Consider the following 55646-nt stretch of genomic DNA (forward strand, 5'->3'; position numbering starts at 1 on the left):
TATGGGAAAGAGTAAACACTCAACGCCTTTCGTGCACCGAGGAGGCGCTAATTAACTGCAAACCCACTTCTCTCGATGATCTACTTGTGGTTCTATTGCCCTCCGGACATATGCTTAACCAACGCTACCGTGTATTCCGCGAGAGGCTGTTTGCAGATTGGCGTCCTGTAGTACTACTGTTTGCCGTCGGAGTCATACCTGGCGCACATTCTAGCTTCCACGTTGTTGCCTTATTCCTACGAAGCAGGACAAGCGGGGAAGCAACCAAACTCTTCAAAATGCCCGAATCTTTCAATACTGGCGAAGTCGAAAAGGACTTCAGTCGCCTACTTAACAGAAAGAGTGGGCGAGGGAGCTATGGATACGTGCTGGCGGAAGAGCCGACAGTAGGAGAAAGCCTCTCGTTCGACCGCTACGATCCTGAATTACTTACCCAGAGAGACGGACTGAACGATTTCGGTGCGACTAGGCCGCTCAGCGAACTTTTTACTATCAATGTAGGACCATTTTTCCGCGCCAATTCTAAAGAGCTAGTAACCGATATCGACGACCCCTTGGCAGTCAGGGTCGTTCTTGGACGCGATGTGTCTCACGGCGGACTGATCACGCCTGCAGACGAGGACTCTGAATATGCCCATGTCCCACAGGATCAACAACTAGCAGCAGGAGATATCCTGCTTCGCGGCATTACACGCCTAACCGATTCTGGCGGTCTGGTGGTAGCAGAGGCGACCGAAGCGGATCTCCCTGCTGTGGCTAGCTCGAACGTCCTTGTCCTGCGACCCACAGCAGCGATGCCTAGTTCCCAGCTATCGATAGTTATTCAATTCCTACGCACACCACTAGCCAAGAAACTAGTTCTTGCCGGCACAGACGGACTCCGTATCTCGGTACGTGCGCTGGGTGAGCTACCCGTTCCACAACTTGATGATGATTTGCTCGCTGCCTGGGATAGCTTAGAGTCCGCCCGAACACGTTTCGAGACCTGGCGAGAGGAAGCAGATTCAGTGCTAAATAGCGTGTTTAGCAGCGATAGTGCTGAAGCCGCGCGAATTCGCCTCATTAAATCCGGCCGCAACCTACGACTGCGTAGTAACGCGGCAGCATCGCTAGACGATCCATCTTATATTTTTCGCACTAGATTCCCATATCCTATCGCTTATCGCTGGCGCCTAATGGAGGCCGCGTACAGTGCAGATGCATACAGGGATGCTTACGTCGCAGCACTAGACACTGCTGAGATCCTCGCCTGTTACACGGCTTTGCTGGGCCTCTCCCTTGCACGGGAAGCTGGCATAGAGATCGGCTATGTCCGCAACATACGAGAAAAGCTGAGGAAAGGAAAGAGCGGACCAAGTTTCGGTGACTGGGTCGCAATTCTCCGTGAAATATCTACCTCACGCCATATACAACCAGCATCGGATGCAAAAAAGCTTCAAGATCTTAGATATATGCTAGGAGACAAGGAAGCTGACGCTGCGCTAAGCATGCTGGCGAGCAAGCGCAATGACGAGTCACATCTGCGACGTGTCGACCCGGGAGACCTGCCTCGAGCCTGCAAAGAAGCTCTCGCCGAGCTGACCACGCTGATGAACTCGGCTTTGGTTCTCGCCGACCTTCCGCTTGTCCAACTTACATCCGTTCGATGGGACAGCTTCCGCCGGGTTTCGACGGTACAATTTCGGGAACTCATGGGAGATCATCCCGTAGTACCCAGTCAATATCTAGAGTATGCGTCTAGCGAATTAGAAGTAGACAGCCTCTACGTATTAGATGAACAACATCGACTGCATCTTCTTCGCCCATATTTGATAGGGTCCGATTGCCCTAAGTGTCACATGTGGTCCACTTTTCATATTGAAGGCGTCCATCAAGATCGGGTCAAATTGAAGAGCCTGGAGAATGGCCATACTCTTGACAGAGAAGGTGTGGCCCATGTATTCAGATCCGTGGATTTCATCTGAAATCGATACAGGCTTCACCTCTCGAGACGTCCGCTAAGCAACCTCTTTATCGACTTTCCAGCCCACAAGTCATCAGCCAATGTATGGCAGGCCGGTACCGCTGAGATAATGGTTTATCCTCAGGGCCATTGAGCGGTCCATCGGCAGGGCCTCGACCTGGTTGCGGGGCACCCATCGAACCTCGGTCGACTCGGTGCTCGGGGTCGGTTCGCCACTGACGACTCGGGCGGCGAGGACGATGGAGAACTCTTGGCGGACCTCGCCGTTCGACGTGTAGAGGATCACGTGGCGAGGGTCGGTGTAGGTGCCGACGAGGCCGATGATCTCGCAAGTGATGCCGGTCTCTTCGAGGGTCTCGCGTACGGCGGCCTGCGGGAGGGACTCGCCCAGGTCAAGGGCGCCGCCGGGAACGGCCCAGTTGCCGTTGTCGGAGCGCCGGATCATGAGGATGTCACCGGCGTCGTTGGTGACGACGACGTTGACCGATGGAACGAGACTGTTTGGCGCCGGGGCATGTGGGTCGTCGTAGAAGTCAATCCTGCCAACCACGGTCACGACCTTACCGGCGGGCGTGCTGCCACATCTTCCTGCTGGCAAGGGGAGGTGGTGGCCAACGTCGCCGCATCACACGCTCAGCTGTCGGGAAGTGCCCTACGTAGCACTATCGCGGGTCGGATGTGCTCACAGAGCAGCGCTTTTCGACGAGCATGAGGCATTAGAAAGGACCGAGCCATGACCTCCCCCTCGCCCAGCGCAAGCCCTAGTCCAACGCCTGTCGTCTTGCCGTCCCCACCCCAGATCGCTGAGACCAATCCCATCGTGGTCGTGGTCCCCAGCCCGACCGTGCTGCCCAACCAGGGCGATTCCGGATGGGCCATCGCAACGTCAATCGCAACGGTTGTCGCAGTCGTGGTCGCATTGGGCACGACCGTGGCCACCCTCCGCAGGGGAACAGCCGACCGCCAAGACGCGGAGAAGCGGCGGCGTAACGACTTCCTCATTCAGCAACTCCAGGGGGCAGCGGACCTGTACGCGGAGTACAAGGCCTCCGGGCGGGAGTTCCGGTTCACCGCGCAAGACCCTTCGAGCCGGCATGCCGAACGGATCGCAGCGCACAGGCTTCGGGCCTACATCGCGCCCATTCCGAGCCCGTACGCCTCGCTGCTCAAGACCGAGATGTTCGGGACCTCCATGACCAACAAGGCAACGCTCATCCTCGACGAGGCGACGCTGCAGGAGGCACGCCGACGTGCCCCCGACCCTGATGGTGACGGTGTCGGCCCAATCGATGACGAGCAGATTTACCGTGAGATCGCGGACAACATCGACGAGCTCCTCGGACGGGAGGGAACGCCTGATGGATGACCTGATCGCGTTCCTCAAGGAAAAGGATCTCGGCACGCCTCGCGATGGCGAAGGCCGCGTCCGGCGACGGCACCTGGTACGAGGTCGACGGCTGGCTCAACAACTGGGCGGGCTGCAACATGGGCCAGGCGGAGGAGGTGCACATCGTGGCCAACCCGCCCGCCCTCGTGATCGGCCAGTGCGAGGACCGCCGCCGATGACCCTAGCGGGTTGGTCAGCGTTCTGTCTCGTTCCCCCGCGCCATCGCGGCACAGGCGCTTATGGTGGCTGTGGCTGCCTCGTCGGGAGGTGGCGTCACAAAGGTCCTATTCGGAGGGACACCATGGCTCTCAGCCGTCTGGCGCGTGAGTTCGCCGCCGCCATCAAGTATCAGGACTGGTCAGACTCCCCCTGGCGCCTCGACCGCGCTGGACACCGCCGGGAGCTCGACTCCAAGGCCCGTCCTACTGACGACTTCCTCAAGCCCGAAGAAGCGCGCCGAGTGCGCGTCAATGTGATGTGGGTGACCGCCCAGGTGCTCGGCCACGCTGACCCGAACTTCGACGTCCACGAATACGCCAAGGCGTGCGGTGTTACTGGGCATTCGGTGGGCACCATCGAGGCCGGGATCATGCGGGATCACACGGGCGCATACCTCGCCGTAGGCGAGTAGCGGGAAGGCCGCGACGGGCATCAAGGCGGTGCCGACACCGGGCCGCCCTTCTCTCTTGCCCTTCGCCCGTCGTCGCTCCTCGTCGTCAGGCTCGAACTCGACTACGTGGCCGCGAATCTGACCGTGCCCGCCGGCCAGGTCTACGCGTTCCCAGAATCCGAGAAGTGGCGGCCGTGAAGCACGCCGTCACGGCGTACAGCTACAACCGGGCAGGTGCCTGGGCTGCGAGCATCGACACCGCAACCGGCCCCAGTTCCGGATCGGTCACGTCGCGCACCAGCCCCGCGACAGCTGCCGCCTGCACCGCCGGCGCCCACCGCGCGAACAGATACATCAACCCCGGCAGACTCTCCACCAGCATGAACGGCGAGCCTCCCGACAGATACCGCACTTCAGCAGATACTCCTCCCCGCCCGCGGCGGGCCGCCGCCACGACTGGAGGCACATGTCGCTGTCGGGGTCGCCGATGATGATGAAGGGCTCCCAGCCCTGGCTGATCAGGTAGCTGTCGTCGCCGTCGGGGTAGTCGGCGAGCACGTCCGTCGGCTGCCAGCCGTCAGGGGTGAGGCGCAGATCATGGCTGCTCTGGCTGCTCATGGCGTCATCCCGAGGGGAATCGTGCGTATCCGTCACCAGTGACCATAACCGCCGTGACCTCGGCGAGCGGCAAGATTCACAAGGAAGACGTGGCAAGAAAGCGGGAAGATCGAACCATGAGCACGTGGGAAGTGCACATGTCGACGCGGGCCAAAGCCCGTGCGCTAAGCGCCGAAGCCAAGCAGATCGCCGCTGACCGCAGCGCACGCGAGAGAAAGCGGTGACCATGGACATCCAAGGCCAGATGCTCAACGTCCGACGCGCCCTCGACGCCGCAGGCCACACCCGCAACGACGGCCAGGGCGGCTACGAGCTGAGCGTCTCAGACGGCAAGGTCATGATCCGCCACGTCCTCCGCCCTGGCGAACCCCGCCAACTCAGAAAGCAGTCGATCCGCCGGTACGCGTGGGCGCTCGATGACGCCGGATACGGGGTGGAACTCGTCGGTCTCGCGGACGGCGCATCCCGGGTCATCGTCCATCGCGGACCATCGGTCGCCTCAGGCGGCTGAACCCATAGCTCTGCCCCGCGCAAGCCCCAACCATCCTGGTTACGTCCACGGCGTAAAGCCCAACAAGAAGATCTCCTCCGCCGGAAGCTATGACCTAAAACGACCAGCGGAAATAGGCCATGCCCGAACTTGCCCACCTCGCCCATACCCTTACCGCAGCCACCACCGCGGAAGTGGATCCACTCCTCCTCGCTCTGCTCCCCGTCGGCGCGGGTGTCCTCGGCTCACTACTCACCATGGCTGGCCAAGCACTCAGCGACCGCCGGACACACAAACGCGAAACAAAGGCCCGCCACGACCAACTCTGGATCCAGCTCTACCAAGAGGACCGCGACAACCTCCACGCGCTCCAAAAGTCCCTTGTAGACATCGCTGAGCTCTATGCCATGGCCATGAGTGAGCACACGGTGCACCTCCGCGACAACGGCGACGCCAAGATCAAGCACCTGCTCAAGGGGGATCAGGTATTGAGGAGTAATAAACTCCTCGCCCAGCAGATGGCCTGGCACCAGCGGTGCCGCTCCGGTGCGGTTCGGGAGGCCGTGGAGGCACACATGACCGCCATCCACGATCTGCAGACATGCGAAACGCTGAAGGAACTCCACGACTGCTGGGAGAAGCACAACGAGGCATTTGGCGACGCTCAGAAGGCGATCGGCGAGGAACTGCGGCGTTCCCCGCTGGACGCTCTGTGACGTCAGATTTCAGCGCATGTTGGTCGCTGCTCGTCGCCGCCCTGACAGGCTGACGACGGTATCGGGGCGACAGGTTCCCACGTTCCGTGCAAGAGCCCAGACCAGGCTCGCGCCGCCTACATGCCGGACGCCATCTGGGCAGTCAGCAGGCTCCCCAAGACTCGTCCCGGAGCCCAGCTCATGCCCCGGTTTCGACGCCACTGAAGTTTCTTACGACACGTCATCAGCGGTTCGCTTCCGCTCGCCTTCCTGATCCACACCTGACGCGATCACGTCGCGCCTTTTCCCGCAGCGCTCACCACGAACGGCCGTTAACCGACGCAGCCTGCGGTGGTTTGGGACCTCCCCCTGCAGGGCGACCCCGGAGGACCTACCTCCATCTCCTGCACAGCACCGCTTCCAGAAGCTCCTACATCAACGCCTCCTTCAGCGTTCGTGGCACACGACCTGCGGAAACGCCATCAAGATCATTGCGCGTATATTGCGCGATCATCGACATACGGCCGATCAGAGCGGCACATGGCTGCATGATCCGGAAAAGCAAAAGAGCCCCCGGAGGGGCTCTGAGCTGCCGTTATGGCTGGTGGCAGGTCCAGGGTTCGAACCTGGGTAGGCTGAGCCGACGGTTTTACAGACCGCTCCCTTTGGCCGCTCGGGCAACCTGCCTTGTCTTCCGCTCTCGCGGCGACAGGTAGAAGAATAGCGGACTTCGGGCGTGGACGTGACACCGGTTTGTCCCGGCCCCAGACCGTACGGCCGGGGGCATCAGGCTCGCGAGATGATGGACAAATGATCAGATGGGCTGACAAGGAAGATCTCGCCGGGCTGGTCCAGGTTGAGCTCGCGGCCGACCGGACGTTCGTCCCCTTGGGCATCGTCTTCCCTCCCGGCACGACCATGATCGAGGAATGCGACGACCCGGGACGGGTGATCGTCGCGGACCGGCCGCCGGTGGGGTTCGCCCTCCTCGGCCAGGTGGACGGCCTGACGCATCTCGACCAGCTCGCCGTAGATCCGGATCATCAGGGCCAGGGCGTCGGGACGCGGCTGATCGAGGCCGTCTGTGACGCGGCCGCGGCCACGAGTGACGCGATCACTCTTACGACATTCCGTGATGTGCCGTGGAACGCCCCGTGGTACGCCCGGCGCGGCTTCGAGGTGCTGCCGCCGGAGAACTGGGGACCGGAGCTGCGGGCCCTGGTGGAGCATGAGCGGGCGCTCGGTTTGGAGATCGCCCCCCGTGTCGTCATGCGCAAGGTCCTCTGAATCTGTGGCCCGCCAGGGTACGAGCGAAGCCGGCAGCGGCCTGAGGATCGGCCCCTGACGCACCACACGTGATCGCTTGCCTCTCAGTGCTCCGAGCTTCCACGGCTCGGGGCACTACGTATTTCCGGGATCGGATCTCCGCGGCGTCGGCCGACGCAGGCCCAAGCGGCGCACCCGGCCTTCTCGGCCGCGCTCCGGCATCCCGAGCGCGACAGCGCCGCCTACCAGCAGGTGGGCTGGACCGACGAGGAGCCGTCCCTGCCCGCCAAGCGCGATTGACGGCGCAGGGGGCGAATAGTGCCTGCACCCCAGTACCGGATGATGCTCGATAGGCTGATCCATACGTGAAGCTGTCACGGGTCGGTCCCGTGGAAAGCCGCGCGCATCGTGGTGACACCTCTGTGGGCGCCTCCCGACGATGAGCCGGACCAACAGTGAGAGAGGTTTGTGCTTTGGCAGATTCGTCATTCGACGTGGTCAGCAAGATCGACCGCCAGGAGGTGGACAACGCGCTGAACCAGACGGTCAAGGAGATCGGGCACCGGTTCGACTTCAAGGGCACCGGGGCGAGCATCTCCTGGTCCGGCCAGGACAATATCGAGGTCAAGGCGAACAGCGAGGAGCGCGCGAACGCCGTTCTCGACGTGTTCAGGGACAAGATCGTCAAGCGCGGCCTTTCCCTCAAGGTCCTGGACGCGGGTGAGCCGAAGCTGTCCGGCAAGGAGTACCGCCTGATGATCGCCCTCAAGGAGGGCATCGACCAGGAGAACGCCAAGAAGATCTCCAAGCTCATCCGGGACGAGGGCCCGAAGGGCATCAAGGCGCAGATCCAGGGTGACGAGCTCCGGGTCACCTCGAAGAAGAAGGACGATCTCCAGGAGGTCATCTCCCTGCTCAAGGGCAAGGACCTCGACATCGCCCTGCAGTTCACGAACTACCGTTGACCGAGCGGTGATCCGGACGGGTCACCGCTCCCCTATCGCGGTGCTCCGTCCGGGTCGCCGGTCCGGCCCCGGCGTCCCCACGCTCCGGTTTCCGTTGCCTCTGCGGCTGTCGCTACCGCCAGGGCTCAATCGGCGTTGATTCGGGACCAAGCGCTCAACCCCGCCATGTCCCGCCAAATCACCAAGATTGGCATAATCTCGCTGGAGGACTCCACCGCAGGGCACATCGAGGGCACGTGAGACCACGAGAACGGCGAGAACCACGGCCACCGGCGACCGCGCTCACGGCTCGCCGCGCACGAATGGCGGCGGTGTGGCGATGACCGCCCTGTCGGAGCAGGTCCGGGCGGCGATCGCCGGAAACGTCCGGCACGCCCGCCGCACGCGAGGGCTCAGCATCCGCGATCTGGCCGACCGGTGCGGGTTCAGCAAGGCTCTGCTGTCGCAGATCGAACGCGGCGTGGCCAACCCCACGGTAGAGGTCCTCTCCGGCATCGCCGAGGCGCTGGATCTCTCGTTCGCCGACATCACCAGGACCCCGCTGTACGAGCCGCAGGTGATGCGACGGACGGCGGCCGACGCGGCGGCGCGCACGCTGCTGAGTTCGATGGATCGGCGCCGCTTCGAGATCTACGAGTCCCTGCTGCCGCCCGAGCACACCCATGAAAGCGCGCCGCACGGCCGGGGATCGGAGGAGTTCGTCTACGTGGTCTCCGGCGCGGTGACCCTGGAGATCGCGACCTGGACGGTCCGGCTGCGCGCCGGAGACGCGGTCCGGTTCTCGTCGGAGGCCGAGCACAGCTACCAGACCGGGGCGCGGGCCGCCCGCCTGCTGACCCTGGTCTCCATGCCCGCCGACTGATCCGCCGCCGAGCCTCGTCGAACCGCGCACAAGCGATCTCCCGCACCCTGTAAGTGACGCCGATTCAATGAGCCACGTCCGGCGCCGAAGCCCCGCCACCCGCCGGGCGCTCCAGCCTCCTCCTGACCTCCGTACGAAAGAGCCCAAGACCGGGCACCGGCCCGAGCCACCGACGGTCGGGTGAAACGCCGTGGGGTCGGGCCGTGGTCAATACGGCTAGCGGGCCCGGCCAGGCCGTGACAGCTGCTGGCCGGGCACGACCTCAGGCCGCGCGCAGCACAACCATGCTGCGATAGCTCGGCGTGCCGTACCAGGCCAGCCGGTCCAGCGTCGCGGAGGGCAGCGGCAGGTCCAGGGCGTCGAGGTAGGTCTCGCCCAGGTCCGCGTCCGTCCACGGGTCGTTGGCGTAGAAGATGTCGCCGTCCACGCTGTGCACGGTGATCCAGTGCGGCGAGGGCTCGGCGTGCATGCCGAGCTGCTCGATCAGCACCAGGGCGATGGCGCCGTCGGCCAGCACGGCGCGCAGCCGGTCGAGATCGAACGCCGTCGTCTCGACCGTGATCCCGCGCTCCGCCAGGTCCGCGCGGAAGCCCGACTGGATGAACCCCCGCAGGTCGCGCTCCTCGTCCGTGGTACACAGCTCCAGCAGGGTGGGCTGGTCGGTCGAGAGCAGCACCTCGGGCACCGCGCCCCGGTCCGCCGCCGCGAGGGCCAGCCCGAGCGGGTCGCAGCCGGCCACGGTCGTGGCCTGGCGCCACATGCGCATCTCCTCGCCCCGGTCCGGCTGATCCTGCAGCCCCAGCCCGCACAGCGCGAGCTGCAGCGCCACCGGCCCGCAGGTGAAGTCCGTGGTCTGCCGCATGTACGGCAAGGCCCGGTCGGGAGCCGCCCCCCGCCATCGCACCTGTCCGTACCCGGTGTCCGCGGGGTCGGTGGTGACCGGCGCCGCCCATGTCGGAACCGGTACCTCCCGATAGCCGCGTTCCAGGGATCGTCGCCACGCGGATTTCCCGGCGGCGGCGGATGTCCCGGCCGTGTTCGCAGCGGGGTCCTTCACAGCCGGGTCCGCGGGGCCTCCAGCTCGATGGCCGGCGGAGTCATCGTGGTCGTCGGCGGCGAACCACCGCTTGACGGCGACCGCGCCCTCGCGCCAGGCCCGCTCCTCGATCGTCTCGACCAGGAGGTCGGCGACGCGCTCGTCCGGGGCCCACACGTCGACGATCTTCCGATAGTCGGTCAACGGCCGGTGCACCTCGAAGGCCGCCCCGACCAGCACTCCGTTGGCGCGCGCCGTGACCAGGGTGCGTACCTGGATGCCTCCGGCGAGCCGCCAGCGGCGCAGCGTCTTCTCGGGCACGTGGTCGAGCAGGCCCTCCGCGACCTGCCCCACGTCCCCGTGCACGGGCAGAACGGCGATGTCGAGCCCGTCGACGGCCAACCCGGCGGCTCCGGTATCGCCCTGCCCGGGATCGCCCGAGTGAGTACCGGTAGGGGTTGGGTGGACAACACGTTCAGACATGTACGCGCAACCTCTTCAGTCCGCTTGGTCCGCCGCCGGGATCGAGGCCAGCAGCCGTTGGGTGTATTCGTGTGCCGGAGCGCCCAGCACGGAGTCGACGGGTCCGCTCTCCACCACGCGCCCGTGGTGCATCACGTAGACGCGATCGGCAATCTGCCGGGCCACCGCCAGGTCGTGGGTGATGAACAGCAGGGTCAGCCCGAGCCTGCGCCGCAGGTCGGCGAGCAGGTTCAGGACCTGCGCCTGGACCGACACGTCGAGCGCGGAGACCGACTCGTCGCAGACGAGCAGGTCGGCGCGGGGCGCGAGGGCGCGGGCGATGGCGACCCGCTGGCGTTCGCCGCCCGACAGTGCCCGCGGCCTGCGCCGGGCGTACGCCGCGGGAAGCCCTACGAGCTCCAGCAGCTCGCCCACCTCGGACTTCGGCCGGCCCGCGGCCCGCAGCGCCTCGGCCAGCGAGGTGCCGATGGTGAGCCCGGGGTTGAGCGCGGAGTACGGGTCCTGGAAGACGATCTGCACCCGCCTGGCGCCGGTGGCGCTGCCGTGGAAGGTGATGCGCCCGGCGTCCGCCTGCTCCAGGCCGACGACGCACCGGGCGAGGGTGGTCTTGCCCGACCCCGACTCCCCGACCACCGCGACCGCCTCTCCGGCGGCGATCTCCAGATCGACACCGTCCAGCGCCGGCACGGCGGAGCCGGGGAAGCGCTTGGCCGCCCCTTCCACGCTGAGCAGCAACGGCGACGCCGTCGCCGCGTCCCCATCCCGCGTCTCCCCGGGCGACGGCGTGGGAGAAACGGATGCCGTGGGCACCGGCGGGACGGCCGTTCCGGCGCGCAGGCAGGCGGCCCGGTGATCGTCGGCCACCTCGGCCAGCAACGGCTCGGCGGTACGGCAGGCGTCGGTCACGAACGCGCACCGCTCCGCGAAGGCGCACTCCGCGCCGACCGACCACGGCCGGGGGACCGAGCCCGGGATCGTCGGCAGCACCGCGAGCCGATGGGTGAGCGGCGGGTCGCAGGCCGCGAGCCGGGCGGTGTACGGGTGCGCGGGCGCGTCGAGCACACGCGCCGTCGGCCCTTCCTCGACCAGCCGCCCCGCGTACATCACCATGACGCGGTCGGCCCGGCTGCGGGCGAGGCGCAGGTCGTGGGTGATCAGGATCAGCCCCATGTCGCGTTCGCGCTGGAGGCGGGCGATCAGCTCCAGAACCTCGTGCTGCGTGGTGACGTCGAGTGCCGTGGTCGGCTCGTCGGCGATCAGCAGGTCCGGGTCGGCGGCCAGCCCGGCGGCGATCGCCACCCGCTGGCGCATCCCGCCGGAGAGCTGGAACGGGTACTTGCCGGCGACCTCGGCGGGCAGCCCGACCTCGGCCAGCAACCGCGCGACGCGCTCGCCCCGGCCCGCCCCGGAGATCGCCCAGCCGATCTGCTCGCCGCAGCGATGCACGGGGGACAGCGAGGTGAAGGGGTCCTGGAGCAGCAGCGCGATGCGCGACCCGCGCACCTCGCGCCACGCGCCCCCCGGAGCGGCCAAATCGATCTCCAGGCCGGCCGGCCCTCGCTCCGGATCGGCACGTCCGGGGTCGCGGGCGGGAAGGTTCATCCTCCCGGTGGCGCGTACCCCCTCGGGCAGCAGTCCGGTCAGCGCCTTGACCGTCATCGACTTGCCGGACCCGGACTCCCCCACGATCGCGACCGTCTCGCCCGGGGCCACGGTGAGATCGAGCCCGGCGACGACGGCGCCGGCGGCCGACGTCACGCGCAGATCGCGTACGGCAAGCAACGGAGCACGTCCCGTCGCCGTCGATGTCGTCATCGGGCCACCACCCGTCGGTCCAGCAGGTCGGAGAGCCAGTCGCCGAGCAGGTTGACCGCCGTGGCGGTCAGGATGATCAGCACGCCGGGGACGACGGCGGCGAGCGGGTTGTCCCCGAGGAGCTGCCTGCCGTCCGCGAGCTGCCGCCCCCAGTCGGGCGCTCCCGGCGGGACACCGAGGCCCAGGTACGACAGCGAGGACAGCGCGACCAGCGCGAACGCGACGTTCAGCAGCAGGTTCGCCACGACGATCGGCACGATGTTGGGCGCGATGTGCCGGAACATGATCCGCGACGGGCGGATGCCGAGCACCCGGGCCGACTCGATGTACGGCCGTGGGGCCTGCTCGATGACCGCGCCGCGTACCAGCCGCACGTCCGACGGCGAGAACAGCACGATCAGCACGGCGACGGTGACCCAGTAGCCCCGGCCGACCAGTCCAGCGACGACGATGGCCAGCAGCACCGCGGGCAGCGCGAGCAGCAGATCGGCGTAGCGACCGGCCAGCATGTCGACGACGCCGCCCCGATAGCCGGCGTACGTGCCGAGGAAGAACCCGATCAGCATCGACCCGGCCGCGACCACCAGCGGGCCGAGCAGGGCGGACCGCGCGCCGGCCAGCGAGAGCTGCAGGATGTCGCGCCCGAGCTGGTCGGTCCCGAACAGGTGACCCTCGACGCCGCCGCCGACCACGCCGAGATAGATGTCCTGTTCCAGCGCGTTCGGCGCGATGATCTCCTGCGCGATGGCGCAGATCGCGACGAAGGCCAGCAGCGCGGCGGACAGGATCGCGACGACCGGGATGCGCCTCCGTCCGGCGTTCGACGTCCGGCTCATCGTCCCACCGCCCCGGCCCGCACCGATGAATCCCGCGTCATCGCCGCACCGTCCGGGCCCGTACGCGCGGATCGATGATCAGGTACGACAGGTCCACCAGGAACGCGGCCACGGAGACCACGAGGGCGACGGCGAGCGTCAGCGCCTGCACCACGGGGATGTCCTTGAACAGCACCGACTCCTCCATGAGCGACCCGAGACCGGGCAGGGCGAAGGTGACTTCGATGAGCACGGTGCCGCCGAACAGGTAGGCGACCATCAGGCCCAGGCTGGTGACGATCGGGATCGCCGCGTTGCGCAGGACGATGCGCAGCGTGGCGGCCTCCGGCAGTCCGCGCCCCCGGGCGAAGGTCACGTAGTCCTGGTCGAGTTCGCGGATGACGGCGGCGCGGGTCAGCTTGACGACGAAGGCCCCGAGCCCCAGGGCCAGCGCCACTGCGGGCAGCGCGAGGTGCCAGAGGGCGTCGAAGAATCCCTCGCCGGTCCCGTAGATCGGGAACCAGCCCAGGCCGAGCGCGAAGACGTACAGCAGCAGGAGGCCGACCGCGAACCCGGGCGCGCTGACCCCGATGACGGAGGCGGTGACCAGGACGCGGTCGAGCCAGCGGCCGCGGCGGACGGCGGTGAGGACGCCCGCCGGGATGCCGGCGAGGACCGACAGCAGGAACGCCAGCCCGGCGGTGGCCGCGGTGATCCCGGTCTTCTCCAGCATCAGCGGTCCGATCGGCCGTCCGGTGCGGATGGAGGTGCCGAAGTCGCCGGTGACGGCGTGGGTGAGCCACCTCCAGTACTGCTGCAGGAACGGCTCGTCCAGGTGGTGCCGGGCGCGGATCTCGGCCAGGGCCTCCGGGGTGACGTTGCGGGTGCCGAGCAGGTTGCGGGCGACGTCCCCGGGGGCGAGGTACAGCAGCGCGAACACCAGCAGGGAGAGGGCGAGCAGCAGCAGCACCGTCGCCCCGGCCCTGCGCAGCACGAAGGCCGGCACCGGGCCGGTCACCAGCCGCTTCACGGTCTTCTCACCGGCCCGCCCATCCGCCCGCCCATCCGTTCGTACGCCGACCCGGAGTCATGCCGGTCACTTGGCCGCGTAGAGGTGGTCCGGCCAGTTGGCCAGCAGCGTGTAGGAGGTGTAGTCCCGCACGCCGACGGCGCTGCTCAGGGCGATCGCCGACTGCCCCCACCACAGCGGCAGGTACGCAAGGTCCGCCGCCTGGGCGCTCTGCGCCTCGACCAGCAGGGCGGCGCGCCGGGCCGGGTCCGACTCGGCGCCCGACTTGGCCATGGTGGCCGCGATGCCGTCGTTCGCGTACTTCGCCGGGTTGCCCTCGCCGAGGAACCAGCTCGCGAGCTCGGCCGGGTCGCCGGTCGTGTTGAAGTACCACATGAAGCTCAGCGGCGGGAAGGTGTTCAGCTCGGCGAGCCACTGCTCGATCGGCAGCTCCTTAACGTCGAGCGTGATGCCGATCTTCTTCAGGTCCGCGGCGAAGGCGAGCGCGGCGGTGCCGAGGTGCGGGCCGGTGTTGGGGTACGACAGCGACACGGTGAAGCCGTTCGGCACCGACGACTGGGCGAGTTCCTTCTTCGCCTGCTCCAGGTCGTAGGCGTACTGCGGGATCGCGGCCAGCTCCTTCGTCGCCTGCTCGGGCGTCCACAGGCCGCCGAACTGCTCCGGAGTGGACAGCGCGGTCGCGACCTGGCCGCGGCCGCGCAGGATCTTCTGCACGATCGCGTCGCGGTTGATCGCGTGGGCGACGGCCTTGCGCACGTGGACGTCGTCGAACGGCTTGGCCGTCACGTTGAAGGTGAGCCCCGCGTACGAGCGGTCGGCCGCGTACACGACGCGGGTGCCGGGGGCGGCCTCCCACTGCCGTGCCTGGGCGAGCGGCACGTTGAGCGACATGTCGGCCTTGTTCGCCTGCCACGCCAGCAGCCGGGTGTTGTCGTCGGCGATGAACTCGAAGCGGATCTTGGCGACCTTGGGCCGGGGACCGTGCCAGGTGTCCACGCGGGTGAGCTCGACGTGCGAGTCCGGGGCGAACTCCGTCACCTTGTACGGCCCGGAGCCGACCAGCGGGGACTGCGCGGTGCCGAGCTGGTTCTTCGCCTTCTCCCAGGCGGTCTTGGGCGCGACCCACAGCGCGTCGACGTTGGACGGGATCCAGCCGAACGCCTCGTCGGCGGTCTTGCTGGTCAGCGTGATCTCGTTCGCGCCCGACTTGGTGGCCTTGTCGAGGTTGGCCCAGTAGCTCGCCGTGCTCGGCGACGCCTTCGCGTCCCTGGCCATCTCGATCGAGTGAAGGATGTCGTCGGCGGTGACGGGGCTGCCGTCGTGGAACTTCGCGTCGTCGCGGATCGTGTAGACGTACGTCGTCGGCGACGTGCGCTCGACCTTGGAGGCGAGCGCGGGGACGATCGCGCCGGAGGTGTCGACGCCGACCAGACCCTCCATGCAGATCCCGGCGACGTAGTAGTTCAGGATGCCGGACTCCTGGCCGGGATAGAGGTTCGACAGCGACCCGGGCAGCGCGACCCGGAGCAGCTCGATCTCCTTGCCGGTGTCCGTGCCCGCGGCGGCGCTCCCGCCCGATCCGGACGTCCCGGACTCGCGCGCCGGCGCCGCTCCGCACGCCTCAAGCAGCGCGGCCGCGGACAGGATGGTCACACCGGTGACGGCCGCCTTGAGCAGCCCGCGGCGGCTGAACGCGCCGCGCTCGTCGATACCCGCCATGCCACACCTTTCCCGGCATCAGGTCGTGCCTGACAAATCAAGCCCTGCTGCGCGCGGCCCAGACGGCGCCTCGCTGCGTTGTCGTCGTCGGCCGTAGGCTCCGCTACGGCCTCCTCCTCCGCCTTGCGATGCATCCATCTGGATCCGCGCTCGCTACGGGCAGCATTTGTCAGACACTCTCTAATGATCTGTCTACTCAAACGCCCCAAATGGCTAGATGCAGTAAACACCATCCATATGCGAATCTTCCACCGCTTTTCCTACTTGAACAGTAGGAAAAGCGGTGACCTTCGACACATCGTGGCCGATTCGTAACGCAACCTTTCGCCCACCCTCCGCATCTATCAGGTGACGAAAGGAGCAAGCGATGACAAGGAAAACGGCAATCCTCGCCGCCGCGGTCGCCGCGACGATCTCCGCTCTGGCCGCCCCCACCGCCGCCCAGGCGCGTACGGGCACCGCCGCAGCCGTGGAGACGAGAACGGGAGCCTCGTCCGCCGCGAAGGGCGAGGTCCGCTACGCCTGGGCGAAGTTGTGCGCGAAGAAGGGCGAGGAATACAACATCCCCTGCGGGCCGTGGACGGCCGTCATGCGCGACGGCACGGCCCGTACGGTCACCGACGCCCGGGTCAACCCCGTCACCGCCGCCGGCAAGGTCGACAAGGAGATGATGTCCGAGTTCGCCCTCAGTGGCGACGGCCGATACGCGGCCTACTTCCGCAAGTCGGACAACAAGCTGGTGATCCGCGACTTCGCCGCGAACCGGGTTCGGGTACTGCCCGGCACGACGGGCCGCCTGCCCAAGGGCGTCGGCATGGACGACGTCAACGCCAAGCTGTCGTACGACGGCGAGCGCATCCTGCTCGACTACTCGTCCGGGGATGCCAAGCTCTCCACGCTGCTCGTCGACCTCACGACGGGCAAGGTCAGCACGATCTCGCCGAAGCTCTCCGTCCAGGACTTCAGCCCCGATGGCCGCCACCTCCTGGCGACCCGCTCCACCAGCGAGAACACCACCGAGCTCCTCGTCCTCGACGAGAACGGCGCCACGACCGCCCGCCGCATCGTGCCGCAGGTCATCGCCAACAACATGCCGCAGGCCGTGGCAGACGATGGCAACAGCGTCGCCGTCACGATCACCACGCCGTCGGGCAAGACGCGCCTGCGCGTCTACGACCTGGAGGCCGACAACGTCGGCGCGGCGGTGGACGTGAAGGTGCCGAAGAACGAGTCACCCTACCGACTCAGCTGGGACGCCTCCGGATCCCTGACGCTGTGGGATCTGCGCAGCAACAAGGACGGTGACACGACGGGCCTCGTGCGTCGCTCTCTCGACCCCGACTCGGGCGCCACGAGCACGATCGACACGATCAAGCTCGGCTCCAAGGTCTACATGTGGTGGCTGCCGGGCGAATGACCCCACGCCTCACGGACCCTCGTACGGACGGCAGACCGGTCACGCACCCTCGCCTCGACGTGACCGGTCTGGCTCACGCGCCCCTCCGAGGAGAAGGTCAGCGACGGTAGCCGGCCATCCGCTCCAGCCGGGCGACCCGCTCGGCGGTCGGCGGATGGGTCGAGAACAGCTTGCCGACGCCCGCGCCGCGGAACGGGTTCGCGATCATCATGTGGCTCGCGGAGGCCAGCCGGCCGTTCTCCGGCAGCGGCAGCCGCCGGGCGCCCATCTCGATCTTGCGGAGCGCCGAGGCCAGCGCCAGCGGGTCGCCGGTGATCCGGGCGCTCGACTCGTCGGCGGCGAACTCGCGCGAGCGGGAGATCGCCATCTGGATCATGGACGCGGCCACCGGGCCAAGGATCATCATGAGCAGCGCGCCGAGGAAGCCCGGGCCGTCGTCGTCGTCCGACCCGAAGAACATCCCGATGTATCCGAAGTACGTGATCATCGTGGCCAGCGCCCCGGCGACCGACGAGATCAGGATGTCCCGGTTGTAGACGTGGGACAGCTCGTGCCCGATCACTCCCCTGAGCTCCCGCGCATCCAGCACCGTGAGGAGGCCGTGGGTGACGCAGACGGCCGCGTTGCGCGGGTTCCGTCCCGTGGCGAACGCGTTCGGCTGCATGGTCGGGGAGACGTAGATCCGCGGCATCGGCTGGCGCGCGTCATAGGACAGGTCGCGGACGATGCGGTAGAGGACCGGCTGCTCCACCTCGCTGACGGGGCGCGCCCGCATCGCGGAGAGGGCGATCCGGTCGGAGAAGAAGTAGGCGATCCCGTTGGTCAGCAGCGCGATCACGAGGGCCAGCCGCACGCCGGAGCCGCCTCCGAGCCAGGCTCCCACAACCAGGATCAGCGCGGAGAGAGCCCCCAGAAGGATCGCGGTACGCAGGCCGTTGTGGTGCACGCCACCCTCCTCACGAGCTCACGATTTGGTGCGTTCACCGGTACCAACGTGCGTGGCCAGGCAGAACGTTCCCACCGGGAAACGATCAGCCGACGACGGCGAGCACCAGTTGCGGAGCGACCGAGAAGGCCAGAGTGACCAGGACCGCGATCCCCACGGCGAGCGCGGCCGGCACCGGCGCGGACACCCGCGCGGGCGGGGCCGGGGCGGGCGTGAACAGCCGGGCCGTCCAGGCGATGTAGTAGTAGAGCCCGATCACCGTGTTCACCGCCATGACGACGGCGAGCCACCCGAGCCCGCCCTCCACGATCTGGCGGAACACCACGACCTTGGCGAACAACCCGGCGAGCCCCGGCGGGAGGCCGGCCAGGCAGAGGAGGAAGAAGGCGAGCGCGACCGCCGCCCCGGGCCGCCCGAAGGCGAGCCCGCGGTAGTCGTCCAGCTCGCCCCGCGCCGCCGTACGGGAGACCGTCATGACCACCGCGAACGCTCCGAGGTTCATCACGGCGTAGATGACGAGGTACGCCACCGAGGCGTCGCGGGCGCTGCCGCCGATCACGGCGAGCGGGGCGAGGATGTAGCCGGACTGGGCGACCGACGACCAGGCGAGCAGCCGCAGCGCGGCGCGCTGGCGCAGGGCGAGGACGTTCCCGGCGGTCATGGTCAGCGCGGCCACGACCGCGACGACGGGCGCCCACAGCGCCGCCTGCCCGGGCAGGCCGACGGTCAGGATGAGGATCAGCCCGGCGAACCCGGCGGCCTTGGAGACGACCGAGAGCAGCGCCGCGACCGGGACGGGCGCGCCCTGGTAGACGTCACCCGCCCAGAAGTGGAACGGCACCGCCGCCACCTTGAACGCGAACCCGGCCAGGACCAGCACGACGGCCACGGACGCCGCGCCGGAAGCGGCAGCGCCGGAGAGGGCCGCCGAGAGCGGCTCCAGATAGAGCGTCCCGGTCAGCCCGTACAGCAGCGAGACGCCGAACAGCGTGACGGCGGTCGAGATCACCGACACGAGGAAGAGCTTGAGCGCCGCCTCGGAGGCCCGGCCGTCGTACCGCTTCAGCGCGGTCAGCGCGAACACGGGCAGGGAGACCAGTTCGAGCGCCACGACGAGCGTGGCCAGGTCGCGCGCGGCGGGCAGCAGGACCGCGCCGGTCAGGGCACACAGCAGCAGGAAGTACCACTCGCCCGGCGGGATGCGCCGCTCCGCCAGCTCGGTCATCGACAGCAGCACGACCACGACCCCGGCGCCGAGCACCAGCCCGGACAGCACGAGCGTGAACCCGTCCACGACGAAGGAGCACCCGGCGCCGCCGGTGCAGAACGTGCGCCGCTCCCCACCGCCGAGGGCCTGCGCCGCGACGAAGCCGCCCGCGACCACGACCCCGGCCAGCGTGACCAGCCCGAGCGGCCCCGGTGTACGGCGGGGCCGGAAGACGTCGAGCAGCAGCACCAGCCCGGCCGCCAGCGCGAGCGCCAGCGGCGCGCCGATCGCGACGTAGTCGATGGACTGGATCACGCGCCCACCCCCCGGAGGATGGCCTGCACGGCCGGCGTGGTGATGGCCAGCAGCGCCTTCGGCCAGAGGCCGAAGATCAGGATCAGCACGACCAGCGGCACCCAGGCGGCCAGCTCGTACGCGGTCACGTCACGCCGTTCAGGCGGCTCCCCGAGCCCGCCGAGACCCGGAACGCCCGGAGCTCCCGGAGCCGCGACGGCGGCGACGGCGGCGACGACCGTTCCCGTGGCGACCGGCTCCACCGGCCCCTCGCCGCCCAGGACCTCGCGCACCTCCTCCGCCGACGTGACCGGCGGCCCCTCCGGCACCACCGGGCTTCCGTGCGTCACCCGGGACAGCATCCGCAGGAAGTACGCGGCGGTCAGGACGGTGCCGACACCGCCGATCACCATGAAGACCAGGAACAGCGGCCGGGACAGCTCGGCGGCGGGCCGGAACGCCCCGAACAGCGCGAGCATCTCCCCCCAGAACCCGGCCAGGCCGGGCAGCCCCAGCGACGCGACGCAGGCGAAGGTCAGCAACGACCCGATGTACGGCAGGCGGCTCAGCATCCCGCCGCCCAGCCGTGTCATGTCGGCCGTGCCGTACCGGTCCTTGACCGCGCCGGCGATGAAGAAGAGCAGCCCGGTGATCAGGCCGTGCGCGACGTTGCCGAAGAGGGCGGCGTTGACGCCGACCGGGGTCAGCGTCGCGAAGCCGAGCAGCACGAACCCCATGTGCCCGACCGACGAGTACGCGATCATCCGCTTGAGGTCGCGCTGCGCGAGGCAGGCCAGGGAGCCGTAGACGATGCCGATCACCCCGAACGCGCCGAGCCAGGGGGCGAGCGCGGCGGCGCCCTCCGGCAGGATCGGGATCGCGATGCGGGCGAAGCCGTACGTGCCCATCTTGAGCAGCACTCCGGCGAGCAGCACCGAGCCCACGGTCGGCGCCTCGGTGTGCGCGTCGGGCAGCCAGGTGTGCAGCGGCCACATCGGCGCCTTGACCGCCAGGCCGAGGCCGATCGCCAGGAACGCCACGATCTGCGCCGAACGCGCGATGGTGTGGCCGTGGGCGAGCGCCACCATGTCCAGCGTCCCCGCCTGGGCCCAGACGACCAGCAGTCCCAGCAGCATGACGGCGGAGCCGAGCAGCGTGTACAGGATGAACTTGACCGCCGCCGCCCGCCGTCCCGGCCCGCCCCAGACGGCGATCACGAAGTACATCGGGACGAGGACGACCTCGAAGAACACGAAGAACAGCAGCAGATCGAGCGCGAGGAACGTGCCGATCATGCCCGTTTCGAGGACCAGCAGCGTGAACACGAGCGCCCGGGGCCGGCGCGGCGGTCGACCGGCCAGGAGGACGAAGCACAGGAACGTCAGCAGCGCGGTCAGCACGATCAGCGGCAGCGAGACGCCGTCCACGCCCAGATGGAACCGCAGGGCCAGCCCCGGGATCCAGGACAGGTCGGTCTCGAACTGGATCCGGGCCGCGTGGCCGTAGTCGAAGGTCGCCGCCAGCCCGACCGCGAGGACCAGCGTCACTCCGGAGACGGCCAGGCCGTACCGGCGGGGCGTCCGCCCGGCGAACCCGGGAAGGAGCAGCACGGCCGCGCCGACCAGGGGAACGGCGAGCATCGCGATCGGGAGCCAGCTCATACGCGGGGCACCTCCGTCATCCCAGCACCACCACCGCCACCGCGATCAGCAGCACCCCGGCGAGCACGCCGGTGACATAGAGCTGGGCGTTGCCGTTCTGCGCGCGGCGCAGCAGCCCGGACAGGCCGACCGCCGCCCGCCCCGACCCGCGTACGGCGCCGTCGACCACCCGGTCGTCGGCGCGCACCACGCCGCGCGCGAGCCGCAGGACCGGCCGGGCGACCAGCCGGTCGTAGACGGCGTCCAGGTAGAAGGCGCGCTCGCACGGCGTGCGGAAGGGGCCGAGCATCCGCGCCGGATCCAGCTCCGGAGCGCCGCGCCACAGCGCGTAGACGACGCCGGCGCCGAGCAGCGCGATCACCACGCTGGTCGCCGCCGACCCCGCGTCGAGGTCGCGGACCCCGGCGAAGCCGAGCCCCAGGGCGGGTACGGCGAGCAGCACGACCGGCCACAGCATGGAGCGGGGCACCCGGCGGTGCCCCCCACCGTGATCACCTGCGTGTGGCAGCACGACCGTCCGCGGCGAGCCGAAGAACGTGCGCAGCCAGGCGCGGGCCGCGTAGGCGCCGGTCACACCCACGGTGACGAGCGCGCAGCCGTACAGGAAGGGCTGCGCGGGGCCGTGGGCGCGCTCGATGGCCGCGATCACGGCGTCCTTGCTGAAGAAACCGCTGGCCGGCGGCAGCCCGGCGAGCGCGGCGAACCCGATCGTCATCGTCCAGAACGTCACCGGCAGGGTCGAGCGGAGCCCGCCCATGTGGCTCATCAGGTTCGACTCGACGTGGTGGATGACCACGCCCGCGCACAGGAACAGCAGCGCCTTGAACGCGCCGTGCGTCACCAGGTGGAAGATCGCCGCGTGCTCCGACCCGGCCGCCAGCGCCCCCGCCATGAGCGCGAGCTGGCTGATCGTCGAGTACGCCAGCACCCGCTTGAGGTCGTCCTGCGCCAGTGCGGCGAGCGCCGCGCCCAGCATCCCCACCGCGGCGATCACGCCGAGCACGTCCAGCGTCGGCTGGGCCGCCAGGAAGGCCGGATAGAGCCGGGCGACCACGAAGATGCCCGCGGCCACCATGGTGGCCGCGTGGATGAGCGCGCTGATCGGGGTCGGGCCGGCCATGGCGTCCGGCAGCCACGTGTGCAGCGGCACCTGGGCGCTCTTGCCCGCGACCCCGGCGAGGAGCAGCATCGTCGCGGCGACGAGCGTGCCCTTCGGCAGGTCGGCGGCGAGGATGTCGTCGATGCGGAAGCTGCCCGCCGACAGCCCGAGGGTGAATATCCCGAACAGGAATCCGACGTCACCGAGCCGGGTGACCAGGAACGCCTTGACCGCCGCCCGCGAGTTGGCCCGGTCCTCCCACCAGTGCCCGATCAGCAGGTAGGAGCACAGGCCCATGATCTCCCAGCCGACGTACAGGACGATCAGGTCGCCCGCGTAGACCACGAGCAGCATGGCGCTGGTGAACAGGCTGATGAACGAGCTGTACGACGGATAACGCGGGTCGTCCCGCATGTATCCGACGGAGTACACCTGGACCGCCAGCGCCACGACGGTGACGAGGACGCCGACGAGGGCGGCGAGCCCGCCCGCCTGGAGCCCCACGGAGATGGGCACGGAGCCGGTCTCGATGCGGACCGGCCACGCCGCCGCCTCGCCGCCGCCGGTCGCCTGCCACCCGGCCAGCCACGCCGCCGCCACCGCCGCGCCCGCGACGGGTACGACCGCGAACCACGCCGCCCGCCGCCGTGCCGTACGGGCGGGGGTGCGGCGGCGCGGGAACCGCGAGCCGAGCAGCCCGGCGGCGGCTCCCGTGAACGGCAGCAGGACGGCGAGAGCGGCCAGGACGATCATCCGGCCTCCGAGGGGTCGAGCGCTCCGGCGGAACCCGAGCCTGAGGGGGCCGGCCGCGGTCCCGGCGCGGCCGGTCCGGCGTCGGGTGGGGTGGGAGGGCCGGACGGGCCGGATCCGGGCGGCCCGGCGGTCGTGGGACTCATGAGGTCGCGCTCGCTCAGGTCCCGGAGCCGATCGACGTCGATGGTGCGGCGGTTCCTGAAGACCGAGAGCACGATCGCGAGGCCCAGCCCCACCTCGGCCGCCGCGATCACGATGACGAACAGCGTGAGCACCTGACCGCCGTGCAGCCGGTCGCGTAACCACACGTCGAATACGACGAGATTGAGGTTGACCGCGTTGAGCATCAACTCGACCGACATCAGCACGAGGATCGCGTTGCGCCGGGCGAGCACGCCGTAGACGCCGATGGAGAACAACAACGCGGAGACGACCAGGGGATAGACGACGTGCACGTCAACCGCCGTCCCGGGAGACCCGGCCGGAGCCGGTCTCACCCGCGGTCGCGCCGGAACCGTCCGCGGGGGGCGGGGCCGGATCCGGAGGGTGTGGCGGTGTCGTCGGGGCGGCCGGACCTCCGGCGTCGGCGGCGGGATTCGCCGGGCGGATGTCCGTGCGGGAGAGGACGATGGCGCCGATCAGGGCGGCCAGCAGGAGCACGGACAGCGCCTCGAAGGGAAGGACCCACGACCGGAAGATGCTCGCCCCCAGCGTGGCCGCCGCGCCGCCGCCGGGCTCCAGCGGCGTGTACGCGGTGGCGAACCCCTGGACGACCACGGTCACCAGGACGGCCGCCGTCCCCACCGCCACCGTGGCGGCCGTGACGCGGTTGCCCGAGTCGAGGCCGGCGCTGCGGCCGATGGGCGCGCGGGTCAGCATGATGCCGAACAGCAGCAGGACGACGATCGCGCCCACGTAGATGAGCACCTGGACCCACGCGACGAACTCGGCGGTCAGCACCAGGTAGCCGCCGGCGAGCGCGCCGAAGCAGACCACCAGCCAGAGCGCGGCATGGACGAGTTGTCTGGTCGTCACCACCAGCAGGGCGGACCCGAGAGCGACGACGCCGAGCAGCAGGAAGACGACTTCCTGCGCGCTCGGCGGCCATAGGTCCGGCACCTGCGATGTCACGCGTCGCCTCCCTGATCGGGTGGCGCGTCCTTCTTGGGCAGGGATCCGGGCGGCCGGATCGAGCGGACGTTCCGCAGGGCGCGCGGTGACTCGCGGCGAGCCGGAGCCTCCCGCCCGGCGGGGCCGCCCTCTGTGGAGTCGGCGGAGTCGGCGCCCGGAGATTCGGCCGGCTCTCTCTCCGCTTCGCCCGACGGCCCGGCGGTCCCGGAAGCCTCCGGTGGCCGGGAAGGTTCGGACGGCCGGGACGGCTCAGGCGGCCGGGGCGGCTCGGGAGCGCCCGGTGGGCCGGACGCCTCCGGAGACTCGGGTGTCTCGGAAGGGCCGGGTGGACGGGATGTCTCAGGTGTCTCGGAAGGGCCGGGGCCGCCGGGCGCGGACGGCCGCTGCGGCAGCGCTCCCGGCGGGCGGATCGCGCGGATCGCGGCCGGGCCGCGTGGCGCCTCGCGCCGTGCCCGCGTGCCCCTGTCGGCACCGGCCCTGCCCGCGGCTGCCCGCGTCCCTCCCTCGGCGCCGGGCTGATCCGTACCGGCCGCGGCCTCCGAGGTCTCCGTGGGGGCTCCTGCCTCGGCGGCTCCCGGGACGGCCGCGGCCTCGGCGGGACCGGAGCCGGCGGCGGCGCCCGGGCGGGCCGTCTCGCTCGAACGCCCGGCACCGCCCGCGCCCTCGGCGCGCGAACGCCCAGGTCCGGCGGGCTCCGCACCCGCGGGCTCCCCGCCGGTATGGCCGGCCGGCCCACGAGCCGGGCGGGACGCGGCGGCGGCCGCCTCCTTGGGCGGCTCCGCGCCGACCTCGTGCGGGGGCGGAGGCGGCACGCTCTCCACCCACTCGCCCAGCCGGTCCTTTTCATGAAGCAGATCGCGAATGTCGTATTCCGCGTACTCGAACTCCGGAGCCCAGAACAGGGCGTCGAAGGGGCACACCTCGACACAGATGCCGCAGTACATGCAGAGCGAGAAGTCGATCGCGAACCGGTCGAGCACGTTCCGCGCGCGGGGCCGCCCGCCCTCCGGGGCCGGCAGCGTCTCCTTGTGGGAATCGATATAGATGCACCAGTCGGGGCACTCACGGGCGCAGAGCATGCAGACCGTACAGTTCTCCTCGACCAGGGCGATGACGCCCCGGCTGCGCGGAGGCAGGTCAGGGTGCACCTCGGGGTACTGCTGGGTCACCGATTTGCGCACCATGTGCTTGAGCGTGACCGCCAGCCCCTTGGCCAGCCCTTCTCCTGGTATACGTGCCACAATTCCCCATCATCGCGCAGGATGGACGACACGTGAATGCGGCGACCCATCCCTCTGTGTTTTCCACAGTTTCCACAGGCTCCTCCACTGGTTGTCCACAAGTGGAGCGGTAAAAAAGGACTTATTCTGCCACTATGCGGCCCCCACATCCCGGTCCTCCGCCACAGCCGCCGTACGGGCAGGCGCCGTACGGACCCACACCGCACGGGCAGGCGCCCGGTTCTGCACAGCCGTCGCCCCACGGCGCGATGAGGCAGAAGCCGTACGCGCCCGGGCCCCAAGGCCAGGCCGCCCCGCACGGGCCGGCGCCGGACGCGCAACGGCCCGGTGGGGACGTGGATCAGGCGCCGACGGCCCCGGTCCGGCGGCCGGGAGTCCAGACGCCGCCGCAGGGGCACGCCCCCGTGACGCCCGCCGCGCCTCCCCGGCACCCCGCCTACAGCCGGGGACCGTACGGGCCGATGCCGTACCGCCCGGTGCCCGGCATGCCGCCCCCGATGCCGCGCCCGCCGAGCGGCGGCCGGACGTTCCTCAGCGTCCTGTGGTCGCTGGTCCCGCTGGGGACAATGGGGCTTCTCACCCCGGTCTCCTTCCTCTACGCCGCACTCAAGCTGCGCACGCAGACGGCGTGGGCCGCCCTGGCGCTCTATATGGTCGGCACGGTCACCATGGTCGCCAGCGGTCCCAGCGGCGCGCTGGGCGAAGCGCTGTTCGTCGCGAGCGTGCTGCTGAACACCCTCGGCGGCACCGCCCACTCCTTCGCCGTCCGCCGCCGCGTCTTCCCCCGCCCCGACCCGGTGGCGTACGGGAACGACCAGGCGATCCAGTTCGCGCAACACCGCCGCGAGCTGCGTCAGGAGGCGCGCGAGCGGGCCGAGCAGGACCCCGGGCTCGCCTTGGAGCTGCGCATCGGCCGTCCCGACCTTCCGCGACGATATGACGACGGCGGTCTGGTGGACATGAACCACGCACCGGCCGCGGTGATCGCCACGCTTCCCGGGATGACCCCGGAGCTGGTCGAGCAGATCCTCCAGGCCCGGCAGACGGTCGGCACCTTCAGCTCGGCCCTGGAGTTGTGCGTGACGGCGGACCTCCCGGCCGACCTGACCAGCACACTCACGGAGTACACCGTCTACCTGCCCTGAGGGAGCGTGGCCGCCCGAACGGGCTCTCGGCCACGCTCCTCAGATTCTGATCACCTCGAGGCCAGTCAGAGGGCCAGCTTGACGACGCCGGTCAGGGCGAGCTGGAGCAGGGCGAGCGGCACCAGGCCGACCCAGGCGAGCTTCTGGAGCTGGTCCTCACGCAGGCGCGGATAGCTCACCCGCACCCAGATCACCACGAACGCCAGCGCGAGCACCTTCAGGAGCGTCCACACCGGGCCGGGCAGCAGCGGCCCGTGCCAGCCGCCCAGGAACAGCACGGTGGTCAGCGCCGACAGCACCACGATGCCGGCGTACTCGGCGAGCATGAACAGGGCGAACCGGAGGCCGGTGTACTCCGTCATCGGTCCCATGATGATCTCGGACTCGGCGATCGGCATGTCGAACGGCGGACGGCGCAGCTCGGCCAGCCCGGCGACGAAGAACACCACGCCGCCGATCGCCTGCCAGGGCAGCCACCACCAGCGCCACTGCTCGACGATGCCGTTCAGCGACAGCGTGCCGGCCGCCATCGCCACGCTGGACGCCGCCAGCACCAGCGGCAGCTCGTACGACACGAGCTGGGCCGCCGCTCGCATGCCGCCCAGCATGCTGTACTTGTTGGCCGACGCCCACCCGGCCATGATCGCGCCGAGCACTCCGACGCCCATGACGGCGAGGACGAAGAACAGCCCGGCGTCGAGGTCCACCCCGAACAGCCCCGGCCCCACCGGGATCACGACCAGCACGACGAGGTACGGCACGAGCGCCACGGCCGGGGCGAGGGCGAAGACCCGCCGGTCGGCCGCCGCCGGGATGACGTCCTCCTTCTGGACGAACTTGACGCCGTCGGCGATGAGCTGGGCCCAGCCGTGGAACCGCCCGGCGTACATGGGGCCGAGGCGCGACTGCATGTGCGCCATCGCCTTGTGCTCCATCTGCCCGACGACCAGCGGCAACGCGAGGAACACGACCACGATCACGACCAGGCGGACCGCGATGTCGAGCACCTCACTCACCACGCCGTTCCTCCTGGTCGGGTGCGGCGCCCCAGCCGGACGGGACGCCCGGCGGGAGCATCTTGCGGCGGCTCGGCGACCCGTGACCGGACTCGCCGGGTTCCTTGGCCCCGGGCCACGCCTTGGCGACCCGGGCGGCCAGGACGAAGTCCTTGCGCAGCGGATGCCCCTCGAAGCCGTCCGGGAGCAGGAGCGGCCGCAGGTCGGGGTGCCCGTCGAAGACGACGCCGAACATCTCGAACGTCTCCCGCTCGTGCCAGTCGGCGCCGCGGAAGACGCCGGTGGCGGTGGGCAGCCGCGGGTCCTCCCTCGGCACCCGGGTGCGCGCGAGCAGGTGGGTCATCGCCACCGGGTCGAAGACGTGCGCGACGACGGCGAAGGCGTCGGGGGGCTCGTCCACGCCGGTCAGCCAGTCGAAGAACACGAACCCCTCGGCCCTGGCGAAGGCCAGCAGGTCGGCCCAGTCCTCCGGCGCCACGTCGGCGACCGGCTCGCCGAAGGAGTCGGACAGCCGGACCCGCGAGCCGTACCTGGTTTCGAGGGCGGCCAGGATGCCGGCGCCGGCCTGAGTGGAGTCGGTCACGCCTCACCACCCTGGTAACGGTCGCCGAGCGACTCGGCGGCGATCTTCTCCTGGAGCTTCATGATCCCGTGGAGCAGCGCCTCGGGACGGGGCGGGCAGCCGGGGACGTAGACGTCGACCGGGATGATCTGGTCCACGCCCTTGGTCACGCAGTAGGAGTCCCAGTACGGCCCGCCGCAGTTGGAGCAGGCGCCGAACGAGATGACGTACTTGGGGTCGGGCATCTGCTCGTAGAGCCGCTTGACGGCGGGGGCCATCTTGTCGGTGACGGTGCCCGAGACGATCATGAGGTCGGCCTGGCGGGGGCCGTTGGCGAACGGGATGACTCCGAACCTGATGAAGTCGTGCCGGCTCATCGACGTCGAGATGAACTCGATCGCGCAGCAGGCCAGCCCGAAGTTGAACACCCACAGCGAGTATCGCCGGCCCCAGTTGAGCACGAACTTCATCGGCTTGGGGGCCAGCCGGGAGACCGGGCCGACCGTCGGCATCGGAAGGTTCACCGCCATACCGGCCATTCTCCCCCCGTCTTGGCCACCGGTACAGCCGTCACCGGCCCGGCAACCGTCCGTACGGCCCGAACCGGCGGCCGAAACACGGGCCGCCGCCGGCCAGGCGTCCCTACGGGTCACTCGTAGAGCGCCGCCCGCGCCCGGTCGGCGATCTCGCGGGCGATCCGGCCCGCCGCCGCGTCCAGCTCGGCCTGCACGCGCTCCATCTCGTCGTCCGTCACGACGATGGTGGCCGCGCCGTACGCCCGGGAGACGGCGAACGCCGCGCGCAGGTGGGTCGGCGGATGGGTGGCGTCCACGCGCGCCCGCTCCAGCCGGGCCAGCCGGCGCAGCCGTTCCTCCTCCGCCTCCGGGAATCCGGCCATGTACTCGCGCATCCCCTCCCACAGGTCCCCACCGCGGTGCGCCGCCGACTCCAGGTGCCTGTCGGCCGCAGGTGCCTTCGTGATCAGCTTGTCCATCACCCCGGCGACCGCGACCGGGGACGCGATCCGGGCAGCCCTGTCGTCGGCCGCATACTCGGCGAGCTGCGACTCCCGGTACGTCAGCGACTCCAGGATCATGATCAGCCCGAGGACGAGCAGCCGGATTAGCCCCGTAAGGATGTTGACTACGATCGCAAGAGCGATGGCGCCCAAGCTGCCGCGGACGCGCTGGCGGGCGGCGGCCCCGTGGATCTCGTACAGCGTGGCGATCGCGCTGCCGACGTACCGCATCCGGCGGGCGTCGCCGTTGCTGAAGTGGCCCATCTCGTGGGCCAGCAGCGCGATCCGCTCCTGCGACTCCAGGATCTGCCACAGCGGCAGCCCGATCGTCAGCACGTGTGTGCCGCGCAGCCCGACGGTCCGGGCGGAGGCGTTGACCTCGCCGTCCACGAGGACGACGTCCACGGGCGGTGCCCCCGCCTCGCGTGCCACGCGGTCCAGCAGGTCGTACAGGACCGGGGCCTCCTGCCGGGTGAGGGCCGGCGCGTCACCGTCGAGGCGTCCGAAGCGGGGGCGGGCCAGGTAGGCGAAGCCGACGCCCGCGATCCCGAAGACGGCGCCGAAGGGGCTCGGCCATGTCGCGACCAGCAGCCACACCCCGCCCACCAGCATGGACAGGGCGAGCAGGTGGACGGCCGAGGCGAGCACGTACGCCGCGATCCTGCCGGGGTCACGGGACGGCGTGCCCACCCCGGAGCCGAGCACCTGCCGGTGAAGGTCGGCGGCGAACCGCGCGTCGAGGCGGTTCCTCAGCCGCGCCAGCGGGCCGGGGCGGGTGGACGGCGTGTCCCGGTCCGGGCGGCTCAGGTTCCACTCGCACTCCGGGCACCACATGACGAACCGGCTGTCGCCGGTGATGGACGCCGCACACTGCGGGCATTCCTGAATGATCGCTGAGGGGGTCATGAAGCGAGGAGCGTGCCACAGCGGGACGATCATGTCCAGGTCAGCACGCGCTTGCGCCAGGCGTACAGGATGCCGAGGGCGATGAAGGCCAGGAAGACGAACATCTCGACCAGCGTGGCGACCCCGAACCCCGGAGCGGCGAAGATCGTGGCCCACGGGAAGAGGAAGACCGCGTCCACCGCGAAGACGACGTACAGGTAGGTGAAGACGTAGTAGCGGACCTGGGACTGGGCCCAGCCCTCGCCGACCGGATCGACGCCGCACTCGTACGTCAGCAGTTTCTCGGGGGTGGGCCGGTGGGGGCGCAGCAGCCGGTTGACGAGCAGCGCCCCGGACACGACGGCCAGGCCGATCGCGAGGAGGACGGCGACGGTGAGATAGGAGCTGAAATATCCGTTCATGCTCGCCTCCGAGCCCGTACAGCTACTGCCACGATCATAACCGTGTCACCACTTTGTCACCGTTCGCAGCCAAAAGATGCGCGGTGATCACACAAAGAGCCAGTAAAGCCGACATATCCGCCCATACTCTCCAGGCATGCCCCCACTTGGTTTCGCCGGCGTCGTCATGCTCCTGGTCCTGGCCCTGGCGAGCTGCGGCCTTCCACTGTTCGGCGGCCACGAGGACAGGAACGTCGACGTCGCGTCGGAGCCGACGGTCCTCGTCTTCGCCGACCCGGCCAAGGTCGCGGGGCTCTCCGTCGCCACGATCTCCAGCGGCACGGCCAAGCCGCACGTCCACGTCAGCTACCCCACCCTCGCGGACGCGCCCGCGCTCAACCGGCGGCTCAAGGACGAGCTGGCGGCCAAGGCACGGCGGTTCACCGAGAAGACGCAGATCCGGGAGGGGCAGCCCATCCTGGAGTACAACGTGGACTGGGATCTCACCGCCGCCACCCGGGACGCCGTCGCCGTCAGACTGCGAGAGAGCCGGTTCACCGGCCGCACCTGGGTCGACTCCTACCGCACCCTCTGGTACGACCGGAAAAGCCGGAAGGTGGTGGACTCCACGAGCCTGATCGGCGACATCAAGCAGCTCTCGGCGACGGTGCGCGGGCACCTGCCCGAGAGCTCGCCGGTCCACGCCCAGAACGTCGTGGTGAACCCCGAGCTCTACGACTCGCTCAACTTCAACGCCAAGGGCGACCTCGTCGTGGAGTTCGACGGACAGGAGTCCAGCCCGGGATCGGTCGGCCGGGTGGCCGTGGCGATCCCGCGCAAGGAGGCCGACGGGCTGCTGACGCCGTTCGGACGCGTGGCCCGCGCGGCGGTCGCCGCCACGATCACCCGTCCCCTGTCCAAGACCATGGACGACAACCCCCTCGCCGTCAGCACCATGAACGGCTCGGTGAACTGCGCCGTGGCCAACTGCGTGGCCCTGACGTTCCAGGGCGGGCCGGGGCCGTACACCGAGCGGCTGCTGAAGACGCTGTCCGCGCGGGGCGCGCGGGCGACGTTCTTCATGGTCGGCACGAACGCGACGGCGACGCCCGGGGTGCTGCGCCGGATGCGCGAGCAGGGCGACCTCGTCGCCAACCAGACGTGGACCCACCGCGACCTCACCCTGCTGTCCGGCAGCGCGATGTACGACCAGCTCCGGCGCTCCCAGCACGCGATCGGCGTGGCGAGCGGCCAGACCGCGTCGCTGCTCATGGCGCCGTACGGAGCGGCGGACGCCAGGGTGGCCGACGCCGCGCGCGAGTTCGGCCTGTCGATCGTGCGCGGCGATGTGGACGCGGGCGACGTGACCGGCGCGGACCCGAAGGAGGTCGCCAAGCGCGTCGTCGCCGGCACCCGGCGCGGCTCCGTCATCGTGATGCGCGACATCGACCAGGTGACCGCGGACGCGCTCCCCCAGGTGCTCGACGAGCTCGGCGGACGCGGCTTCGTCTTCGTGACCGTGCCCGAGCTGTACGGCACCGCCCAGATGACGCCGGGCCGTACCTATTCCGCTCCGATCGTGCCGACGACCGCCGGGTCCACCGCCGGGTCCACTGCCGGGTCGCCGAGCTCGCAGGCCGCGCCTTCCGTCGGGTCGACGAGTCCGCAGGTACCGTGAAAGGCCCGGGGACATATAGTTGGACCTCGTGACCCGCAACATCCTCTTCGCCCGCTTGCACGTGGATCTGTGCCGGCTCGCTGCGGGGTTGTGTCGAACGAAGCGTCACCCACGTTCGTGACAGCGCCGTCGACCCGACGGCCATGGAATTTCCGAGCGACACGCGCAGCGGCGGGCACCCCCGTGGGCGGGCCCCTCCCCGCCGCCCGATGCGACGCAGGTCACACCTTGGGGACGAGCGGTTCGCGCGACAATCGACGCGTGTGCCAGGTGACTTCTTTGCTCCCCGCAGAGATCGTCCTCTCGCTTCCCTCGGTGGAGGTGGGTGGCGACCGACCCCTGACCGCTTCGAGACACGCACCATGACAGGGAAGCGATTCGCCAGCCGGTGAAGCCGGCGGCACCGTCGCTGGAGATGATGGATCTAGCATGGACAGAACAACGTGCCACGAGCTAAGACGGCCTGGCGCGGCGAGGAGGACTGAGCAGCTGTGACCAAGCAGGTTCAGCAACTCGATCGCGTGATCATCCGGTTCGCCGGCGACTCCGGTGACGGCATGCAGCTGACCGGTGACCGGTTCACCGCGGAGACGGCGAAGTTCGGCAACGACCTCTCGACGCTCCCCAACTTCCCGGCGGAGATCCGCGCCCCCGCGGGAACCCTGCCCGGCGTGTCGAGCTTCCAGCTCCACTTCGCCGACCACGACATCCTCACCCCCGGCGACGCCCCGAACGTGCTTGTGGCGATGAACCCGGCGGCGCTCAAGGCGAACCTCGGCGACCTGCCGCGCGGCGCCGACATCATCGCGAACACCGACGAGTTCACCAAGCGCAACCTGCAGAAGGTCGGATACGCCGCCAACCCGCTTGAGGACGACTCGCTCGCGGAGTGGCGGGTCCACTCGCTGCCGCTCACGTCGCTGACCGTCAAGGCGCTCGAAGGCTTCTCGATCTCCAAGAAGGACGCCGAGCGGGCCAAGAACATGTTCGCGCTCGGCCTGCTCTCCTGGCTGTACCACCGGCCGACCGAGGCGACGATCAAGTTCCTTGAGGCCAAGTTCGCCAAGAAGCCCGACATCGCGAAGGCCAACGTCGCCGCCTTCCAGGCCGGGTGGAACTACGGCGAGACCACCGAGTCGTTCTCCGTCTCCTACGAGATCAAGCCCGCCACGCTTGCCCCCGGCGTCTACCGGAACATCTCCGGCAACCAGGCGCTCGCGTACGGTCTGATCGCGGCGTCGGTGCAGTCGGGGCTGCCGCTGTTCCTCGGCACCTACCCGATCACCCCGGCCTCCGACATCCTGCACGAGCTGTCCAAGCACAAGCGGTTCGGGATCAGAACGTTCCAGGCCGAGGACGAGATCGCCGGGGTGGGCGCCGCTCTCGGCGCCGCGTTCGGCGGGGCGCTCGGCGTGACGACCACGTCCGGTCCCGGCGTCGCGCTGAAGGCCGAGACGGTCGGCCTCGCCGTGGCGACCGAGCTGCCGCTGATCGTGGTGGACGTGCAGCGCGCCGGCCCCTCGACCGGCATGCCGACCAAGACCGAGCAGACCGACCTGCTGATGGCGATGTTCGGCCGCAACGGCGAGTCGCCGGTCCCGGTCGTGGCCCCCTCGACGCCGTCGGACTGCTTCGACGCGGCCATCGAGGCGGCGCGGATCGCGCTGAAGTACCGCACGCCGGTCATGCTGCTGTCGGACGGCTACCTGGCCAACGGCTCCGAGCCGTGGCAGGTGCCGGAGGTCTCCGAGCTGCCGGACATCTCGGTCGAGTTCACCACCGAGCCCAACGGCGAGGACGGCACGACCTACCTGCCGTTCAAACGCGACACGGAGACGCTGGCCCGCCCGTGGGCCGTCCCCGGCACCCCCGGGCTGGAGCACCGCATCGGCGGCATCGAGAAGGCCGACGGCAGCGGCAACATCTCCTACGACCCGGACAACCACGACCGCATGGTCCGGCTCCGCCAGGCCAAGATCGACGGCATCGACGTCCCGCCGCTGGAGGTGGACGACCCCGACGGCGACGCCCGGGTCCTCGTCCTCGGCTGGGGATCGACGTACGGACCGATCGCGGCGGCGGTGCGGCGGGTTCGCCGGGAGGGCGGCAAGGTCGCGCAGGCCCACCTGCGGCACCTCAACCCGCTGCCGGCCAACACCGGCGACGTGCTGCGCGCCTACGACAAGGTGCTGCTCCCGGAGATCAACCTCGGTCAGCTCGCGCTGCTCCTGCGGGCGCGCTTCCTCATCGATGTGATCAGCTACAACCGCGTGCGCGGGCTTCCGTTCAAGGCCGAGGAACTGGCCGGTGTCATCCAGGACGTGATCAACAGTGACTGAGAGCCTCAACGGCAAGGGCCTGGCGCTGGTGCCCAAGACCGACGGCAAGCAGACCCTCAAGGACTTCAAGTCCGACCAGGAGGTCCGCTGGTGCCCCGGTTGCGGTGACTACGCGATCCTCGCGGCCGTCCAGAGCTTCCTGCCCGAGCTGGGCCTGCGCCGGGAGAACATCGTCTTCGTCTCCGGCATCGGCTGCTCATCCCGGTTCCCGTACTACATGAACACCTACGGGTTCCACTCGATCCACGGGCGGGCTCCGGCGATCGCGACCGGGCTGGCGACGTCCCGCCCCGACCTGTCGGTGTGGGTGATCACCGGTGACGGCGACGCCCTGTCCATCGGCGGCAACCACCTGATCCACGCGCTGCGCCGCAACGTCAACCTGAACATCCTGCTGTTCAACAACAGGATCTACGGCCTGACCAAGGGGCAGTACTCCCCCACCTCCGAGGTCGGGAAGATCACCAAGTCGACGCCGATGGGGTCGCTGGACAAGCCGTTCAACCCGATCTCGCTGGCGATCGGGGCCGAGGCCGGGTTCGTCGCCCGGACCATCGACTCCGACCGCAAGCACCTGCAGAGCGTGCTGCGTGAGGCCGCCGCGCACCGGGGCACGTCGCTGGTCGAGATCTACCAGAACTGCAACATCTTCAACGACGGCGCCTTCGAGGCCATGAAGGAGCCGGAGACCCGGGACGAGATCACGATCCGGCTGGAGCACGGGCAGCCGATCGTCTTCGGCACCGGCGACAACGCCAAGGCCGTACGGCTCGCGCCGTACGGCGGCGTCGAGGTCGTCAACCGGTCGGAGGTGGCCGAGAGCGAGATCCTCGTCCACGACGCGCACCGGCCCGACCCGTCCCTGGCGTTCGCGCTGTCGCGGCTGGACGAGCCGGCCTTCCAGCATGTGCCGATCGGGATCTTCCGCTCGGTGGACCGTCCGGCGTACGACACGCTGATGAGCGAGCAGCTTGAGCAGGCCACCGCCGACAAGGGCAAGGGGCAGCTCGCCGACCTGCTTCTGGGCGGCGACACCTGGCGCATCAACTGACGCCGACCGGCGTCCACGGGAAACGGGCCTCGGAAACGGGGCCCGTTTGTCGTTGGCGCAACGGCGGATACGGCGAATACGGCGGATCCGAGGACCCGCGATCGGGTGTCAGTCGTAGTCGAAATCGGGCAGCGGGGACGGGGGCACGGGGCTGCGCCAGACCACGACGTAGTCGCCGGCCGCCGCCTCGACCGCCGAGCTGAGCCGGTCGAGGTCGAAGTCGGGCAGGTAGCGCAGCCGAGCCAGGAAGGATGCGTCCGTCGCCGATTTGGGGACGACGCACTCCTCACCGTCACGGGACAGCAGGACGATCAGGACGTCGTCCTCATCGTCCCCCCGCCGTTCCTCCCGCCCGTCACCGAAGCCCGCGCGCGGGTCGGCGAGACCTCCCACGCGCACCTCGACGACGTCCTCCCATGCGAGGGCCTCGACGCTGCCGTCGGCGTAGTGACGGGTTACGCCCTCTTCCGTGACGTACACGTAGGACTCCGGCACTGCGTTGGCGTGCATGGGCGGATTGTGACTACATCCGCCCGCTCCGTGCAAGAGCGCGGTCAGCCGCTCCGCCAGTGGAGATGCTCCCTGACGGCCCGCCGCGCCGCCTCCCGAGGCCCCCGCGCGATCGTCTCCAGCAGCTCGCGGTGCTCGGCCACCAGCTCCTCCCGGTCCGGGTAGACGTCGCGGAGCCGCACCAGGCCGAGGCGGGTCTCGGTGGCGAGCGCGCCGTAGAGACGCTCCAGGCGGGGGCTGCCCGCCGCCACGACCAGCGCCTCGTGCAGCGCCATGTGCTCGCTGACGACCGCCGCCCACGGCGCGTCGGCCGGGAGGGCGGCCAACCGCTCCAGCGCGGCCTCGGCCGCCGCCACCCGGCGGCCCGCGACGGCGTCGGCCATCAGGTCCTCAAGGGGCCGCCGCACGTACATGAGGTCGGCGAGGTCCGCAGGCGTGATCTCGGGCACGTACGCGCTGCGATTGGGCTCGCGCCGCAGCAGCCCCTCGTGGACGAGCGCGGCGAGGGCCTCGCGCACGGTCGGCCGGGCCACGCCGTACCGGGCGGAGATCTCCTGCTCGGGCAGGGACGCGCCGGGGTGGATGTCGCCGGAGAGCACGCGCTCACGGAGCGCCGCCGCCAGGGCCTGCACCGTGGAGACGGGTCGGAGGGACGTCATGCTGACGAGCTTAGGGAGTGTCTGACAAATGCTGCCCAGGGCTTGATGTGGTCAGCCACGACCCAGGCCGGTCGCCTGTTCCAGGGCCGCCGGGTGGGGCGCGCTCCGGTCGGGCAGCGCCACGACGACCAGGCTCGCGGCCAGCAGCGCGAGCCCTCCCCAGGAGATCGCCGACAGGTGCTCGTGCAGCACGACCAGGCCGAGGATCGCGGCCACCGCGGGCTCGGCCAGGGCGAGCGTGGCGGCGGTCGCGACGGGGGTCGTGCGCAGGCCCCTGCCGTACAGGACGTAGGCGAGGGCGGTGGTGGCGACGCCCAGGTAGAGGGCGGCGAGCAGCCCGCGCGGCTCGGCCAGCCAGCCGGGGCCGCTGCCGGCGAGCACGGGCAGCATGATCAGGCCGGCGGCCCCGAAGAGCACGCCCATCACCGTGTCGGACCCCATGCCCGCGCCGATCGCCCGCGCCGCCGTGACGGCGTAGAACGCGTAGAGCAGGCCGCCCAGCAGGGCGAGCGCGATGCCGCCCGCGTCCGCGCCGCCGGCCCCTCCTCCGGTGACCAGTACGGCACAGCCCGCGATGGCGGCGGCCGTGGCGACCGCCCACCGCCGGCTCGGCCGGTTCCGGTCGAGGAGCCAGGACAGCAGTCCGGTGAACACCGGGCCGCTGCCGATGGCGACGACGGTGCCGATCGCGACCCCGGTCCTGGCGACGGCGGCGAAGAAGCAGAGCTGGTACGCCGCGACCGCCAGCCCGCCGGCCGCGAGCAGCGCCCCGGGGACGCGCCGGGTGGTCTTTCCCGGGGCGCGCGGCGTCGCCCGCCCGGCGGCGGCACGCGCGGCGCGCGCCGCGACGGCGGCCAGCACGGCGCCGCCGATCACGAGTCGGGCCGCGGCGAGCGAGATGGATCCGGCGGGGGCGAGCGCTCCCACTGTGCCCGCCGTCCCCCACAGGACGGCCGCGGCGACGACGGTCAGCGGGCCCGAGCGCGAAGTCATAGCACGATTGTCTGACAATCAGACAAAGTTTGTCCACCGGCGCGGTTCCGTGCCCCTGACCTGGGCGATCGCTAGCCTGGCCGGCATGACGCAGTCAAGGGTCGCGGGACAGTTCATCAAGGCGCCGACGGGGATGGGGGTCGCGGCGGCGATCCGGCAAGCCAGACTCCGCGGCGCGACACCGCACGTTCTGGACGGCTCGGGCGCGCAGAGCCCGGCCGCGATCCTGGAGCTGATCGCCCGCGCCCTCGACTTCCCCGAAGACTTCGGGCACAACTTCGACGCCCTCTACGACTGCCTCACCGACCTGTCCTGGCTGCCCACCGGCGAGCACGTGCTCATCTGGGCCAAGCCCTCGGCGCTGCGGCGGGCCGACCCCACCGCCTACGACGCGCTCGGGAGTGTCCTGTCGGACGCCGTCAGCGACGGAGCGTCGGGCAAGGTCACGTTCTCGGTGACGATGCTCGCCAACTGACCGCGACTTCCGGCGTCCGCGCGGGTCAGCCGGCGATCACGGACACGCACAACCAGGAATGCCGCTCTTTCGTTAGATATCGCCGCTGGTATCCACATTGCAGTCATTGCTAATGTTTCGCCGCAATTAACACAGCGGTTCGTGGTGGGCGAGGTCACATGGCAAGACGCAGGCGTTCCGTTCGCGCCAAGATCTTCGCCATCATCGTGGTCCCCGTCACCGCGCTGGTGGTGGTCTGGGCGTACGGCTCGGTGATCACCGTACAGAACGGCATGGAGCTCCTCAAGATCCGCGCCGTGTACGACAACGTGGTGGTTCCGACCCAGGACGTCATCGACGCGCTCCAGGCCGAGCGCACCCTGTCCGCCGAGTACCTCGGCGCCAGGATGACGACGGCCTACCCGGAGCTGCGGAGCCAGCGGCAGAAGACCGACGAGGCGGTCGCGCACCTGGAGCAGGCGTCCGCGCAGGCCAGGGACGCCACCCCGGACGAGATGTGGGGACGGCTCCGCGAGCTGGTCACCTACGCCCGCGGCCTGAACGCGATGCGCAGTCAGGTGGACCAGCGCCTGCTGACGGCGATGGAGGCCGTGGAGCACTACGACTCCGTCACCGAGGTGGGCTTCCAGGTCTACGACCGGCTGATGATCGCGGACGACCTCGACATCATCCAGCAGGTCAAGGCGGTCATCCTGATCAGCCGCGCCCGCGAGGTGATGAGCCAGCAGTCCGCCGTGCTGGCCGGGACGCTCGCGGCCTCCCACATGACCAAGGCCGAGTACGACGCGTTCGGGAAGATGACCGGCAAGCGCAAGCTCCTCTACGAGCTGGGCGTCGGCCAGCTCGACGCCGAGCTGGCCGCGCCGTTCCTGACGTTGAACGCGTCGGCCACCTACCGGGCGTTCAGCGCGATGGAGACCGAGGTCACCGACAGCGTCACGCCCGGCCGGGCCCTGGGCCCCGGCACGCTCACCTGGCGTACCGCGAGCGAGGCCATGACCGTCACCCTCGGCGAGCTGATCGGCGAGGCGAGCCAGACGATCGCGGACCGGACGGTCCCGCTCGCCGAGAAGGCGCTCTGGCGCATGGGGATCGCCGCGGGCGTGGGCCTGCTCATCGTGGCGTTCAGCGTCCTCTACTCGATCAGGTTCGGACGGCGGCTGACCGCCGAGATGGTCGGGCTGGAGCAGGCCGCGATCGAGCTGGCCGACCGGCGGCTGCCCGCCGTCGTCGGCCGCCTGCGGCGCGGCGAGGACGTGGACGTGGCCGCCGAGACGCCGCCGGTCACGATCTCGGGAACCACGGCGGAGGTGGACCACGTCGCCAACGCGTTCACCTCCGTGCAGCGCACCGCGATCGAGGCCGCGGTGGACCAGGCGCGGATGCGCGACGGCGTCAGCAAGGTCTTCCGCAACCTGGCCCGCCGCAACCAGTCGCTGCTGCACCGGCAGCTCGCCATGCTGGACCGGTTGGAGCGGCAGGTCACCGATCCGGACGTGCTGGACAAGCTGTTCGGCGTCGACCATCTGACGACGCGCATGCGCCGCCACGCCGAGGGCCTGATCATCCTGTCCGGCGCCGCTCCCGGGCGCGGGTGGCGCACCCCGGTCTCCCTGTACGACGTCGTACGCGCCGCGACCGAGCAGGTGGAGGACTATCTCCGGGTCGAGATCGGGGTGCCGCACGGCCCGGCGCTGGCCGGCCCGGCCGTGACCGACATGATCCACTTGGTGGCCGAGCTGGTGGAGAACGCGACGATCTTCTCGCCGCCGCACACCCAGGTGATCGTCCACGGCGAGGTGGCGGCCAGGGGGTTCGCCCTGGAGATCGAAGACCGCGGCCTCGGCATCGGCGCCGAGGAGATGGTGCAGATCAACGCCAGGCTGGCCGAACCGCCCGAGTTCGACCTCGCCGACAGCGAGCGGCTGGGCCTGTTCGTCGTCGGCCTGCTCGCGCGGCGGCACGGCGTGCGGGTCTCCCTGCGCGCCTCGGTGTACGGAGGGACGTCCGCGATCGTGCTCATCCCCGCGAACCTGATGGCCGACGACGCCACGCCCGAGTACGCCGTCGGCGCCGGGGCGGCCGCGGACGAGGGCAGGACCGGCCGGGAGCGCTCGCAGGAGGAGTCGTGACAGAGCAGGAGTACGGCCCGCTGCTGCGGCCCTACACCATCACGCGCGGCCGGACCCGGCCCACCGGCCCGGAGTTCGACCTGATGACGACCATCAGGACGGCGCTGCCCGAGTCCGGGCGGACGGGTGGGTTGTCGCCCGAGCACCTGCGCATCCTCGACGTCTGCCGCTCCGCGACCACGCTGGTGGACCTGGCGTCCGAGACCGGACTCTCGGTCAACGTCCTGCGGATCCTGCTCGGGGACCTGCGGGACCGCGGCATGATCACCGTGCACGCGCCGGCCACGGCGGGCCGGTTGCCGGAGGAGCGCATCCTGCTTGAGGTGATCCAGGGGCTCCAGGCGCTCTGACCCAGGCGGATCGGGTCAGTTCCGGCCTCTCCCGTAGAAGGCGTAGCACTCCACCTCCGACCGCCGGAAGGTGAGACCGCTCCGCACCGACTCCCGTACGCACGCCTTCTGGCGGGGGCTGAGCTTCAGCTTTCCGCACACGGTGACGCTGGAGTACGTCCGGCAGTCGAGGTTGGGGTTGGCCGCCCCGACGGTGTAGGTCCGCCGGACCTTGGCGCGGCATTCCCGCCGGGCGGTCTTCGTGTCGGCGTACCTGCACTGCCTGATGAGGATCCGGTATTGAGCCCGGCTGACCTGTTGCTTGCCGCCGGTCACGCAGTCCATCGCGTACCCGGCCCCGGTCGTCCCGAACACCGTCGCGGCGAGCGCCGCAACGCAGATGATCTTATGCATAGCGTCCCCCCAGTGCTACATAACGTTACATTCCGCCCATATGGTGCGACCAGGTGGGATGCCAGATGTGCCCCGGCCATGTCAGGTGAAACCAGAGGCCCATGATGCCGCTCAGCGCGTCGCGTGCCGTGCCGTACGGACCGCGAGGGCGGCGCCGACCAGCACCAGGGCGACGGCGGCGACCACGAGCGGCGACGGACCGGCCGGCAGGCCGCCGGAACGGACCACGCCCATGTAGTCCACCGCCGCCACCCCGTTGACGGCCAGATACCACACGCCCAGGTAGACAACCTGGAACACCCGGTGCGTACGGCACGCCACGCCGAGCGCCAGGGCCAGCGACGGGACCAGGAGCGCCCCGCCCGCCCAGGCCCCGGCGCCGGGCCAGTCGGCGGTGACCACCATCCGGACCAGCGGCGCGACCCCGGTCACGGCCGTGAGCACGACCCCGGCCGCCCACTCCGCGAGCAGCCCCTTCGACGGCGTGGGGTAGGCACCGAGGAGCCCGTCCAGACCGTGCTCGACCCGCTGGGTGCCGAGCCGGGACCAGATCAGGACCGGCCAGACCCAGGCGAGCGGGAGCAGCATCGTCGGCTCCGGCGCGACGAACCCGGCCACCGTCACCCCCGCCGCGGCGAGCCACCACCAGCGCGAGAGCCCCTGGGCGAGGATGCGCAGCTCGCCCGCGAGGAGCCGCCAGAACGAGAACACCCGGCCCAGGCGCGCGACGCTCGCCGGGACGGCGCCGAACACGGCGGGCGCCTGCGGCTCGGCGATCGGCCGCCCCGCTGCTTCCTGGGCGCTCCCCGCCGCGTGCGCGCCCTCGGCCGCGGCCGGGGCACCGAGCAGCCGGCGCGCCGGGTCGAACCTGCCGAACCACAGGACGGGCAGCAGCGCGACGGCGAGCGCCAGCACGAAGAAGAGCAACCGGCCGCCCAGGAAGGCGCCGTCCAGGGCGAACCCGTCCCAGCGGAAGGTGCGCAGCGGCTCCTTCGCCTCGGTCAGACCGAGGCTGAACTCCCGGGCGCGCACACCGATCCCCTGCTCGGCCATGGCGACGCGCATGGACTCGGCCGCCTGCCGCACCCCGAAGCCGCCGAGAGGGGCGTTGCGCCCCTGCCCGGCCAGCAAGAACGCCATGGAGACGCCGAACCAGACGACGTTCCCCACACCGCTCCGCAGCAGCGGTACGGTCTCGAACAGCATCGCGGCCGCCGCCGTCAGCGCCAGCGGAGGCAGCGTCATCACCGCGAACGGCAGCAGCAGCGCCACCGGGTCGACGGCGAAGGACTCACCCCGCGCGAGCTGCATGAGCGGGGCCGTCACCGCGAGGACGACCACCATCGAGGCGAGCACCAGGAAGTTGCTGAGGAACTTCCCCAGCAGGTACGTCGGCGTGCGCAGCGACGTGGCGGCGAGGAGCGGGCCCACACCGGTGCGCTCGTCCCGGCCGATCGCGTCGCGTACCACGTAGAACCCGCCGGTCGTGAGCCACAGGGCTCCGGCGAGGGCGGTGGCCGTCCCGACCCAGGCGCTGGTGTAGACGCCGCGGTAACCCCCGACGTCGAGGATCACCCACCGGGACGCGGCGCTCGGGACGGCCAGGCACGCCAGGCCGACCGCCGCGAGCAGGGTCACCGCGTACGCGGGGCGCCGTACCCGCTCGCGGAAGTCGGCGACGGCCAGCGCGATCAGGGCCCGCGCGATCATCGGCCCGCTCCGGCGCCGGCCTGCCGCAGGGACCGCCCGGCGGACCCGTTGATGACGGCCAGATACACGTCCTCCAGGTCGGGCGTCACCCGTACGGCGTCGCCGCCCGGCGGCGCGGCGGACAGGAGCCGGAGGCGGACGCCGTCCGCGGTCCGGAGCGTCCGGCTGATCACGTGGCGCTCCCGCAGGGCGGCGGCCTCGGCCGGTCCGGCGACCGTCTCCCAGACCTGGCCGTCCACCTCGCGGAGGAGCTCCTCCGGGGCGCCGCGCCGCAGAAGCCGCCCCCGGGCCACGATCGCGATGTCGGACGCCACCGACTCGATGTCGGACACGATGTGCGTGGACAGCAGCACCACCCGGTCCTCCGCCAGATCGCTCAGCATGGTGCGGAACCGCACCCGCTCCTCGGGGTCCAGCCCGGCCGTCGGCTCGTCCACGATCAGCACCTTCGGGTCGGCCAGCAGGGCCTGCGCGATGCCGACCCGGCGCAGCATGCCGCCGGAGTACTTGCCCAGCGGTCTGCGTCCCGCCTCGGTGAGGTTGACGAGTTCGAGCAGCTCCTCGATGCGGCGGCGCGCCGAGCGGGCCGACAGCCCCTTCACGGCGGCGAGGTAGGAGAGGAACTCCCGGGCGGACAGGTGGGGATAGACGCCGAAGTCCTGCGGCAGGTAGCCCAGAACCGCACGAAGCGCGTTCGGCCGGGACACCACGTCGGTCCCGTCGAAGAGGATCTTTCCGCTGGTCGGGCGGGTGACCGTCGCCGCGATGCGCATCAGCGACGACTTCCCGGCTCCGTTCGGCCCGAGGAGGCCGAGCAGTCCCGCGCCGAGACGCAGCGACACCGCGTCCACGGCCCGTTTCCCGCCCTTGTAGACCTTGGTGACGTGCTCCAGTTCGAGCGTCGGCGTCCCCTGAAGTGGTGTTTTGTTCATCATGTTCTGGCGCGCGGCCCACGGCGTCGGTCTCTGCCTGGGGGGAGACGCGCTTCCATGCCTTCCGCAGATCGTTCGTGGAATGGTGGTCTCGGTGCGCTCAGCCCGCCGCGGGCGTGCCGTCCGTGTCCGGGGACGGCGTGGCGCTCCCGACGAGCTTCGTCTTCCGCCCGTCGCGCAGGACCTTGACGTGGCGCGGCACCTCCACCCGGAACCGGGCCGCGCAGTTCGCCCACCCGTTGCACCCCGCCCGCAGGTTGAGCTTGTTCCCGTCGAGGGACCAGCTCGACTTCGGGTTGGTTCCCTTCACGTCGAACCACATGGTGACCTTGACGTCGTCCCGGTCCGCCGCGACCAGGTCCGTCGCGTTCTCGTGCGCCCGCACGTCCAGCGTCGTGCCACTGAACGGGAAGGTCGTGGACCGGGGCGTGGCGTTCGACGCGTCCGCGCAGCCGCTGAGGGCCGCCGCGGCCGCGAAAAGCATCAGAACGGACATCGCCGTCTTCCGCGTCATCATCGGGTCCTCCGGATCAAATGGGCGTCCGGAGCAGGATCGGCCTTCTCAGGCGGCCGCGGCATCTGCCGTTCGGCAGATATCGGCCGACCTCTTGCTCGCCCACGGTCCCGGGGACGACGGCGGCCGTCCGGAGGGGCGCGACCGCGGTTGTCGCGGGCCGCGCCCAGGGCGCGGGGGCACGGCTCAGGACCGCGCCGCGGCCCCGTCCAACGCGCCCTCCGGGACCGGCAGAAGCGCCGTGACCTTCCACCCTTGCTCGTGGCGGCCGGTACGCAGGACGCCCCCGAGCGCCTCGACCCGCTCGGCCAGGCCGATCAGCCCGGTGCCCCCGCCCCGCCGCTCGCTCCCCGACAGCCCGGACGGCCGGGCCTCCCCGCCGTCCGGCCTCTTCCGGCCGGTACCACGGCCCCGGCCGCCGTCGTCCACGACGGACACCTCCAGAGCGGGACCGGCGGCGCGGACGACCTCGACCACCACCCGGCCCGCCGCGGACGCGTGCCGCCGCACGTTGGTCAGCGCCTCAAGGACGACGGCGTACGCGGTGCTCTCGATCTCGCGCGGCAGCGGATCAGCCGGGACGCCGTCCGTGCCCTCGGACATGTGGATCTCGGCGGGGATCCCGCCGGTGGCGGAGAAGCGGCCGACGAGGTCCGGCAGGTCGGCCAGGCCGTACAGGCGGGTCGGCGGCGGCTCCGCGGCCGCGCGCTCGTCCGGATCGCGCAGCGCGCCGACCATGTGGTCCATCGACGCGAGCGCCCGCAGCCCGGCCTCCTCGACGCGGAGGGCGAAGTCCCGCGCCTGCTCCGGGTCGAGGTCGCCGAACTGCGCGGCCTGGGCCTCCAGAACGATGCCAGTGACCTCGTGCGCGACGAAATCATGCAGGTCACGGGCCACTTCGAGCCGCTGGGCGCGCTTCGCCCGCGCCACCGCGCGTACCCTCCGGTCGTCCTGGATCCTGAGGTACAGCGCGACACCGGCCACGCAGGCCATGGAGAAGAACGCCAGGAGGCACCCGGCGACCGACGCGTCCAGCGAGGGGCGGGGCATCCGGAGCGTGAGCCGCAGGGGCAGCTCCACCGCCGCCGCGACGGCCAGCGACGTCCCGATCACCGCGGCCTGCGCGCCCGGCAGCCGCCGGATCACCCGTCCGAGGAGGACCAGCACCCCGCCCATCTCGACCGGCAGCCACACCCCGACGAGCTGATGCCGTCCCTGGTAGAAGAAGGCGACGGCGAAGGAGACCCCCGCGACGACGCTCGCCGCCGTGGCGAGGCTGACCCGCCGGTACGGCCAGCGCGTCAGCGCGACCGCCGCGGCCAAGGTGGCCGAGAACGCGACGACGAGCCCGCTCGGAGGAGCGAAAACGGCCGGGAGCGGCACCATGGCGACGACCACGGCGCACAACACGTCGCGGAACCAGATCTTTCTCGCACGTCCCGCGCCGCCCCGCGGGAGCGGCTCCGTGCTCTGCCCCTTTCGCCCCAGCCCGTCTCGCGCCGGCCTCTTTCGCGCCGGCCCCCTTCGCACCATGGCCACGAGCGTACGCAGCCTCGCCGCTCCCCCGGTTCGCGCGACGAACGGAGGTCACAGAGGGCGGGCGTACCCCATCTCCCAGGCCCGTACGGCGATGCCGACCCGGTTCCGCACGCCGAGCTTGCGCTGAATGCTCGCGACGTGGGTCTTGACCGTGCCGGGCGAGATGAACAGCTCGGCGGCGATGTCGGCGTTGGTCTTGCCCTCGGCCACCTGGCCGGCGATCTCGATCTCGCGCTCGGTCAGCGGCTCGGGCAGCGGCGCGTGCCGGGGGCCTGAGTCGGTGACGTGCTTCAGCAACCGCACGGTGACGGAGGGGCTGATCAGGCTGTCCCCGGCCACCGCCGCCCGGACCGCCTCGATGAGAAGCGTCGGCCCCGACCGCTTGAGCAGGAAGCCGGACGCGCCGTGCCGCAGCGCCGGGTAGACGTACTCGTCCAGGTCGAACGTCGTCACCACCACCACCTTGACCGGCGACGCGACGTCGGGACCGGCGAGCAGGCGGGTCACCTCCAGCCCGTCCATCCGCGGCATCCGGATGTCGACCAGCGCCACGTCCGGCTGGAACCGCCGGGCCATCTCCACCGCGGTCACGCCGTCGGCGGCCTCGCAGACGACCTCGATGTCCGGCTGGCTCTCCAGGATGCGGCGCAGGCCGCGCCGCACCATCTCCTGGTCGTCGGCGATCAAGACTCGTATGGCCATCCGCTCATTCTGGCCGGTCCCGCCACCGCGCGCGGCGGCCGAGCCGCACGGGGACACGCGGGGGGAACGTCCGGCACCGCCGCGACCGCAGGTGGGAGCATCGGACGGGTCTGTGATCATCGCTCGGGGGATGCGCTATGGGGAGGCTCCGGCCCGGAACGGGCGTGCTGCGCCGCAAGCCGATCGAGCTCGTCGACGAGACGCCGGGCGAGGAGTCGGTCCAGCTCACCAAGGTGCTCGGCCTGTGGCAGCTCACCGCGATCGGCGTGGGCGGCATCATCGGCGCGGGCATCTTCACGCTCGCGGGCACCGTCGCCAACAGGACGGCCGGGCCCGCCGTCGTGGTGTCCTTCCTGATCGCCGGGATCGCGAGCGCGGCCGCCGCCTTCTCCTACGCCGAGTTCGCCGGGCTGGTGCCGAAGGCCGGGTCGGCCTACACATACGGATATGTCGCCCTCGGCGAGCTTCCGGGCTGGTTCATCGGCTGGGACCTGCTGCTGGAGTACACGGCGATCGTCTCGGTCGTGGCGATCGGGATCTCGGGCTACCTGTCGTTCCTGCTCGGCGACGTGGGCCTGCACCTGCCCGCGTGGATGCTGGGCGCCCCGGGGACGGGCGAGGGGCACCGGGTGGACCTGTTCGCCGCCGCCCTCTGCCTGCTGATCGCCTACCTGCTGACCCTCGGGATCAAGAACGCGGCGCGGTTCGAGACCGTCGTCGTGGTGGTGAAGGTCGCGGTGGTGCTGCTCGTCGTCATCGTCGGCTTCTTCCACGTGGACGCCGCCAATTACACGCCGTTCTTCCCGTACGGCGTGGGCGGGGCGGTGACGGGCGCGGCGACGGTCTTCTTCGCCGTCTTCGGCTACGACGCGATGAGCACGGCCGCGGAGGAGTCCAAGGACGCCGCGCGGCACATGCCCCGGGCGATCATCTACTCGCTCGGCATCGCGATGGTGCTGTACGTCCTGGCCTGCCTGGTGTTGACCGGGATGCAGCATTACACGCAGATCGATCCGAGAAGCGGCTTCTCCTCGGCGTTCCTGTCGGCGGGCCTGCGCCGGCTCGCCGACGTCATCGCGGCCGGGGCGATCATCGGCATTCTGACCGTGATGTTCACGTTCATGCTCGGCGTCACCCGGGTGTGGTTCGCGATGAGCCGGGACGGCCTGCTGCCCCGCTGGTTCGCCAGGACGCACCCGACCCGGCACGTGCCCACCCGGGTGACCTGGCTGGTCGGCGCCGGCTCCGCCGTCATCGCGGGGCTCGTGCCGATCGGCGAGGCCGCCGAGCTCACCAACATCGGGATCCTGCTGGCCTTCGTGGTCGTGTGCGTCGCGGTGATCGTCCTGCGCTACCGGCGGCCCGACCTGCCGCGCACCTTCCGCTGTCCGGGGATGCCCGTGGTACCGGCGCTCGGCGCCCTCTTCTCCCTCTGGTTGATCACGTATCTGCACTGGGAGACGTGGGCCCGGTTCGTGGTCTGGTTCCTGATCGGGCTGGTCGTCTATTTCGGCTATTCGTACCGGCATTCGACCCTGGCCGGCCCCGCCGAGGCCGGCCGGCCCTGACCCCCGCCCGGCGAAGCGGGCTTCGCGAGGACCGGAGCTTCCGGACTGCGCGGCGAGTCTCCCGACCCGCCCGCCACCGTCAGCCCTGCTCGACACCCAGGTGCGTACGGCTGTGCGTCGGGGTGTCGATCTCGTCGAGCAGCGCGATCGCGAAGTCGGCGTAGGAGATGCGGCTGTCCATGTCCGCCGGGGCGATGCGGTAGCGCCCGGTGCGCCCGCCGCCGTGGTCGAAGTCACCGGACGGGCTGATCACCAGCCAGTCCACGGGCGTGTCCGCGGAGCGCAGGGCGTCCGTCCCCGCGCCGTGCCCCAGGCAGAAGTCGCGGTACTCCTGCGGATAGCCGGGCATGTCCATCAACCGCACGCCGGAGGAGTTCTCCAGGACGGAGGCGAGGCCGACCGACAGCAGCCGCGCCACGCCCGCCCGGGCCAGGCCGTCGAGCAGGGCGCGCGTCGCGGCGGGGAAGTGGACGTTCGGCGGCGCGGCCAGATCGGCGGCGGCGTTGACGACGGCGTCGTGTCCCGCGGCGAGCCGTGCGACGCCGTCCGCGTCGGTGACGTCGCCCGCGACGAGTGTCACGCCGTCCCACAGCCCGTCGTTCCCCTGGTCGCGGTACTTGGCCGGGTCGCGGACGACGGCGGTGACCTCGTGACCGCGTCGGCGGGCCTCGTGGACCGTCGCCCGGCCGGCCCTTCCGCCTGCACCGAAAATGATGATTTTGCTCATCCGAATTACCTCGTCCGTGGAAGGCCGGATCTGATCTCCAGCCGCTGCGCGGACGCTATCCGGTGACGTGGTTACCATCGGGATACCGGTTAGCGTGGGGCCGTGCGAGAGCCCCTCGATCCGGACATGTTCGACCCGGTCTGCCCCTCCGACCTCACACCGATCCGCTTCGGCGACAAGTGGTACGGCATGATCGTCCGGTGCCTCGAACACGGGCCGCGGCGCTTCTCCGAGCTGCGGGTCCCTCTGCGTGGCATCTCCGCGAAAGTGCTCACGCGGTCGCTCCGCGCCCTCGAACGGGACGGCATGGTGGTCCGCACCGAACATCCCGGGCCGGTGCGGCAGGTCGAGTACGAGCTGACCCCGCTCGGCCGCAGCCTCCTCGAACCGATCGCCGCCGCCCACACCTGGGCCGAGGAGCACTGGGAGAAGCTGCTCGACGCCCGCGAGGCCGCCGCCGGCCGTCCTCGGTGACGCCGATCGCGACAGCCAGGCACCCTGGCACCAAGGCGGCCGCCCCCGGCTCAGCCGGGGAGCAGACCCGATCGGACGAGCAGCGGGACGACCTGGTTGCGGATCGCCGGGGCGAGCAGCGGCGCGTACCGGTCGGAACCGCTCGTCCAGCCGAGCGCGGCCAGTTCGGCGGCGATCCGGGGAGCCCGGTCGATCGCGGCGGTGAAGACGGTCAGGCGCATGGGCACGCCCTCAAGCGCGGCCACGTCCCGCACCCGGGCCAGCGGCGCGACCTCGGTGGGCGTGACGCCGATCTCCTCGTCGAGTTCTCGGATCAGCGCCTCCTCCGCGCTTTCGCCCGGCTCCGGCTTGCCGCCGGGCAGGTAGAAGACCTCCGGGGCGGCCTTCTTGCTGACGATGAGGAGGCGCCCCTCTTCGATGATCGCCGCCGCCGACACGTCGATGCCCGGCGCCGGGTTTCCGGCGATGCTGTCCGTTTCCTGCCACACGACCCGCCATCTTCTCAGACGGCGCCGATGGAGGCCGATGGGGACAGAACGGCTGGATCCGGTCGGCACGGGCGGCATGGAGGCCCCGGAGGACGCACACGGAAATCCGGTTGCCCGGGCGTACGGGGAGCGGATAGAACTACTCCCGATTCTCCGGCCGGCGACGACCGGCCCCGCTGACGGAAGGAGGGGTGAGCCGATGCGTGCCATGACCATCGTGCCGGTCCCCTCCCTGGAAACGGCCGCGCGCTGACCCAGGGGCGACCTGGCACACCTCATCGAAGGAACGTGCCGTGATTCACAACGACCTGACAATGCGCCCGATCACCGGGCGCGAAGAACTCGACCTCTTCACCCGGCTGTCGTACAAGTTCGACCACGAGCTGGCCGACGACCTGGACGCCGGCCGCCGCAGACCGGAGTGGATGTGGATGGCCCTGCGGGGCGATCGCCTTCTCGCCAGGCTCGCCTGGTGGTCCCGGGGCGCGGGTGAGCCGCCGTTCATGCTCGACATCTTCGACCTCGACGCCACGCTGCCCGAATCCGAGCGCCTCGACCTCGGGGTCCGGCTGGTGGAGACCGCCACGGCCGCGGTCATACCGCCGGACACCCCACGGACGGAGTACGCCCGGTTCGTCCCACCCGCGTGGCGCGACGACGAGACGACCCGCCGCGCCGTCGAGGGTCCCATGACCGCCCTCGAGCGGACCGGCGCCCGGCTGCTCGTCGAACGGCTGCGCATCGAATGGCGACCGGGGACCCCGATCCCCGAACCGAGCGGGCGGCTCAGGTTCCGGCCGGTGCGCGGCCGGGACGAGCTCGTCGAGCTGATGGCCCTCGTCCTGGAGGGCACGCTCGACGCGCACAGTCATGCCGACCTGGCGCAGATGACCCCCGCCCAGGCGGCGTCCGCGCAGTACGACGACGAGATGGTGCGGTACAAGAGCCCGCGGGAGTGGTGGCAGACGGCGACCACGCCCGACGGCGATCCCGTGGGCTTCGTCATCCCGGCTCTGAACAACTACAACGCGATCATCGCCTACATCGGCGTGCTGCCCGCGTACCGGGGCAACGGCCACATCGACGATCTGCTCGCCGAGGGCACGCGGATCCTCTCCGCGCAGGACGTCCCGCGGATCCGCGCGTCCACGGACGTCGGGAACGTCCCGATGGCACGGGCCTTCGAGCGGGCCGGGTACGTCAACTTCGAGCGTGAGCTCAACATGGTCTGGAGCTGACGCGCGTCCGGGCCGGGACAGACCAACGCGTTCGTCCCGGCCCGGACGACCTGTCCGCAGGCCGCCGAACCCGGCCGTGTCCAGCGCCGCCGACCGGCTGGATCAGAGGCGGAAATCCCAGTCGATCCGGCCCGCGCGCAGATCGTCGGTGAGGCCGCGTATGTACTCCAGCTCGGCCGTGAGCACGCAGCGCTGGTATTCGGTCTCCACGAGGAAGACCCGCTTCAGGAACTTCCCGACCTCCTCCATCTCGGCGTCCGCCGCGGCGAGCCGTCGCTCAAGGGCGGTGACACGCTCCCGCAGCGCGGCCTCGACCTCGTCGGGCGTGAGGACGGGCAGGAAGGCGAGCGCGGCGGGGAACTCGGGGAACTCCCTGGCGGGGGTGGAGAGCATGGTCCGCATCCACTCGCGCAGGGTCTCCCGTCCCGCCTCCGTGGGCTCGTAGACCGTGCGCTCCGGGCGGTTCTCCTCCCGCGAGGTCTCCCGTACCGCGATGAGTCCGGCCCGGAGCAGCCGGTCGATGGTCTGGTAGACGCTGTTGCGCTGCGCGACGTTGACCACGTCGTCCTTGTGCCGATCTTTGATCATCTGCTGCATGCGGTAGGCGTGCATCGGCTCTTCACAGACCAGGGAGAGCAGCGCCATGGCCAGGGGAGACCGCCTCGTCGACATGCCGGACATCGTATCGGCCTGGCGCCTCTTAGTCATGGTATGTATATTCAAATTATGACTAACGCACTCATCATCGGCGGCGGCATCGCGGGCCCGGTCACGGCCATGGCCCTACGGCGGGCGGGCATCGACAGCGACGTCTTCGAGGCGTACGACCACGGCTCCGACGGCGTCGGCGCCTTCCTCACCCTCGCGGTCAACGGGCTGGAGGCCCTCCGCGTCCTCGACCTGCGCGACCTCGTCTGCGACCTCGGCATGGACTCACCGCGGATGCGGATGAGCAACGGCCGCGGCAAGGAGCTGGCCGCCGTCCGGCAGCCCGGCCGCACGGTCAGGCGCGCCGACCTCTACCAGGCGCTGCGCGACGAGGCCTTACGGCGCGACGTGCGCATCCACTACGGCAAGCGGCTCGTCGACGCGCAGATCACTCAGGACGGCGTGCGCGCCGTCTTCTCCGACGGGAGCACCGCCGAGGGCGATCTGCTGATCGGCGCCGACGGCCTGCGATCGCGCACCCGCGCGATCATCGATCCCGGCGCTCCGCGCGCCCGGCACGTCGGGCTGCTGAACACGGGCGGCTTCGCGCGCGGCGTCACGGTGCCCGGCGAGCCGGGAACGTACTACTTCGTCTTCGGGAAGAAGTGCTTCTTCGGCTACCTGATCCACCCCGACGGAGAGGTGTGGTGGTTCGCCAACCCGCCGAGCCGCGAGGAGCCGACCCGGGAGGAGCTCGCCGCGATCACCCCGGCGCAGTGGCGGGCCCGGCTGAAGTCGCTGCTCTCCGGCGACGCCGGGCCGATGCTCGACATCATCGACGCCACCGAGCACATCATCAGCGGCTGGAACACCTACGACTTCCCGACCGTGCCGAAGTGGTTCAACGACCGCATGGTGATCGTCGGCGACGCCGCGCACGCGACCTCGCCGTCGTCCGGTCAGGGCGCCTCCATGGCGATCGAGGACGCGGTGGTGCTGGCCAAGTGCCTGCGCGACGTCCCCGAGCTCCCCGCCGCGTTCGCCGCCTTCGAGGGACTGCGGCGGGAGCGGGTCGAGCGCATCGTGGCCCACGGCAAGCGCAGCGGGGACGGCAAGGCGCCCGGAGCGTTCGCCGCGCTCCTCCGCGACCTCGTCCTTCCGACGATCATGCGGCAGGTGGACAAGAAGAACGCACTGGCCTGGATGTACGACCACCGGATCACCTGGGACGACCGCGTCCCCGCCCCGTCCCGGTGACGACGGCCAAATCGAGAGCGGCGGAGCAAATAGAGAGCACTGCTCTTGACGAGATCGGGCAATTGAGAGAGCATTGCTCTCACAACGAAGCACTGATCCGAAAGGGAGCCCGCCATGGCGAGCACGCTGTTCTACTCGGGCCCGGCGCTGACGGTCCTGCACGACGAATACGCCCGCCACGGCCGCGTCGACCCGAACGCCCAGCTCGTCTCCTCGTCCGGCATCGTCGTGGACGCCCCGGTGGAGCGGGTGTGGGCGGTGATGGCCGATCTCGCCACCTGGCCGCGCTGGGCCTCGAATCTGGAGATCGTCGAACTCTCCGACGTCCGGCCCGGGGCTCCCTTCCGGTGGAAGCTCAACGGCGTCGCGCTCCGGTCGCGCTTCGCCGTCGTGGCCCCGGAACGAGAGCTGACCTGGACCGGCGTGTTCTTCGGCTACAAGGCGGTGGACCGGCACGTCCTGGAGCCGCTGGACGGCGGGCGGACCAGGATCACGGTCGAGGAGTCGCTCGCCGGCCCGCTCCTGCCGCTCTTCTACAGCGAGCGCAAGCTCCGGGCCAACCACGAACGCTGGCTGGCCGAACTGAAGGCCGCCGTCGAGAAGGCGTAGGACCCGAACCGGGCGCGCGGCGCACGCGGGGCCGCGCGCCCGGGAGGCGGCGTCAGCCGCAGTGCCCGAACGGGCTGTCGTACCGGGCGGACTCGATGGAGCCGCCCCACTTCACACAGGTGCGGGCGGCCGCGGCGCTCACCGGTCCGGCGTAGTACTGGAAGCTCCCGGAGTCGGTCTGCCGGCTCTTGCCCTTGACCTCCAGGTAGGCGCTGACCTTGGCCTTGCCCGTGCCGCTGGCGCGCAGGGTGACGACGCAGTTCTTTCCGGTCGCCGCGGAGTACATCAGGACGACACGGCCGTACGTGGCCAGCGGCGCCGAGTCGATCGCCTTGTAGCCCGCGCCGCACACCTGCTCCGCGCTGTACGGGTTCGAGCCGGTGGCCGGCTTGGAGGGGGTCGGCTGTGGCTTGGCGGGGGCCTTGGACGGCTGCGGCTTGGAGGGGGCGGAGCCGCCGCCGCAGTTGTTGGACGTCACCTTCTGGCCGGGGTACTTGAAGGTGGCGCCGTCGAAGACGGCCGGGACGATTTTCCCGGACGACGAACGCTGCTCGTAGTGCAGGTGGGCCGCGACCTTGTACTTGGCCGAGCTCTTGCCCACCTCGCCGATCTGCTGCCCCTGGGCCACGGTCGCCCCCGCTGCGACCATGCGCTTGTTCAGGTGGGCGTAGAGGGTCGTGCTGCCGTCCGAGTGCCGGATCTTGATCAGGTTCCCGTAGCCGTTGCCGGTCTGGTACGCGGAGATCACGACGGTGCCGGCCGCCGCGGCCACGACGGTCCGTCCGAGGTCGCCGTCGCCGTCGTTCGCTCTGCCGTTGAAATCGATCTCGTTTCCGGTGTGCGCGTAGCTGCCGCTGCTTCCCACCCAGGTCTCTTTGCAGGGGAAGGGCAACTGGAAGCCGGGAGCGGCGGCGCGAGCCGTCGCACTTGCCACCCCGGAACTCCCCAACGCCACCACGGCACCACAAATGCCAATCGTAACGATCTTCATTCGCATAACGGGTAAGGCTGCCATTTCACCGCCAACGCGTCTAGATCGTTTGACGAATATTCAGCCGTTCCACAGCCCTCCGTCGTTCCGAGGCGCCTGACCGGCGGTCATCGGCGGACAAGCGCGCGATAGTCCTTGAGCGTGATGTCGGTGGCGTATTTGTCGGTCATCTTCATCATCAGCGAGAACAGGAAGCCGGCCTTGAAGATCCAGTTGCGCGCCCGGATCCCGCGCCGGGTGCGCGGTGCGAGAAAACGGCCCGCGTTGCCATTCTTGGCGATCTTCGCGTAGTCGCGGAACCCCTCCTCGTAGCGCCGGAAGGCGACCTGGTGATTTCCGCCCGCCTCGGCCAACTCGCCGGCCAGCACGTACGCGCCGACCATGGCGAGCCCGGTGCCGAAGCCGCCCAGCGTGTTGCCGTACGCGGAGTCTCCGAGCAGCACCACGCGGCCCTTGGAGTAGTGGTCGATCCGGACCTGGCTGATCGAGTCGAGGTAGACGTCGTCCGCGTGCCGGACCGCTTCCATGATCTCAGGCGTCCGCCACCCCATCCCGGCGTAGGCGTCCCGCAGGATCCGCTTCATCTGCTCGGCGTCGTAGCGGTCGTAGTCCAGGCGCGGCGAGGCGAAGGCGAAGAAGGCGGCCGCCGCGGGACCGCCGGTGGAGACCAGCCGGCCGGGCTCGTTGTACATCGTCGCCCTCGCCCCGAAATCCCCCTGTACGTCGACGAGGCCGTAGTAATAGCCGAGGAAGTGGACGTAGTCCGGCTCGGGGCCGAACACCAGGCGGCGGACGTTGGAGTGGATGCCGTCCGCGCCCACGACCAGGTCGAAAGTACGCGGCGCGCCGCGCTCGAACGTCACGTGCGCCCCGCCCGGCGTCTCGGTGATCGAGGTGATGGAGTCGCCGAAGACGTACTCGCAGCCGGCGGCGACCGTCCTTTCGTACAGCAGCCGGGACAGCTCGCCGCGCCGGATCTCCAGCTCGCCGCCGGTGAACTCGCCGGGAATCACCGTCAGCCTGCGGCCGTTCGCGTCGACGATGTCCTGGTCGGTGCCGCCGGTCTGCAGCCGCCGTACGTCCTCCAGGATGCCCATCCGCTCCAGCACGGTCAGGTGGGTCTCGCCCTTGAAGTCGAC

General features: G+C 70.1%; 56 protein-coding genes, 1 tRNA gene and 1 pseudogene (1 of these 58 only partly in view). 23 read left to right on the forward strand and 35 right to left on the reverse strand.

Going from position 1 to position 55646, the window contains the following annotated elements; translation table 11 throughout:
* Positions 1–278: 278 nt before the first annotated feature.
* On the forward strand, positions 279–1964 hold the full coding sequence (locus AWQ71_RS42295) for a restriction endonuclease subunit S domain-containing protein (protein WP_157570785.1): 1686 nt from the start codon (positions 279–281) through the stop codon (positions 1962–1964).
* Between the two features lie 72 nt (positions 1965–2036).
* Here AWQ71_RS42295 and AWQ71_RS36295 read toward each other — a convergent pair whose 3' ends face one another.
* Positions 2037–2513, reverse strand: a complete 477-nt coding sequence (locus AWQ71_RS36295) for an NUDIX hydrolase (RefSeq protein WP_067142935.1) — start codon at positions 2511–2513, stop codon at positions 2037–2039.
* 270 nt (positions 2514–2783) lie between these two features.
* Between AWQ71_RS36295 and AWQ71_RS36300 the strand changes: the two genes are divergently transcribed.
* The 3 genes from AWQ71_RS36300 (at position 2784) to AWQ71_RS36305 (ending at position 3981) form a co-directional block, all read left to right on the forward strand.
* Positions 2784–3329 carry a hypothetical protein gene (locus AWQ71_RS36300; protein WP_067142762.1) on the forward strand — a complete coding sequence of 182 codons (546 nt, stop codon included), beginning with the start codon at positions 2784–2786 and terminating at the stop codon, positions 3327–3329.
* A gap of 44 nt (positions 3330–3373) precedes the next feature.
* Positions 3374–3529 (forward strand): hypothetical protein, encoded by a 156-nt coding sequence (locus AWQ71_RS42300; RefSeq protein WP_157570786.1) that lies wholly within the window; start codon positions 3374–3376, stop codon positions 3527–3529.
* Between the two features lie 122 nt (positions 3530–3651).
* A complete protein-coding gene (locus AWQ71_RS36305) occupies positions 3652–3981 on the forward strand; it encodes a hypothetical protein (RefSeq protein WP_067142765.1) in 330 nt (109 codons plus the stop codon).
* Between the two features lie 199 nt (positions 3982–4180).
* Here AWQ71_RS36305 and AWQ71_RS42305 read toward each other — a convergent pair whose 3' ends face one another.
* Together AWQ71_RS42305 and AWQ71_RS36310 are read right to left on the reverse strand one after the other, a co-directional pair.
* Positions 4181–4342 carry a hypothetical protein gene (locus AWQ71_RS42305; RefSeq protein ID WP_157570787.1) on the reverse strand — a complete coding sequence of 54 codons (162 nt, stop codon included), beginning with the start codon at positions 4340–4342 and terminating at the stop codon, positions 4181–4183.
* Positions 4315–4578: a hypothetical protein gene (locus AWQ71_RS36310; protein ID WP_067142767.1), complete on the reverse strand. Its 264-nt coding sequence runs from the start codon at positions 4576–4578 to the stop codon at positions 4315–4317. The genes AWQ71_RS42305 and AWQ71_RS36310 overlap by 28 nt, the downstream gene beginning before the upstream one ends.
* Positions 4579–4631: 53 nt before the next feature.
* Here AWQ71_RS36310 and AWQ71_RS42310 point away from each other — a divergent pair, with 53 nt between their 5' ends.
* The 3 genes from AWQ71_RS42310 (at position 4632) to AWQ71_RS36320 (ending at position 5784) form a co-directional block, all read left to right on the forward strand.
* Positions 4632–4802 carry a hypothetical protein gene (locus tag AWQ71_RS42310; RefSeq protein ID WP_157570788.1) on the forward strand — a complete coding sequence of 57 codons (171 nt, stop codon included), beginning with the start codon at positions 4632–4634 and terminating at the stop codon, positions 4800–4802.
* Positions 4803–4804: 2 nt separating this feature from the next.
* Entirely contained in the window at positions 4805–5089 is a 285-nt protein-coding gene (locus AWQ71_RS36315; protein ID WP_157570789.1) for a hypothetical protein, read from the forward strand.
* A 119-nt stretch (positions 5090–5208) separates the two neighbouring features.
* Positions 5209–5784 carry a hypothetical protein gene (locus tag AWQ71_RS36320; protein ID WP_067142773.1) on the forward strand — a complete coding sequence of 192 codons (576 nt, stop codon included), beginning with the start codon at positions 5209–5211 and terminating at the stop codon, positions 5782–5784.
* Positions 5785–6365: 581 nt separating this feature from the next.
* On the opposite strand, the gene AWQ71_RS36325 is transcribed toward AWQ71_RS36320, so the two are convergent.
* A tRNA-Tyr gene (locus AWQ71_RS36325) sits at positions 6366–6450 on the reverse strand.
* Positions 6451–6573: 123 nt separating this feature from the next.
* On the opposite strand from AWQ71_RS36325, the gene AWQ71_RS36330 reads away from it, so the two are divergent.
* From AWQ71_RS36330 to AWQ71_RS36340, 3 genes are all read left to right on the forward strand, one after another.
* Positions 6574–7050, forward strand: coding sequence for a GNAT family N-acetyltransferase (locus tag AWQ71_RS36330; RefSeq protein WP_067142776.1), 477 nt, complete (start codon positions 6574–6576; stop codon positions 7048–7050).
* A 452-nt stretch (positions 7051–7502) separates the two neighbouring features.
* The gene (locus AWQ71_RS36335) at positions 7503–7994 is read left to right on the forward strand and encodes a YajQ family cyclic di-GMP-binding protein (RefSeq protein ID WP_067142779.1); all 492 of its coding nucleotides are present in this window, start codon (positions 7503–7505) and stop codon (positions 7992–7994) included.
* Between the two features lie 319 nt (positions 7995–8313).
* The gene (locus AWQ71_RS36340) at positions 8314–8856 is read left to right on the forward strand and encodes a helix-turn-helix domain-containing protein (RefSeq protein ID WP_157570790.1); all 543 of its coding nucleotides are present in this window, start codon (positions 8314–8316) and stop codon (positions 8854–8856) included.
* Between the two features lie 262 nt (positions 8857–9118).
* Here the strand turns inward: AWQ71_RS36340 and AWQ71_RS36345 are convergent, their stop codons facing one another.
* The 5 genes from AWQ71_RS36345 to AWQ71_RS36365 all read right to left on the reverse strand — a co-directional run bounded on the left by AWQ71_RS36345 (position 9119) and on the right by AWQ71_RS36365 (position 15754).
* On the reverse strand, positions 9119–10375 hold the full coding sequence (locus AWQ71_RS36345; protein WP_084259699.1) for a peptidase C39 family protein: 1257 nt from the start codon (positions 10373–10375) through the stop codon (positions 9119–9121).
* A gap of 15 nt (positions 10376–10390) precedes the next feature.
* Positions 10391–12190: a dipeptide ABC transporter ATP-binding protein gene (locus AWQ71_RS36350; protein ID WP_067142788.1), complete on the reverse strand. Its 1800-nt coding sequence runs from the start codon at positions 12188–12190 to the stop codon at positions 10391–10393.
* A complete protein-coding gene (locus tag AWQ71_RS36355; protein ID WP_067142790.1) occupies positions 12187–13026 on the reverse strand; it encodes an ABC transporter permease in 840 nt (279 codons plus the stop codon). Before AWQ71_RS36355 ends, AWQ71_RS36350 begins: the two co-directional genes overlap by 4 nt.
* Positions 13027–13063: 37 nt before the next feature.
* Complete coding sequence (locus tag AWQ71_RS36360) at positions 13064–14035, reverse strand: ABC transporter permease (RefSeq protein ID WP_084259700.1); 972 nt, start codon at positions 14033–14035, stop codon at positions 13064–13066.
* A 66-nt stretch (positions 14036–14101) separates the two neighbouring features.
* On the reverse strand, positions 14102–15754 hold the full coding sequence (locus AWQ71_RS36365) for an ABC transporter substrate-binding protein (RefSeq protein ID WP_084259701.1): 1653 nt from the start codon (positions 15752–15754) through the stop codon (positions 14102–14104).
* Positions 15755–16121: 367 nt separating this feature from the next.
* On the opposite strand from AWQ71_RS36365, the gene AWQ71_RS36370 reads away from it, so the two are divergent.
* Positions 16122–17171, forward strand: coding sequence for a hypothetical protein (locus AWQ71_RS36370; RefSeq protein WP_067142793.1), 1050 nt, complete (start codon positions 16122–16124; stop codon positions 17169–17171).
* A 97-nt stretch (positions 17172–17268) separates the two neighbouring features.
* Here AWQ71_RS36370 and htpX read toward each other — a convergent pair whose 3' ends face one another.
* The 7 genes and pseudogenes from htpX to AWQ71_RS44155 all read right to left on the reverse strand — a co-directional run bounded on the left by htpX (position 17269) and on the right by AWQ71_RS44155 (position 25503).
* Entirely contained in the window at positions 17269–18117 is an 849-nt protein-coding gene (gene htpX / locus AWQ71_RS36375; RefSeq protein ID WP_067142796.1) for a zinc metalloprotease HtpX, read from the reverse strand.
* A gap of 85 nt (positions 18118–18202) precedes the next feature.
* Complete coding sequence (locus AWQ71_RS36380; RefSeq protein WP_067142799.1) at positions 18203–19639, reverse strand: NADH-quinone oxidoreductase subunit N; 1437 nt, start codon at positions 19637–19639, stop codon at positions 18203–18205.
* Complete coding sequence (locus tag AWQ71_RS36385) at positions 19636–21279, reverse strand: complex I subunit 4 family protein (RefSeq protein ID WP_067142803.1); 1644 nt, start codon at positions 21277–21279, stop codon at positions 19636–19638. Before AWQ71_RS36385 ends, AWQ71_RS36380 begins: the two co-directional genes overlap by 4 nt.
* 16 nt (positions 21280–21295) lie before the next feature.
* A complete protein-coding gene (locus AWQ71_RS36390) occupies positions 21296–23131 on the reverse strand; it encodes an NADH-quinone oxidoreductase subunit 5 family protein (RefSeq protein WP_067142806.1) in 1836 nt (611 codons plus the stop codon).
* A 173-nt stretch (positions 23132–23304) separates the two neighbouring features.
* Positions 23305–23586: pseudogene (gene nuoK, locus AWQ71_RS44785) on the reverse strand (NADH-quinone oxidoreductase subunit NuoK); the annotation flags it as partial.
* Between the two features lies 1 nt (position 23587).
* Positions 23588–24262, reverse strand: coding sequence for an NADH-quinone oxidoreductase subunit J family protein (locus tag AWQ71_RS36400; RefSeq protein ID WP_084259703.1), 675 nt, complete (start codon positions 24260–24262; stop codon positions 23588–23590).
* Positions 24259–25503: a 4Fe-4S binding protein gene (locus AWQ71_RS44155; protein WP_245658867.1), complete on the reverse strand. Its 1245-nt coding sequence runs from the start codon at positions 25501–25503 to the stop codon at positions 24259–24261. Before AWQ71_RS44155 ends, AWQ71_RS36400 begins: the two co-directional genes overlap by 4 nt.
* Before the next feature lie 335 nt (positions 25504–25838).
* On the opposite strand from AWQ71_RS44155, the gene AWQ71_RS36410 reads away from it, so the two are divergent.
* Positions 25839–26648 (forward strand): ComEA family DNA-binding protein, encoded by an 810-nt coding sequence (locus AWQ71_RS36410; RefSeq protein WP_157570792.1) that lies wholly within the window; start codon positions 25839–25841, stop codon positions 26646–26648.
* Positions 26649–26713: 65 nt separating this feature from the next.
* Here AWQ71_RS36410 and nuoH read toward each other — a convergent pair whose 3' ends face one another.
* The 5 genes from nuoH to AWQ71_RS36435 form a co-directional block, all read right to left on the reverse strand.
* A complete protein-coding gene (gene nuoH / locus AWQ71_RS36415) occupies positions 26714–27664 on the reverse strand; it encodes an NADH-quinone oxidoreductase subunit NuoH (protein WP_067142947.1) in 951 nt (316 codons plus the stop codon).
* Positions 27657–28247: an NADH-quinone oxidoreductase subunit C gene (locus tag AWQ71_RS36420; protein ID WP_245658869.1), complete on the reverse strand. Its 591-nt coding sequence runs from the start codon at positions 28245–28247 to the stop codon at positions 27657–27659. Before AWQ71_RS36420 ends, nuoH begins: the two co-directional genes overlap by 8 nt.
* Positions 28244–28756: an NADH-quinone oxidoreductase subunit B gene (locus AWQ71_RS36425; RefSeq protein ID WP_067142808.1), complete on the reverse strand. Its 513-nt coding sequence runs from the start codon at positions 28754–28756 to the stop codon at positions 28244–28246. The genes AWQ71_RS36420 and AWQ71_RS36425 overlap by 4 nt, the downstream gene beginning before the upstream one ends.
* A gap of 119 nt (positions 28757–28875) precedes the next feature.
* Complete coding sequence (locus tag AWQ71_RS36430; RefSeq protein WP_157570793.1) at positions 28876–30150, reverse strand: M48 family metallopeptidase; 1275 nt, start codon at positions 30148–30150, stop codon at positions 28876–28878.
* A gap of 29 nt (positions 30151–30179) precedes the next feature.
* Positions 30180–30551: an NADH-quinone oxidoreductase subunit A gene (locus AWQ71_RS36435; RefSeq protein ID WP_067142814.1), complete on the reverse strand. Its 372-nt coding sequence runs from the start codon at positions 30549–30551 to the stop codon at positions 30180–30182.
* Between the two features lie 136 nt (positions 30552–30687).
* Here AWQ71_RS36435 and AWQ71_RS36440 point away from each other — a divergent pair, with 136 nt between their 5' ends.
* The 3 genes from AWQ71_RS36440 to AWQ71_RS36450 all read left to right on the forward strand — a co-directional run bounded on the left by AWQ71_RS36440 (position 30688) and on the right by AWQ71_RS36450 (position 35598).
* Positions 30688–32208, forward strand: coding sequence for a polysaccharide deacetylase family protein (locus tag AWQ71_RS36440; protein WP_084259705.1), 1521 nt, complete (start codon positions 30688–30690; stop codon positions 32206–32208).
* Positions 32209–32699: 491 nt separating this feature from the next.
* Complete coding sequence (locus tag AWQ71_RS36445) at positions 32700–34547, forward strand: 2-oxoacid:acceptor oxidoreductase subunit alpha (RefSeq protein ID WP_067142819.1); 1848 nt, start codon at positions 32700–32702, stop codon at positions 34545–34547.
* Positions 34540–35598, forward strand: a complete 1059-nt coding sequence (locus AWQ71_RS36450; RefSeq protein WP_067142822.1) for a 2-oxoacid:ferredoxin oxidoreductase subunit beta — start codon at positions 34540–34542, stop codon at positions 35596–35598. The genes AWQ71_RS36445 and AWQ71_RS36450 overlap by 8 nt, the downstream gene beginning before the upstream one ends.
* Positions 35599–35706: 108 nt before the next feature.
* Here the strand turns inward: AWQ71_RS36450 and AWQ71_RS36455 are convergent, their stop codons facing one another.
* The 3 genes from AWQ71_RS36455 to AWQ71_RS36465 are packed head-to-tail and all read right to left on the reverse strand — an operon-like array spanning position 35707 to position 37760.
* Positions 35707–36108, reverse strand: coding sequence for a hypothetical protein (locus AWQ71_RS36455; protein ID WP_067142825.1), 402 nt, complete (start codon positions 36106–36108; stop codon positions 35707–35709).
* A gap of 44 nt (positions 36109–36152) precedes the next feature.
* Positions 36153–36767 carry a GntR family transcriptional regulator gene (locus AWQ71_RS36460; protein ID WP_067142828.1) on the reverse strand — a complete coding sequence of 205 codons (615 nt, stop codon included), beginning with the start codon at positions 36765–36767 and terminating at the stop codon, positions 36153–36155.
* Between the two features lie 51 nt (positions 36768–36818).
* Positions 36819–37760: a DMT family transporter gene (locus tag AWQ71_RS36465; protein WP_067142831.1), complete on the reverse strand. Its 942-nt coding sequence runs from the start codon at positions 37758–37760 to the stop codon at positions 36819–36821.
* 85 nt (positions 37761–37845) lie between these two features.
* On the opposite strand from AWQ71_RS36465, the gene AWQ71_RS36470 reads away from it, so the two are divergent.
* From AWQ71_RS36470 to AWQ71_RS36480, 3 genes are all read left to right on the forward strand, one after another.
* A complete protein-coding gene (locus AWQ71_RS36470; RefSeq protein ID WP_218002103.1) occupies positions 37846–38235 on the forward strand; it encodes a barstar family protein in 390 nt (129 codons plus the stop codon).
* A gap of 158 nt (positions 38236–38393) precedes the next feature.
* On the forward strand, positions 38394–40367 hold the full coding sequence (locus tag AWQ71_RS36475; protein ID WP_067142833.1) for a sensor histidine kinase: 1974 nt from the start codon (positions 38394–38396) through the stop codon (positions 40365–40367).
* Positions 40364–40717, forward strand: coding sequence for a DUF742 domain-containing protein (locus tag AWQ71_RS36480; protein ID WP_067142836.1), 354 nt, complete (start codon positions 40364–40366; stop codon positions 40715–40717). The genes AWQ71_RS36475 and AWQ71_RS36480 overlap by 4 nt, the downstream gene beginning before the upstream one ends.
* A 15-nt stretch (positions 40718–40732) precedes the next feature.
* On the opposite strand, the gene AWQ71_RS36485 is transcribed toward AWQ71_RS36480, so the two are convergent.
* The 6 genes from AWQ71_RS36485 to AWQ71_RS36510 form a co-directional block, all read right to left on the reverse strand.
* Positions 40733–41110 carry a hypothetical protein gene (locus AWQ71_RS36485; protein WP_245658871.1) on the reverse strand — a complete coding sequence of 126 codons (378 nt, stop codon included), beginning with the start codon at positions 41108–41110 and terminating at the stop codon, positions 40733–40735.
* Positions 41111–41221: 111 nt separating this feature from the next.
* The gene (locus AWQ71_RS36490) at positions 41222–42820 is read right to left on the reverse strand and encodes a hypothetical protein (RefSeq protein WP_067142839.1); all 1599 of its coding nucleotides are present in this window, start codon (positions 42818–42820) and stop codon (positions 41222–41224) included.
* Positions 42817–43752 (reverse strand): ATP-binding cassette domain-containing protein, encoded by a 936-nt coding sequence (locus AWQ71_RS36495; protein WP_067142958.1) that lies wholly within the window; start codon positions 43750–43752, stop codon positions 42817–42819. Before AWQ71_RS36495 ends, AWQ71_RS36490 begins: the two co-directional genes overlap by 4 nt.
* A gap of 100 nt (positions 43753–43852) precedes the next feature.
* Positions 43853–44266: a hypothetical protein gene (locus AWQ71_RS36500; RefSeq protein ID WP_218002104.1), complete on the reverse strand. Its 414-nt coding sequence runs from the start codon at positions 44264–44266 to the stop codon at positions 43853–43855.
* A gap of 186 nt (positions 44267–44452) precedes the next feature.
* Positions 44453–45799 (reverse strand): sensor histidine kinase, encoded by a 1347-nt coding sequence (locus AWQ71_RS36505; RefSeq protein WP_218002105.1) that lies wholly within the window; start codon positions 45797–45799, stop codon positions 44453–44455.
* Between the two features lie 54 nt (positions 45800–45853).
* Complete coding sequence (locus tag AWQ71_RS36510; RefSeq protein ID WP_067142845.1) at positions 45854–46507, reverse strand: response regulator transcription factor; 654 nt, start codon at positions 46505–46507, stop codon at positions 45854–45856.
* A gap of 137 nt (positions 46508–46644) precedes the next feature.
* Between AWQ71_RS36510 and AWQ71_RS36515 the strand changes: the two genes are divergently transcribed.
* Complete coding sequence (locus tag AWQ71_RS36515; protein ID WP_067142849.1) at positions 46645–48075, forward strand: amino acid permease; 1431 nt, start codon at positions 46645–46647, stop codon at positions 48073–48075.
* A gap of 79 nt (positions 48076–48154) precedes the next feature.
* Here AWQ71_RS36515 and AWQ71_RS36520 read toward each other — a convergent pair whose 3' ends face one another.
* Entirely contained in the window at positions 48155–48802 is a 648-nt protein-coding gene (locus tag AWQ71_RS36520; protein ID WP_067142852.1) for an NAD(P)-dependent oxidoreductase, read from the reverse strand.
* 102 nt (positions 48803–48904) lie between these two features.
* Here AWQ71_RS36520 and AWQ71_RS36525 point away from each other — a divergent pair, with 102 nt between their 5' ends.
* The gene (locus AWQ71_RS36525) at positions 48905–49276 is read left to right on the forward strand and encodes a winged helix-turn-helix transcriptional regulator (protein ID WP_157570794.1); all 372 of its coding nucleotides are present in this window, start codon (positions 48905–48907) and stop codon (positions 49274–49276) included.
* 50 nt (positions 49277–49326) lie between these two features.
* Here the strand turns inward: AWQ71_RS36525 and AWQ71_RS36530 are convergent, their stop codons facing one another.
* Positions 49327–49764 (reverse strand): NUDIX hydrolase, encoded by a 438-nt coding sequence (locus AWQ71_RS36530; protein ID WP_218002106.1) that lies wholly within the window; start codon positions 49762–49764, stop codon positions 49327–49329.
* A 293-nt stretch (positions 49765–50057) separates the two neighbouring features.
* Here AWQ71_RS36530 and AWQ71_RS36540 point away from each other — a divergent pair, with 293 nt between their 5' ends.
* A complete protein-coding gene (locus AWQ71_RS36540) occupies positions 50058–51002 on the forward strand; it encodes a GNAT family N-acetyltransferase (RefSeq protein ID WP_439650389.1) in 945 nt (314 codons plus the stop codon).
* A gap of 102 nt (positions 51003–51104) precedes the next feature.
* On the opposite strand, the gene AWQ71_RS36545 is transcribed toward AWQ71_RS36540, so the two are convergent.
* Positions 51105–51674, reverse strand: a complete 570-nt coding sequence (locus AWQ71_RS36545; RefSeq protein ID WP_245658872.1) for a PadR family transcriptional regulator — start codon at positions 51672–51674, stop codon at positions 51105–51107.
* Positions 51675–51728: 54 nt separating this feature from the next.
* Between AWQ71_RS36545 and AWQ71_RS36550 the strand changes: the two genes are divergently transcribed.
* Together AWQ71_RS36550 and AWQ71_RS36555 are read left to right on the forward strand one after the other, a co-directional pair.
* Positions 51729–52907, forward strand: coding sequence for an FAD-dependent monooxygenase (locus tag AWQ71_RS36550; protein WP_067142864.1), 1179 nt, complete (start codon positions 51729–51731; stop codon positions 52905–52907).
* 114 nt (positions 52908–53021) lie between these two features.
* Entirely contained in the window at positions 53022–53516 is a 495-nt protein-coding gene (locus tag AWQ71_RS36555; protein ID WP_067142867.1) for an SRPBCC family protein, read from the forward strand.
* Between the two features lie 52 nt (positions 53517–53568).
* On the opposite strand, the gene AWQ71_RS36560 is transcribed toward AWQ71_RS36555, so the two are convergent.
* Together AWQ71_RS36560 and AWQ71_RS36565 are read right to left on the reverse strand one after the other, a co-directional pair.
* Complete coding sequence (locus AWQ71_RS36560; protein ID WP_245658874.1) at positions 53569–54450, reverse strand: M23 family metallopeptidase; 882 nt, start codon at positions 54448–54450, stop codon at positions 53569–53571.
* Positions 54451–54614: 164 nt separating this feature from the next.
* Positions 54615–55646: the 3' portion of an FAD-dependent monooxygenase gene (locus tag AWQ71_RS36565; protein WP_245658876.1), read on the reverse strand. The gene runs 168 nt beyond the window's last position; the window shows 1032 of its 1200 coding nt (coding positions 169–1200); its start codon lies off the right edge, out of view; it ends in the stop codon at positions 54615–54617.

It is taken from the genome of Microtetraspora malaysiensis (genome assembly GCF_001528665.1).
GTDB lineage: Bacteria > Actinomycetota > Actinomycetes > Streptosporangiales > Streptosporangiaceae > Microtetraspora_A > Microtetraspora_A malaysiensis.

What these genes read in the sequence shown, in the direction of transcription:
- AWQ71_RS36460 (WP_067142828.1), bottom strand. Translation starts at nt 36,767, where the DNA reads ATGACGTCCCTCCGACCCGTCTCCACGGTGCAGGCCCTGGCGGCGGCG.
- AWQ71_RS36495 (WP_067142958.1), bottom strand. Translation starts at nt 43,752, where the DNA reads ATGAACAAAACACCACTTCAGGGGACGCCGACGCTCGAACTGGAGCAC.
- AWQ71_RS36390 (WP_067142806.1), bottom strand. Translation starts at nt 23,131, where the DNA reads ATGATCGTCCTGGCCGCTCTCGCCGTCCTGCTGCCGTTCACGGGAGCC.
- AWQ71_RS36545 (WP_245658872.1), bottom strand. Translation starts at nt 51,674, where the DNA reads ATGTCGACGAGGCGGTCTCCCCTGGCCATGGCGCTGCTCTCCCTGGTC.
- AWQ71_RS36455 (WP_067142825.1), bottom strand. Translation starts at nt 36,108, where the DNA reads ATGCACGCCAACGCAGTGCCGGAGTCCTACGTGTACGTCACGGAAGAG.
- AWQ71_RS36515 (WP_067142849.1), top strand. Translation starts at nt 46,645, where the DNA reads ATGGGGAGGCTCCGGCCCGGAACGGGCGTGCTGCGCCGCAAGCCGATC.
- AWQ71_RS36430 (WP_157570793.1), bottom strand. Translation starts at nt 30,150, where the DNA reads ATGACCCCCTCAGCGATCATTCAGGAATGCCCGCAGTGTGCGGCGTCC.
- AWQ71_RS36425 (WP_067142808.1), bottom strand. Translation starts at nt 28,756, where the DNA reads ATGGCGGTGAACCTTCCGATGCCGACGGTCGGCCCGGTCTCCCGGCTG.
- AWQ71_RS36315 (WP_157570789.1), top strand. Translation starts at nt 4,805, where the DNA reads ATGGACATCCAAGGCCAGATGCTCAACGTCCGACGCGCCCTCGACGCC.
- AWQ71_RS36385 (WP_067142803.1), bottom strand. Translation starts at nt 21,279, where the DNA reads ATGAGCTGGCTCCCGATCGCGATGCTCGCCGTTCCCCTGGTCGGCGCG.
- AWQ71_RS36505 (WP_218002105.1), bottom strand. Translation starts at nt 45,799, where the DNA reads ATGGTGCGAAGGGGGCCGGCGCGAAAGAGGCCGGCGCGAGACGGGCTG.
- AWQ71_RS36435 (WP_067142814.1), bottom strand. Translation starts at nt 30,551, where the DNA reads ATGAACGGATATTTCAGCTCCTATCTCACCGTCGCCGTCCTCCTCGCG.
- AWQ71_RS36305 (WP_067142765.1), top strand. Translation starts at nt 3,652, where the DNA reads ATGGCTCTCAGCCGTCTGGCGCGTGAGTTCGCCGCCGCCATCAAGTAT.
- AWQ71_RS36370 (WP_067142793.1), top strand. Translation starts at nt 16,122, where the DNA reads ATGACAAGGAAAACGGCAATCCTCGCCGCCGCGGTCGCCGCGACGATC.
- AWQ71_RS36365 (WP_084259701.1), bottom strand. Translation starts at nt 15,754, where the DNA reads ATGGCGGGTATCGACGAGCGCGGCGCGTTCAGCCGCCGCGGGCTGCTC.
- AWQ71_RS36355 (WP_067142790.1), bottom strand. Translation starts at nt 13,026, where the DNA reads ATGAGCCGGACGTCGAACGCCGGACGGAGGCGCATCCCGGTCGTCGCG.
- AWQ71_RS36330 (WP_067142776.1), top strand. Translation starts at nt 6,574, where the DNA reads ATGATCAGATGGGCTGACAAGGAAGATCTCGCCGGGCTGGTCCAGGTT.
- AWQ71_RS36490 (WP_067142839.1), bottom strand. Translation starts at nt 42,820, where the DNA reads ATGATCGCGCGGGCCCTGATCGCGCTGGCCGTCGCCGACTTCCGCGAG.
- AWQ71_RS36470 (WP_218002103.1), top strand. Translation starts at nt 37,846, where the DNA reads ATGACGCAGTCAAGGGTCGCGGGACAGTTCATCAAGGCGCCGACGGGG.
- AWQ71_RS36510 (WP_067142845.1), bottom strand. Translation starts at nt 46,507, where the DNA reads ATGGCCATACGAGTCTTGATCGCCGACGACCAGGAGATGGTGCGGCGC.
- AWQ71_RS36340 (WP_157570790.1), top strand. Translation starts at nt 8,314, where the DNA reads ATGACCGCCCTGTCGGAGCAGGTCCGGGCGGCGATCGCCGGAAACGTC.
- AWQ71_RS36550 (WP_067142864.1), top strand. Translation starts at nt 51,729, where the DNA reads ATGACTAACGCACTCATCATCGGCGGCGGCATCGCGGGCCCGGTCACG.
- AWQ71_RS36320 (WP_067142773.1), top strand. Translation starts at nt 5,209, where the DNA reads ATGCCCGAACTTGCCCACCTCGCCCATACCCTTACCGCAGCCACCACC.
- AWQ71_RS36310 (WP_067142767.1), bottom strand. Translation starts at nt 4,578, where the DNA reads ATGAGCAGCCAGAGCAGCCATGATCTGCGCCTCACCCCTGACGGCTGG.
- AWQ71_RS36500 (WP_218002104.1), bottom strand. Translation starts at nt 44,266, where the DNA reads ATGACGCGGAAGACGGCGATGTCCGTTCTGATGCTTTTCGCGGCCGCG.
- AWQ71_RS42305 (WP_157570787.1), bottom strand. Translation starts at nt 4,342, where the DNA reads ATGCTGGTGGAGAGTCTGCCGGGGTTGATGTATCTGTTCGCGCGGTGG.
- AWQ71_RS36465 (WP_067142831.1), bottom strand. Translation starts at nt 37,760, where the DNA reads ATGACTTCGCGCTCGGGCCCGCTGACCGTCGTCGCCGCGGCCGTCCTG.
- AWQ71_RS42300 (WP_157570786.1), top strand. Translation starts at nt 3,374, where the DNA reads ATGGCGAAGGCCGCGTCCGGCGACGGCACCTGGTACGAGGTCGACGGC.
- AWQ71_RS36485 (WP_245658871.1), bottom strand. Translation starts at nt 41,110, where the DNA reads ATGCATAAGATCATCTGCGTTGCGGCGCTCGCCGCGACGGTGTTCGGG.
- AWQ71_RS36475 (WP_067142833.1), top strand. Translation starts at nt 38,394, where the DNA reads ATGGCAAGACGCAGGCGTTCCGTTCGCGCCAAGATCTTCGCCATCATC.
- AWQ71_RS36555 (WP_067142867.1), top strand. Translation starts at nt 53,022, where the DNA reads ATGGCGAGCACGCTGTTCTACTCGGGCCCGGCGCTGACGGTCCTGCAC.
- AWQ71_RS36345 (WP_084259699.1), bottom strand. Translation starts at nt 10,375, where the DNA reads ATGTCTGAACGTGTTGTCCACCCAACCCCTACCGGTACTCACTCGGGC.
- AWQ71_RS42295 (WP_157570785.1), top strand. Translation starts at nt 279, where the DNA reads ATGCCCGAATCTTTCAATACTGGCGAAGTCGAAAAGGACTTCAGTCGC.
- AWQ71_RS36350 (WP_067142788.1), bottom strand. Translation starts at nt 12,190, where the DNA reads ATGACGACATCGACGGCGACGGGACGTGCTCCGTTGCTTGCCGTACGC.
- AWQ71_RS36520 (WP_067142852.1), bottom strand. Translation starts at nt 48,802, where the DNA reads ATGAGCAAAATCATCATTTTCGGTGCAGGCGGAAGGGCCGGCCGGGCG.
- AWQ71_RS36440 (WP_084259705.1), top strand. Translation starts at nt 30,688, where the DNA reads ATGCCCCCACTTGGTTTCGCCGGCGTCGTCATGCTCCTGGTCCTGGCC.